We start from the raw sequence: 56606 nt of genomic DNA, 5'->3' as shown, positions 1-56606 counted from the left end.
GCCATGGCAGAAGTCGGCGTCGATGGCGTACTTGGCGATGCGCTGCTTGATGATGTCGGCACCCAGGTCGCTGATCTCGAAGATCTGCCGCAAGCCATCGTCGCCGACGTGCTGCTTGATCTTCTCCAGGTCGTGACCGATGCCGGCCATGATCTGCCCGCCGTTGCGCCCGGTGCCGCCAAAGCCCAGGTAGCGGGCTTCGAGCACGACGATGTTGGTGATGCCTTTTTCCGCCAGCTCCAGGGCCGTGTTGATCCCGGAAAAGCCGCCGCCGATGATGACCACGTCGGCGTCCACGTCCTCTTCCAGGGTCGGGAAGCTCAGGTTGTATTTTTTGGTGGCGGTGTAGTAGGTCGGCGTTTCGATGTTGATCATGGCGCTGCCTGAAAAGTGGAGTACTGATGGGCTCTATTAAGGCCTTGTACGGCGCCTGCGTCTTGACCCTGCGTGCCGCCGGGCTTGACTGCCGGTGCCAGGGCTGTGGCAAGGCGTTGATTTTGTTAAAGTGTTAACAAAATAGCCTGATGATTAGCCATTCCATGCCCCAACCGCGCCCGTCCCTGACCCTGACCTTGTTGCAAGCCCGCGAAGCGGCCATGCGTTTCTTTCGCCCCTCGCTCAACCAGCACGGGCTGACCGAGCAGCAGTGGCGGGTGATCCGTATCCTGCGCCAGCAGGGCGAAATGGAGATCTACCGCCTGGCGGAACAAGCCTGCATCCTCAAGCCGAGCATGACCGGGGTGCTGGTGCGCATGGAGGCGGCCGGGCTGGTCAGCCGGCGCAAGGCCGAGCAGGATCAGCGCCGGGTGCTGGTGAACCTGGCGGCCAGGGGCGAGGAGATTTTTGCTTCGATGAGCCAGTGCATGGAGAGCAACTACCGGCGGATTCAGGAGCAGTTCGGCGAGCAGAAGTTGCAGGCGCTGCTGGGGTTGCTGGAGGAGTTGAAGCAAGTCGGTCGGTGACCGCATCGCTGGCAAGCCAGCTCCCACAAGGTCCTCTGTAAACCGAACCTGTGGGAGCTGGCTTGCCAGCGATGAGGCCAGTACAGTCAATACACCGAAGGGCCGGATGAAGCCGGCGCCACCCCCCCCTTGAACCTGCCCGCCAACCCCTGCAAGCCCCTCATCAGCACCGTGGTATCCACCCCCACCGCGACAAACCCGGCGCCCAGTTCCAGGTAGCGCCGCGCCAAGGCCTCATCGGCACTGAGAATCCCCGCCGCCTTGCCGGCTTTTTGAATCTGCACAATGGCCTGTTCAATCGCCGCCTGCACCTCAGGGTGGCCGGGGTTGCCGCGATAACCCATGGACGCACTCAGGTCCGCCGGGCCGATAAACACCCCGTCAACGCCTTCGACCGCGGCAATCGCATCCAGGTTCTGCAGCCCTTCAAGGCTCTCGATCTGCACTAGCAAGCACATTTGCTCATCGGCCTGCTCCAGGTAACCGGGGATGCTGTTCCAGCGCGACGCCCGTGCCAGGGCACTGCCCACGCCGCGCACGCCCTTGGGCGGGTAGTGCATGGCGCGTACCAGCTGGCGTGCCTGTTCAGCGCTTTCGACCATGGGTACCAACAGGGTTTGCGCGCCGATATCCAGCACTTGCTTGATCAGCGCGGTGTCGCCGATCACCGGGCGGATGATCGCCTGGGCCGGGTAGGGGGCGATGGCCTGCAACTGGCCGAGCATGCCGCGCAGGTCGTTGGGCGCATGTTCGCCGTCGATCAGCAGCCAGTCGAAACCGGCGTTGGCGGCCAGTTCCGCGCAGTACGGCTCGGCCAGGCCGAGCCACAGGCCGATTTGCGCCTCGCCCCGTTGCAGGCGTTGTTTGAAGCGGTTGACGGGCATGTCCATGGGCAAGTCCTCAAACGAAACGACAGGCAATCGAACCGAGCATGTCGTAGTCGACATGGAAGGTATCGCCGGGGTTGGCCGCCACCGGGCGGGTGAAGGAGCCACCGAGGATGATCTGCCCGGCTTCGAGGGTGACGTCGTATGGCGCCAGCTTGTTGGCCAGCCAGGCGACGCCCTTGGCCGGGTGGTTGAGCACCGCCGCCGAGACGCCGGACTCTTCGATCACGCCATTGCGGTAGAGCACCGCCGGCACCTTGCGCAGGTCGATATCGCCCGGGCGCACCGCGCGCCCGCCCATGACCACGCCGGCGTTGGCGGCGTTGTCCGAGATGGTGTCGAAGACCTTGCGCGTGGCCTGGGTCTGCGGGTCGATCTGCTGGATGCGTGCATCGATGATTTCCAGCGCCGGGATCACCCACTCGGTGGCGTCGAGCACGTCGAACAGGGTCACGTTCGGCCCCTTGAGCGGCTTGCCGAGCACGAAGGCCAGCTCCACCTCGACCCGTGGCACGATAAAGCGCTCGAAGGGAATGTCGCTGCCTTCGTCGAAAAACATGTCATCGAGCAGCGCGCCGTAGTCCGGTTCGGTGATGTTCGACGACACCTGCATGGCCCGCGAGGTCAGGCCGATCTTGTGGCCGACCAGCTTGCGCCCGTTCTGGATCTTTTGCGCGACCCAGGCGCGCTGGATGGCGTAGGCGTCTTCAATGCTGATGCCCGGGTGCTCCAGGGAGAACTGCCGCACCTGTTCGCGGCTGCGTTCGGCGCGCTCGAGCTGGGCGGCGGCTTGCAGGATCTGGCTGTGGTCAAGCATGGCTAAATCTCTTACTGAGGGTTGACGATGGCAGCCTTGGTGCGCAGCACCAGCAGGCCGCCGAGGGTGATGAACAGCGCCAGCACGAACAGCGCCAGGCTGGCGCTCTGGGTGGTGTCGCGCATCCAGCCGATCAGGTACGGGGCGAGGAACGCGGCGATGCTGCCGAACGAGCTGATCAGGGCGATGCCGGCGGCCTGGGTGGTGTTCGACAGGAACGCTGGCGGCAGTTGCCAGAACATCGGCAAGGCGGCGCTGGCGCCCATGCCGGCGATGATCAACCCGCCCAGCACCATCACCGGGTTGCCTGGCGACAGGCCGGCGATGGCAATGCCCAGGGCCGACATCAGCAGCGGCACGCACAGGTGCCAGCGGCGTTCACGCTGACGGTCGGAGGAGCGCCCGCAGGCAATCATGAACAGGCAACCGGCCAGATACGGTACGGCGCTGAGCAGCCCGACCCGGCCATCGCTGCCGATGCCGGCGCCGTGGATCAGGGTCGGCATCCAGAACGCCAGGGTGTTGACTGCCAGCATCACCGCGAAGTACACCGCCACCAGCAGCCAGACCTGGCTGTCGCGCAGGATGCCGCCGAACGAGGTGATGGATTTGCGTTGTTCTTCCTGGTTCAGCTGTTCGCGCAGTTGCAGCTTTTCTTCGCTGCTGAGCCAGTTCACGCTGTCGAAACTGTCGGGCAGGCACTTGAGCACCACCAGGCCGAGCAGGATCACCGGCGCGCCTTCGATCAGGAACATCCACTGCCAGCCACGCAGGCCGGCGGCGTCGTGGAACAGTTCGAGGATGCCGCCCGACAACGGCCCGCCGACCACACCGGCCATGGGCACGGCGATGGCGAACAGCGCGGTGATCTGCCCACGGCGACGGGCCGGGTACCAGCGGTTGAGGTAGACCAGGATGCCGGGAAAAAAGCCGGCTTCGGCCACGCCCAGCAAAAAGCGCAGGACGTAGAAGCCCGAGGCCGATTCGACCCAGAGCATGCTGGTCGACAGCGTGCCCCAGACCACCATCAGGGTGGCGATCCAGCGCCGTGGGCCGACCCGGTCCAGGGCGATGTTGCTCGGTACGCCGAACAGCGCGTAGGCGATGAAGAACAGCCCGGCACCGAAGCCGTAGACCGTGTCGCTGAAGTGCAGGTCGCTGCTCATCTGCATCTTGGCAAAGCCGATGTTGATGCGGTCCAGGTGAGCGAACAGGTAGCAGATCAGCAGCAGCGGCATCAGCCGCCAGGTGATCTTGCTGTGGGTCGAGTCATGTTGGGCAAGGGCAGCGTGTTCGGCAGTATTGGCTGTGCTCATGATCTTGTACTTTTTGTCAGAGGGCCGTGGGGGGAGGGTGGCTGTGCGTCAGCCCGCCTGGTTCTGGAGAAAGGCGTGAACGTTGTTCTGCTTGAAATTCAGTTGCGGGTGCAGCTCGATCATCTCGAACGACAGCGCCAGCAGGCGTTGGCTTTGCAGCTCGGCAAAGTGCGCGGTGATCACCTCGAACAGCGCCTGGGCAACCTGGGTGCGGGTGTCCAGGTCACGGCCGTGGCCGACCTTCAGAGTCATGTGGACGAAGGCGTAGTCATGCTTGCCATCGGCCATGCGCCAGCTGTCCAGGCGCACGCCGCGGCTGCGGATGCCACCCAGGGGGAACACGCCGCTGGCGCCCAGGCTGGCGTGGACCTTCTCGAACAGGCCGGGCAGGTCGGCCTGTTGCTCGATGTTGTCGGTGTACTCAATGATGAAATGCGGCATGAAGATCTCCGTTTGAACGGCGGCAAGCGGCAAGCGGCAAGCTACAAGCGGCAAGAGCGCGTGCTCTTCACTTGCAGCTTGTGGCTTGAAGCTTGTGGCTGCTGCCTTCGCGCTACAGCGGGAAGACAGCGTTGATCTGGCCGGTGCCGGAACTGCCGAACGGCTCGGTCAGCACCTCGACCGGCTTGTTGTAGTCGGCGCCGCCGAGCAGGCCCAGGAGCATCGCCGTGTCGTGCATGCCGCCTTCGCCGTAGCAGTGAGTGGCGTAGTCCGGAAGCATTGCGCAGAACTCCTTGAAGCGGCCCTGCTTCCACAGCTCGACCACCCGCATGTCCATCTGCTTGTCGAATTCGCGGGTCCAGTTGTGGATGTTGGCTTCGGCCTCGCGGTCGTCCGAGAAGCGGTGCGAGAGCGAACCCGAGGCCAGTACCAGGACCTTGCGGTCGCTCTTTTCAATGGCCCGGCGCACGGCGGCGCCGAAGGCGAAGCTATCTTCCAGGCGGTGCCAGGCGCACCAGGCGGCGATCGACACGACCTTGAGCTTTTGCGCCTCCGGTACATCCATGTGCATGTAGCGCATCGGTACCAGGGTGCCGTACTCAAGCTCCAGGCTCGGGATGTTGTGGGCCAGGGTGCGCACGTCGGCGGCATTGGCCTCAAGGCCGATCAGCTCGCCCAGCTCCGGGCAGCCGGGGTACTCGAAGTCCATGTTCTTGATGAAGTGCGGCAGCTCGTTGCTGGTGTAAGTGCCCTTGAAGTGCTCGCCACAGTTGATGTGGTAGCCGCTGTTGACCAGCCAGTGGACGTCGAACACCACGGCGGTGTCAGCGCCCAGTTCGCGGGCGCGGCGGCCGATTTCCTTGTGTCCGGCGATCGCCGCCTCGCGGCAGCCATGATGCTTGCCGGGCAGTTCGGACAGGTACATCGAGGGTACGTGGCAGACTTTGGCTGCCAGGACGACTTCGCCCATGATGGAACTCCTGGAGATTGTTGTTCTTGTGTGCTGTCAGTGCCATCGCTATCGCCGGCAAGCCGGCTCCCACAGGTTTTGAGGTGACATCAGACCTGTGGGAGCTGGCTTGCCAGCGATGACGTCAGACGCCCCAGCGCGGAATATGATGACTGCCCATCGAGATACACACGTTCTTGATCTCGGCAAACACCTCGAAGCTGTATTGCCCGCCTTCACGGCCAGTGCCCGAACCCTTGATCCCGCCGAACGGCTGGCGCAGGTCGCGCACGTTCTGGCTGTTGATGAACACCATGCCGGCCTCGATGCCGCGGGCCAGACGATGCGCCTTGCCGATGTCCTGCGTCCAGATGTACGAGGCCAGGCCATACTCGGTGTCATTGGCCAGTCGCAGCGCCTCGGCTTCGTCCTTGAACGGAATCAGGCACACCACCGGCCCGAAGATTTCTTCCTGGGCGATGCGCATGTTGTTGTTCACGTCGGCAAACACCGTCGGCTGGATGAACTGCCCACGGGCCAGGTGCGCCGGCAGGTTGGCCGGGCGCTCCAGGCCGCCAGCGAGCAGGGTCGCGCCTTCCTCGATGCCGATCCTGATGTAACCGGTGACCTTGTCATAGTGGGCTTGAGTGATCATCGAGCCTACCTGGGTTTTCGGGTCTTGCGGGTCACCGACGATCAGCCGTTTGGCCCGTGCGGCGAACTCGGCGACGAACTGCGGATAGACGCTTTCCTGGATGAAGATACGGCTACCGGCGGTGCAGCGCTCGCCATTGAGCGAGAAGATGGTGAACAGCGCCGCATCGAGGGCGCGCTCCAGGTCGGCGTCTTCGAAGATCAGCACCGGCGACTTGCCGCCCAGCTCCATGGAGTACTTCTTCAGGCCTGCGGTCTGCATGATCTTCTTGCCGGTGGCGGTGCCGCCGGTAAAGGAGATCGCACGTACGTCCGGGTGACGCACCAGGGCATCACCGGCGGTGGCGCCGTAGCCCTGGATGACGTTGAGCACGCCGTTGGGGATGCCGGCCTCGACGGCCAGGCGGCCCAGTTCGTTGGCGGTCAATGGCGACAGCTCGCTCATCTTCAGCACCGCGGTGTTGCCCAGGGCCAGGCATGGCGCGGTCTTCCAGGTCGCGGTCATGAACGGCACGTTCCACGGCGACACCAGCCCGCACACGCCCACCGGCTGGTACAGGGTGTAGTTGAGCATCTGGTCGTCGACCGGGTAGGTGTGGCCGTCCATGCGTGTGCAGACTTCGGCGAAGAAATCGAAGTTGTGCGAGGCACGGGGGATCAGCACGTTCTTGGTCTGGTGGATCGGCAAGCCGGTGTCGAGGGTTTCCAGTTCGGCCAGCTGCGGCACGTTCTGCTCGATCAGCTCACCAAGCTTGCGCATCAGCCGGGCGCGTTCCCTGGCCGGGGTGTTGGCCCATTTCGGGAAGGCTTCTTTCGCCGCTGCTACTGCCTGGGCAACTTCTTCGGCGCCGCCGCTGGCGACTTCGCCAATGGCTTCACCGGTGGCCGGGTTGTAGTTGACGAACACGTCTTTGCTTTCGACCTCGCGGCCGTTGATCCAGTGTTTGATCATGTTGCTCATGCCTCTTGGCGGTTGAGGGCGAAGAACTCGGCTTCGCTGACAATACGGTTGACCAGGCGCCCGACGCCTTCGACTTCGACCACCACTTCATCGCCCGGCACCACGTCGGCCAGGCCCTCGGGGGTGCCGGTGGCGATCATGTCGCCCGGCTGCAGGGTCATGAAGCTGGACAGGTATTCGATCAGGTAGGGGATGTCGAAAATCATGTCCTTGGTACTGCCTTGCTGCTTGAGCTCACCGTTGATCCAGGTGCGCAAGGTCAGGTTGGAGGCATCCGGCACCTCGGCGACGTCGACGATCCACGGCCCGACGGGGGTGGTGGCGTCGCGGTTTTTCACCCGCAGGTTGGGCCGGTAGTAGTTTTCCAGGTAATCGCGGATGGCGTAGTCGTTGCACACCGTGTAGCCGGCCAGGTACTCAAGGGCATCCTCGCGCTTGACGTTGCGCGCAGGCTTGCCGATCACCGCCACCAGCTCGCACTCGTAGTGCATGTAGGCGACGTTGTCCGGGCGCCAGCTCACCTGGTTGTGGCCGGTGTAGGTGCCCACCGACTTGACGAACGCCAGCGGTTCGGTGGGCGGTGTGAAGGCCAGCTCGGCGGCGTGGTCGGCGTAGTTCAGGCCCAGGGCGAACATGTTGCCGGTGGCCGGCGGCAGCCACTCGACCTGCTGCTCTTGCAACAGCCGGCCATCAGCCAGGCGCACGGCGTTGTCGGCCTCGACGGTGACGGCGTGGACTTCGCCCTGGTAGCGGATACGTGCGTGTTTCATCAGCGCTTCTCCTGCGCGGCAACGATGCTGTTGGTCAGGCGCCCGAGGCCGCTGATCTCGATTTCAACCTGATCCCCGGGCAGCACATCGACGCGGCCTTCGGGGGTGCCGGTGATCAGCACATCACCTTCGTGCAGGGTCATGAACTCGCTGATCTCGGCAATCAGCTGGGCAACGCTGCGGACCATGTTGGCGGTGCTGTTCTGCTGGCGCAGTTGGCCATTAATGAACAGCTTGATGCTCAGTTGCTGCGGGTCGGCGACTTGCGCGGCCGGCACCAGTTCAGGGCCCAGGGCGCAGAAGCCGTCGCGGCACTTGGCCTTGACCGCCGGGCGGTAGTAGCTGTCTTCCGGCAGGCTGAATTCATTGACGATGGTGTAGCCGGCGACATGGCTGAGGGCATTGTCGACGCTGACCCGGGTGGCACGCTTGCCGATCACCACGCCCAGGGCCGGGCCCGGTTGTAGTTGTTCGATGCCTTGCGGATAGACCACGGGCTGGCCGTGGCCATTGCGGGTGTTGGGGGTCTTGATGAACAGCACCGGCTTGACCGGCGGCTTTTGATACGGCGGCTGTTCGAATTCGGCGAGACGCTGGTTCAGCAAACCCTGGTAGTTCAGCGCAACGCCGAACAGGGTACCGCTGGCAGCATCGTGCAAGGCACGGCTCATGGGGTTCTCCTGGCTGGGGCAGGGGCAGGGTCCCTGCTCGAATAATTGTTAATGTGTTAACGTTATAATTAAGATGTTAACGAAATGCAAGCGGCTTGCTGCAGGAGTAAGCTGGCGACAGAACAACAAGAGTGAGCAGGGCCATGAGCGAGCGCCAGCCAATCCCCAACATCAACATCGGTCAGGTCTATGACCAGCGCTACAGCGATGCCGAGGTGCACTACGACAAGCTCGGCAACCTGGCCGGGTTCTTCGGCCGCAACATGCCGGTGCACCGCCATGACCGGTTTTTCCAGGTGCATTACGTCAAGAGCGGCACGGTGCGGGTGTACCTGGACGACCAGCAGTACGTCGAATCGGGGCCGATGTTCTTCCTCACGCCGCCGACCATCCCGCATTCCTTCGTCACCGAGCCCGATGCCGATGGCCATGTGCTGACCGTGCGCCAGCAACTGGTCTGGCAGTTACTCGAAGCTGATCCGGGGTTGGCGCCGGGGCCGCAGGTGGCGCCGGCCTGCGTGGCCTTGAGCGGCCTGGAGCCGAGCTATGCCGCCGAGGCGCGGCGCCTGGCGCTGCTGTTCGATGAGCTGCACAGTGAGATCAACGCCAGCGCAGCCGGGCGCGGGGCGGCGCTGGAAAGCCTGACGCGGCTGATCATGACCAGCCTGCTGCGCCTGTGCGCGCGTTCGCTGCCCGCACGGCAAACCCGTCATGAAGACTTGCAGGTGTTCCACCGCTTCAACGAACTGATCGAGGCCCACTACCTCGAACACTGGCCGTTGGCGCGCTACGCCCAGGGCATCGGCGTCACCGAGGCGCGGCTCAATGAAGTGTGCCGGCGCATCGCCGACCTGCCGTCCAAGCGGCTGATCCTCGAACGGCTGATGCAGGAGGCGCGGCGCCTGCTGCTGTACACCGGCAGCTCGGCCAACGAGATCTGCTACAGCCTGGGCTTCAAGGACCCGGCGTATTTCAGCCGGTTCTTTTTGCGCTATGCGCAGCTCACGCCGGGGGAATATCGTCAGCGTCAGGCGGGGTTGCGCTGATGTCAGGGGGGGGGCAGGTCAGGCTCTGTCGCCGATAGTGAATTTCCAGCAACTGACGGTGATGCTCTTGTGAGCATCCAGCACTGTGAAGTCGAAGCGGCCTACGAGGTACAGGCTGTTCTGATCCTGATTAATTTCATCAATTGTCAGCGTGCCATTGCTTATTTCAAAGGATGGCTGGCCGTACTTTCCGAACTCCATGGTTACTTGTACCTGGTCGCCCAATCCTTGTTCATCTACATCAGCGTCCACAGGAAACAGGTAATCTCTTGCCTTGGGTTTCCCCCAGCAGCTCAAGGTCAACAGGTACTCCTCAGCCTTGGAACCAGCGGAAACCTCAAACGTGTCTTCGGTGAAAATGGGTTTCCACATCGTCAGGTTCAACGGCTTGCTACCGCTCGTTGTCTCCAGAATCAGGTCGATGCCCACAAAAGCATTCTCGATATCGTCCATCATGACGCGGCTCTCCAGCAGAGGGGGGGCGCTAAACCGACGTGTAACCGTCGTTCCTTAACCTAGGGGGCCTGCCCCGACCCGTCTACTGGCAAAAATGCTAGGTGCGCAGCCAGAGGTTGTCGAAACGCCAGGTGCTGAACAGCGTCTGCTCGGCTGCGGCGCCACCGACCTGGCGCGAGAAGGCGTCGAGCAAATTCACGTAGCCCCAGATCAGCAAGCCGCCGCGCTCGTACTGGATCTGCTGGGCCTGGTGCACCAGGGCACTGCGCTTGGCCAGGTCCGGCTGGGCCATGGCCTGGAGGAACAGTTCGCTGAACTGCGGGTCGTTGAAGTGGGTCTTGTTGGCCACGGCAAAGGGCGCATCGATGTGCATGGCGCTGGCCAGAAACGGCGCGCCGATGGTGCCGCCAGTGCTCAGTTGCCACTGGTCGTGCTGCGGGCCGTCGAAGGTGGCCTGGTCGACCTGGCGCACCTTGAGGCTCACGCCGATGCGCTTGGCCTGTTCGGCGAACACCAGTGCCGAAGCCAGGGCCGGGCCACTGGTGGTCACCAGCTCGACTTCGAGCTGTTCGTGGCCGGCTTCGCGCAGCAGTGTTGCCGCCCGTTGCGGGTCATGCGGGCGTGGGCCGAGGCGGTGGTTGAAGGTCGGGTCGTTCGGTGCGTACAGGTCGTTGGCCACCCGGCCCTGGCCATTCAAGGCGCGGCGCACCAGCTCCGGGCGGTCGGCCAGCAGGCGGAAGGCTTCGCGTACCTTCGGGTTGTCGAACGGTGGCTTGCTGGTGTTCATCTCGAACGACAGCCAGTTGCCGCTGACCGAGGTCACCAGTTGCAGGCGCGGGTCGCGTTCGATGATCTGCAACTGTTCGCTGGGCAGCCCGTTGGCCATGTCGATCTGCCCGGCGCGCAAGGCGGCCAGGCGCGAGACCTGGTCCTTGAAGTCGATGATCTCCAGCTCGTCGGCGTAGGGTTTGCCGTCCTTGTAGTAGTTTTCGAAGCGGCTGAACACCGAGCGCTGGCCGGGTGTGAAGCTTTTCAACTTGTAGGGGCCGGCGCCGACCGGGTTGGTCAGCGGGTGGTAATCGACCGGGACGATGCCGCCGAAGTTGACCCAGGTTTCTGCCAGCGGCAGGTAGCTGCGCCCGTCCTTGAAGCGGATGCGCACGGTGCGCGCGTCGAGCTTTTCCAGGTTGTCGCGGTCGACCCAGTGCAGCAGCGCAGCATAGGGCGAGGCCAGTTGCGGGTCGGTCAGGCGGCGAATGGAGAAGATCAGGTCGTCGGCATCGATAGTCTTGCCGTTGTGAAACTCAAGGCCCTGGCGCAGTCGTACGGTCCAGCTGCTGGCGTCGGCGCTGGCCTCGGCTTCTTCGGCCAGGGCCAGGCGCGGTTGCATCTGCTCGTCCCATTCCCACAGCTTGCTGTACAGGGCAAAGCCGCGGACGATGCCGCTGCCGATGGGTTTGTGGGCGTCGAGGTTGCCGACCTGGCCGCCGGACAGCACGCCCAGGCGCAGGCGCCCGCCATGGCGCGGCTGGTCGCTGGCCAGGTTGCTGGCAGCAGGTGTATCGGGGCCGCAGCCGCTGAGCAGCATGCCGCCGCCCAGCGCCAGGCTATAGCCGAGAAAACGCCGGCGCTGGTAATCAAAAGGGTCCATGGCCTCAGCCTCCTGCCGCACGCAGGGCCGGCGCCTGGGTGTCGATCCGCCGTAATGGCGCTCGCTCGCCGCGAAAGTGCGGGAGGATGTGCTCGCCCAGGCGGTAGGCTTCTTCCAGGTGCGGGTAGCCGGCGAGGAAGAACAGGTCGATGCCTAACTGGTTGTACTCGCGAATCCGTGCCACCACGTTCTCGTAGCTGCCGACCAACGCCAGGCCCGGCGGGATGCCGATGTAGCCGAAGCCGGCCCAGACATTGGGGTAGATGAAAAAGTCGTCGAACGGCCGGGTTTCATCCTTGGCCGCGTATTCATTTTCGTAGCTCAGCTTGCGTGCGCTGCGCAGCCCGGCATGGGCGGCCACGGCCTTGACCGCGCCCTTGGCCACGCCTTCGTCGAAGAAGCGCTTGGCCTCGGCCAGGGCCTGGGCTTCGGTCTCGCGGGTGATCACATCGATCGACAGGCCGAAGCGGATGTTGCTGCGACCGTGCTTGAGCGCCCGCTCGCGAATGTCGGCGATCAGCGTGCGGATCTCGTCCGGGTGCTCGGCGCGCATCAGGTAGAAGTCGGCGTGGCGGGCGGCGAACTCCCGCGCTGCGATCGACGAGCCGGCAGTGCAGATCAGCGGCAGCTCGGCCTTCTTCTGCGGGCCGCGCAGGCCGCCGCCTTCGGCCTGGTAGAAGCGCCCCTGGTAGTGGAAGTTCTCCGAGTGCCAGTAGCCCTTGACCACGTCCATGAACTCGATGGCGCGCGCGTAGCGTTCATCGTGGTCGCTGAAGTCGCCGACCTGGCGCTGGACCGCGTCGGAGCCGCCGTTGATGATGTTCCACACCAGGCGGTTGCCGGTGGCGCGCTGGTAGGTGGCGGCCTGCTGCACGGCGACCCAGGGCGTGTAGTGGTAGGGCTGGAAGGCGGTGACGTAACTCAGGGTGCGGGTCTCGCGGGCGAGCAGCGAGCACACCGTCCACGGCTCTTCGCCGGACGGCGCGTTGACCATCAGCGCGCCGCCAAAGCCGTTGATCTCGGCGGCGCGGGCAATTTGCCCGAGGTAGTCGATGTAGGTGAAGTGATCGCCCACGGCGAAGTTCGACACGGCGCCGGTGCTGTCACTGCCGCTATGCCAGTCGCCGCGGTTGCGCGGGTCGCCAGGGAGGAACTGGGTTTCGCCGTGCAAGGGCAGGCGGGTAAAGAATTCGATGCTCACGGTGATAGTCCTTATTGCACGGTGGGGTTGCAGATCGGCGCGATGGGCTGGTCGCTGAACACCTTGCGGGCGAAGGGCAGCGAGTCCTTGAGCGAGGCGTTGACCGTCTCGCTGTGGCCCAGCCCCTTGTACAGGTGGCCTTCGACGATCGAACCGGTCTTGCAGGCGTCCTGCATCAACGCCACCTGGGTGGCGGCGGCCGGGGTCTTGTCTTCGGCGCCGGTGCCGATGAAGATCGGCTGCTTGAGTTTCAGGGTCGGGTAGGACACCTGTGCCAGCCACGGCTTGAGCTGCGCGCCGCTGTTGGCCTTGCGGGTGTTGGCCGGGGTCAGGCCGGTGCCGATCACATCGGCCACCAGTGACGACAGGCAGGTGCTGCGCGCCTGTTCGAACAGCGGCAGGGCCTTGTCGGTGTAGAAGTCGCGCGGGTCGATGCGCGGGTCGTACTGCTGGGCCGCCAGCAGGGTGTAGAAGCCGTAGGCCAGGGAGGCGTCGACCTGGTCCGGGTCCTGCTCGCCGACGTTTTTCGCACCCACGGTGTAGATCACCCCGGTGCCGACGCTGCCCTTCAGGCCCAGGTCCGGGGCGTAGGTCGGCGCATAGGCGGCCGAGGCAAAGGCGCCGGCGCCGCCCTGGGACTGGCCGACCACCAGCACCTTGTTGGCCAGCCCCGGCACCCCGGCAATCACTGCGCGAGCGGCGTCGAGGATGCCGTAGGCGGCCATGCGGTTGTTCAGCAGCGGGTGGCCGCCGGGCACGCCCAGGCCCTGGTAGTCGGTGGCGACGATGGCGTAGCCCTCGTTGAGCCAGCGCGCCAGGTACTGCACGTCGCGGTACGAACGCCCGGCCCAGGACGGCGCGCAGACATCCGCCACGCCCACGGTGCCGTGGCCCCAGGTCACCACCGGCCAGCCGCCTGCTGGCGCCGTGCCCTGGGGAATGAACAGCGCACCGGAGACTGCCACCGGAGTCTTGCCGTCGATACCGTCGGTGGAGCTGTAGAGGATGCGCAACTGCGACGCCGCGCCGGGCAGGCTCAGGGTCTGTTCCAGCGGCTCGCTGCGCAGCAGTTTGCCGGGGCTGGCGGGGATGGCCTGGTTCCAGCTGTAGAACGCCGAGACCCGGCCATCGCCTTGCAGCGGGTCGGGTTTGGGCGCGAAGGTTTGCGCGGCCACGGCGCTGAACGACAGGGCCAGCAGGCTCAGGCCGAAGGCGAATGTTTTCTGCAGTTTCATCGAGAGGTCCTTGCACGGTGCGTGTGCCAGGCTTGAGCGAAATGCGTGCCAGAGCGCTGCAGGCCCTGCATTTGCGGGACTTCGTTGTCATCAAGGGGGATCTCGGGGGGCGTCGATGCTGGCCAGCAGCCACGGATTGCTGGGCGACTGCTGCTGGGGCAGCAGTGCTAATCGCATATCTCTGTATGGAATATATAAATACTAATTAATAATTATTTGTTCTAATTTGTTTCGGGCACTATGGCCCTGCGCTTTCACTGCCAGGAATGCACCATGTCGCTGATAACCCATCCCCATGCCCGGGAACTGACCAAATCCGTTCGCGCCACCGTTCTGGTGTTCAAGGACCCGCGCTCCCAGGAACTGCTCAGCCGCATCGAACGCCTGGCGCCGAGTGAAGCCAACACCCTGATCATCGGCGAGACCGGCACCGGCAAGGAGCTGGTCGCCCGCCACATCCATCAACTCAGCCGCCGCGGGCGCGAGCCGTTCGTGGCGGTCAACTGCGGCGCCTTTGCCGAAACCCTGGTCGAGAGCGAACTGTTCGGTCACGAGAAGGGCGCCTTTACCGGCGCCACCAACAGCAAGGCCGGCTGGTTCGAAGCGGCCAATGGCGGCACGTTGTTCCTCGATGAAATCGGCGACCTGCCGCTGAACATGCAGGTGAAACTGCTGCGGGTGCTGCAGGAGCGCGAAGTGGTGCGCCTGGGCTCGCGCACGCCGATCCCGATCAACGTGCGTCTGGTGGCGGCGACCAACGTCAACCTCGCCGATGCGGTGGTGGCCGGGCATTTTCGCGAAGACCTGTTCTACCGCCTGCACGTGGCAACCATCCGCCTGCCGCCGCTGCGCGAACGGCCGGGGGACATCCTGCCGCTGGCCGAGTTCTTCCTCGAAGAACACTGCCAGCGCCTGGGCTACAGCCGCGCCAGCCTGAGCCTGGAGAGCGAGCGAAAACTGCTGTCGCACAGCTGGCCGGGGAATATTCGCGAGCTGGAGAACGCCATTCACCATGCCTTGCTGGTGTGCCGGCAACAGGTGGTGCAGCCGGCCGACCTGCACCTGGTGGACATGCGTTCGGTGGGCATTCGCCAGGAGGAGCACAGCCAGCCGCTGCGCCTGGCCAGCGAGCCGCCGAACCTTGAGGCGGCGCTGACGGCGCTGTTCGAACAGAACATCGCGGACTTGTACGAGCATATCGAGGAGACGGTGTTTCGCACCGCGTACCGGTTCTGCCATGGCAATCAGTTGCAGACCGGGCGCTTGCTGAATATCAGCCGCAACATCGTGCGGGCGCGGTTGGAGAAGATTGGCGAGTTGAAGCGCACGGACGGTGTCGCCCTTTAAGGCCTCATCGCTGGCAAGCCAGCTCCCACAGGGTCCGGTGCATACAGTTCTTGTGGGAGCTGGCTTGCCAGCGATAGGGTCAGCGCAATTTGAGCATCTGATCCGTATAAATACCCCCAACCTGAATCTGTAACCCAGTACACCCAAAAGCCATAGTAACGGCCTCCCTGATGAGGTCCGAACCATGTATCACTATGACGAGTATGACCGTGCGCTGGTGTTCGAGCGCGTGGCGCAGTTTCGCGATCAGGTGCGCCGGTTCATGGCTGGCGAACTGAGTGAAGAAGAGTTCCTGCCCCTGCGCCTGCAAAACGGCCTGTACCTGCAAAAGCATGCCTACATGCTGCGCGTGGCCATCCCCTACGGCACCCTGGGTGCCCGGCAGATGCGCACCCTGGCGCAGATCGCCCGCGAGTACGACCGCGGCTACGGCCACTTCACCACGCGCCAGAACATCCAGTTCAACTGGATCGAACTGGCTCAGGTGCCGGACATTCTCCAGCGCCTGGCCGAGGTCGAGATGCATGCGATCCAGACCTCCGGCAACTGCGTGCGCAACATCACCACCGAAGCCTTTGCCGGTGTCGCCGCCGACGAGCTGCTCGACCCGCGGCCGCTGGCCGAGATCCTCCGGCAGTGGTCGACCATCAACCCGGAATTCCTGTTTTTGCCGCGCAAGTTCAAGATCGCCATCTGCTCGGCCATCGAAGACCGCGCAGCAATCATGATGCATGACATCGGCCTCTACCTGTACCGCGACGGCCGTGGCCAGATGTGCCTGCGGGTGATGGTCGGCGGCGGCCTGGGGCGCACGCCGATCCTCGGTTTGCAGATCCGCGAAGGGCTGCCGTGGCAGCACCTGTTGTCCTATGTCGAAGCCATTTTGCGTGTGTACAACCGCCATGGCCGGCGCGACAACAAGTACAAGGCGCGGATCAAGATCCTGGTCAAGGCGCTGGGCATCGAGGCGTTCTCCCGCGAGGTGGAGGAGGAGTGGCAACACATCAAGGACGGCCCGGCGCAACTCACCGAGGACGAGTTCCAGCGGGTCGCCGCCGCCTTCGAGCCACCGGCCTACGACAGCGTCATCGACGATGAGCTGGCCTACGACACCCACCTGGCCCAGGACCACGCCTTCGCCCGCTGGGTAGCCTGTTGCGTCAAGCCGCACAAGGTCCCCGGTTATGCCAGCGTGGTGCTGTCGACCAAGCCGGGTGACGCGTCGCCACCGGGCGACCTGACCGATGCGCAGATGGATGCAGTGGCCGACTGGTCTGAGCAGTTCGGCTTCGGCGAGATCCGCATTGCCCATGAGCAGAACCTGATCCTCCCGGACGTGCGCAAGCGTGACCTGCACGCGCTCTGGCGCCTGGCCTGCGAACGTGACCTGGGCACGGCCAACATTGGCCTGCTGACCGACATCATCGCCTGCCCGGGCGGCGACTTCTGCGCCCTGGCCAACGCCACCTCGATCCCTATCGCGCAGTCGATCCAGCGCCGCTTCGACGACCTCGACTACCTGCACGACCTGGGCGAGCTGAGCCTGAACATCTCCGGCTGCATCAACGCCTGTGGCCACCACCACATCGGCAACATCGGCATCCTCGGCGTCGATAAAAACGGCAGCGAGTGGTACCAGGTGACCCTCGGTGGCGCCCAGGGCAAGCACAGCACCCTGGGCAAGGTCATCGGCCCGTCGTTCAGCGCCGCCGAGATCCCCCAGGTGATCGAGCAGATCATCGCCACCTACTGCGCCTATCGCGAGCAGGACGAACCCTTTGTCGACACCGTGCGCCGGGTCGGCCTGGAACCCTTCAAGGAGCGGGTCTATGCCAAGCGCCCGGAGGAGCTGATATGCGTAATGTGATTGGCCTGCGCAATGGTGAGGCGCAGTTGATCGAGCACGATCCCTGGCAGCTGTTGCGCGAACCCGGCGAGGTGCTGCCCGACGGTCTGCTGATTTTGCCGCTGGCCACCTGGATTGCCCGCCGCGCCCAGCGGCCCGTGGGCCGTGACGGTTTGTGGCTGGGGCCTGACGATGAGATCGAGCCACTGCGCGCCTGGCTGCCCCAGGTGCCGCTGATCGCGGTGGACTTCCCCAGCTTTCGCGACGGCCGTGGCTACAGCCAGGCTTACCTGCTGCGCAGCCGCCTGGGTTGGCATGGTGAACTGCGCGCGGTGGGCGATGTACTGCGTGACCAGCTCAGCCATATGCGCCAGTGCGGTTTTGACAGCTACGCCGTGCGTGAAGACAAATGCGCCGAGGATGCGCTCAAGGGCCTGGCCGGCATGAGCGTGCTGTATGGGCGTTCGGTGATCGAACCACGGCCGCTGTTTCGTCGCCGCTGACTGGTACGGCGCCGGCGCTGGTCTATCGTTTAGCTTTTGTTCGCCCGGCAACGCCGCGCCTCAGGAGCCGCCATGAACCAGGATCAGGAAAGCCGCCGCCGTTTCATCGCCGCCAGTTCCGTGCTTGGCGCCGCCGGGGCCATGTACTCGACGGCGCCGCTGGCCGTCGGGGCCATTCTGCGCGGGACCGAAACGGCCGTGCCGGCCGAGCTGATCCTGCACAATGGCCGCTTGCACACGGTGGACCGCGAGCGGCCGCAAGCAACGGCCGTGGCCATTCGCGACGGACGCTTCGTGGCGGTGGGCGATGACGCCCAGGTCATGGCCTTGCGCGGGCCGGCGACCCAGGTCATCGACCTCAAGCAACGCACGGTGATCCCCGGGCTCAACGATTCGCACCTGCACCTGATCCGCGGCGGCCTGAACTACAACCTGGAGTTGCGCTGGGAAGGCGTGCCGTCCCTGGCCGATGCCTTGCGCATGCTCAAGGACCAGGCCCTGCGCACGCCAGCGCCGCAGTGGGTGAGGGTGGTCGGTGGCTGGAACGAGTTCCAGTTCGCCGAGCGCCGTTTGCCGAGCCTCGACGAGCTGAACCAGGCGGCGCCAGACACGCCGGTGTTCGTCCTGCACCTGTACGACCGCGCCTTGCTCAACCGCGCCGCCCTGCGCGTGGTCGGCTTTGACCGCAACACGCCCAATCCGCCGGGTGGCGAGATCCAGCGCGACGCCAACGGCAACCCGACCGGCATGCTGATCGCCCGGCCCAATGCGATGATCCTTTATTCGACCCTGGCCAAGGGGCCGAAGCTGCCGCTGGAATATCAGGTCAACTCGACCCGCCAGTTCATGCGCGAGCTCAACCGTCTGGGCCTGACCAGCGCCATCGATGCCGGCGGTGGTTATCAGAACTACCCCGACGACTATGCGGTGATCGAGCAACTGGCCAAGACCCGGCAGTTGACCGTACGCATCGCCTACAACCTGTTTACCCAGAAGCCCAAGGAAGAACTGGCCGACTTTAAAAACTGGACCCGCAGCGTCAGGTACGGCCAGGGCGACGACTTTCTGCGGCACAACGGCGCCGGCGAGATGCTGGTGTTCTCTGCCGCCGACTTCGAGGACTTCCTCGAACCGCGCCCGGACCTGCCCGGCAGCATGGAGGGCGACCTGGAACCGGTGGTGCGGCATCTGCTCGAGCAACGCTGGCCGTTTCGCCTGCACGCCACCTACGATGAGTCGATCTCGCGCATGCTCGACGTGTTCGAGAAGGTCGACCGCGACATTCCCTTCAACGGACTGCCGTGGTTCTTCGACCATGCCGAGACCATCAGCCCGAAGAACATCGAGCGGGTACGGGCGCTGGGCGGCGGCATTGCCATTCAGGACCGCATGGCCTTCCAGGGCGAATACTTCGTTGAACGCTACGGCGCCAAGGCCGCGCAGCACACACCACCGATCAAGCGCATGCTCGGTGAAGGCATCCCGGTCGGCGCCGGCACCGACGCCACCCGGGTGTCCAGCTACAACCCCTGGACCTCGCTGTACTGGCTGGTCAGCGGGCGCACCGTGGGCGGGCTGGAGCTGTACCCGCAGGGCCTGGACCGCGATACCGCGTTGTCGTTGTTCACCCACGGCAGCGCCTGGTTCTCCAGCGAGCAGGGCAAGAAGGGCCAGATCAAGGTCGGCCAGCTGGCAGACCTGACGGCCTTGAGCGCCGACTATTTCAGCATCGACGCCGAGGCGATCAAAAGCCTGGAGTCGGTGCTGACCCTGGTCGATGGCAAGGTGGTGTACGGCGCCGCCGAGTTCGCCCGGCTCGACCCGCCGACTTTGCCGGTGTTGCCCGACTGGTCGCCGGTGGCCAAGGTGCCCGGGCACTGGCGCCAGGGTGCGCCGCTGACCGCACAAATACATCAGTGCGTCGGTGCCTGTGCGGTGCATGCCCATGCGCACCAGCGCGCGCGGCAAGCGTCGGTGCCGGTCAGTGATTTTCAGGGCTTTTGGGGCGCGTTTGGTTGTTCCTGTTTTGCCTTCTGAGGGATCGGGCTACCATGCCGGTTCGCCCGTTGGACAGGATGTTGCTGCATGCCATTCACTACCCGTGTTGCCCGGCCCAGTGATGCCGAGGCGCTCAGCCATGTTGCCGGCCAGACCTTCGCCCTGGCCAGCCCGCCGGATTCTGCTGCCCAGGCTTTGCAGGAATACATCGACACCCGGCTGCAGCCCGAGCACTTCGTGCTGCACCTGCTCAATCCGCGAAAGCGCCTGCGGGTGCTTGAGCACCTGGGTAAAGTGGTGGGTTACAGCCTGGTCGACAGCGCGCCGGAATCCTTGGGGATTGCCGAGGCCGATGGCGTGCCGGAGCTGAGCCGCTGCTATGTGCTGCCCGAGCACCATGGCCTCGGCGGCGCCCAGCTGTTGCTCGACGACACCCTGGCGCAGGTGCGCGGCGGCATTCGCCTGACCGTCAATGAACAGAACACCCGGGCCATCCGTTTTTATCAGCGCAATGGTTTTAGCAAGGTCGGCGAGGCCGTGTTCGAATGTGGCCCGGAGCGTCACCGCGACTGGGTGATGGTCGCGCGGCGGTGACAAAACTGGTTACAGTGTCTGCCTCAATTTCTTGCTCAAGGTTCTGTTCATGACCGATCTCAGTGCATTCCCGATCACCCGTAAATGGCCGGCCAAACAGCCCGAGCTGCTGCAGCTGTACTCGCTGGCCACGCCCAACGGCGTGAAGGTGTCGATCATGCTCGAGGAGATCGGCCTGGCCTACGAGGTGCATAAGGTCAGCTTCGAGACCAACGACCAGTTGACCCCGGAATTCATCTCCCTGAGCGCCAACAACAAGATCCCGGCGATCCTCGACCCCAATGGCCCGGGTGGCGAGCCGCTGGCGTTGTTCGAGTCCGGGGCGATCCTGGTTTACCTGGCAGAGAAGAGCGGGCAACTGCTGTCGGCGGACCCGGCCCAGCGCTACGAGACCCTGCAGTGGCTGATGTTCCAGATGGGCGGGATCGGGCCGATGTTTGGCCAGGTGGGTTTTTTCCACAAATTCGCCGGCAAGGCGTACGAAGACAAGCGTCCGCGCGACCGTTACGTGGCCGAGTCGCGGCGCTTGCTCGGGGTGCTGGACCAGCGCCTGCAAGGGCGTGAGTGGGTGATGGATGCTTACAGCATTGCCGATATCGCCATTCTGCCCTGGGTGCGCAACCTGGTCGGTTTTTATGAGGCGGGCGAGCTGGTGGGCTTTGATGACTTTGCCAACGTCAAGCGGGTGCTGGCGGCGTTCGTGCAGCGGCCGGCGGTGGCGCGCGGGTTGAAGATACCTGCATAGGCCTTATCGCCGGCAAGCCGGCTCCCACAGGATTGGCACTGTTCTCAGGATTGGGGCAGTACTTGTGGGAGCTGGCTTGCCAGCGATGAGGCCGGTACATTCAAATCAGAACACCTGCCGAAACAACCAGTACAACCCCCCCGCCAGCACAATCGCCGCCGGCAAGGTCAGCACCCAGGCCATCAGCAGGTTGAAGAGGGTGCGCATCTGCAAGCCCGAGCCATTGGCGACCATGCTCCCGGCCACCCCGGACGACAGCACATGGGTGGTCGACACCGGCAGCCCGTACATGTCCGCCGCACCAATGGTGCACATCGCCACCAGCTCCGCCGAAGCGCCCTGGGCGTAGGTCAGGTGGGTCTTGCCGATCTTCTCGCCAACGGTCACTACGATGCGCCGCCAGCCGACCATGGTGCCCAGCCCCAGGGCAATGGCCACAGCAATCTTCACCCACAGCGGAATGTAGTGGGTGGCGCTGTCGATCTGCTGCTTGAACACTTGCACCTTGGCCTGGGTATCGGCATTGAACTGCGCCAGTTGGTGCTTGTCGATCAGGCGAATGGCTTCGGAGGTCAGGTACATGTCGTTACGCACGTTGGCCATGGCCTCTGCGGGCACCCGGTTGAGCGAACCATAGCTTTTGACCTCGGTGCCGATCATCCCGGCCAGCGCTGCCAGCGCCGGCAGCAGTTCTTCACTGGCCTGCGGCTCGCGGATGAACGCGCTGAGGGTCTGTCGCGGATCCGCCGGTGCGGCCTGCGGGGCGCTGCGCTGCAAGGCCTGCTGAGTGACCTCGGCCACCGCGGCGAACTGCAGCGACTGGTCAGCCGGCATGGTGCGGTTCAGGGCATAGGCCATGGGCAGGGTGCCGACCAGGATCAGCATGATCAGGCCCATGCCTTTTTGCCCGTCGTTGGAACCATGGGCGAAAGATACCCCGGTGCAGGTGAGGATCAGCAGCCCGCGAATCCACCAGGGCGGTGGCGTGTTGCCGACCGGCGCCTGGTACAGCTCGCGGCGCTTGACCAGCATGCGCAGGGCCAGCAGCAACAGCGCCGCGCAGGCAAAGCCCACCAGCGGCGACAGCAACAGCGAATAGCCAACCTTGCTGGCCTGGGTCCAGTCCACGCCACTGGTGCCGTCGCGCCCGTGCATCAAGGCGTTGGCGATACCGACGCCAATGATCGAGCCGATCAACGTATGCGATGACGAGGCCGGCAAGCCTAGCCACCAGGTGCCCAGGTTCCAGATGATCGCCGACAGCAGCAGGGCGAAGACCATGGAGAAGCCTGCCGAGGAGCCGACCTGCAAGATCAGCTCCACCGGCAGCAAGGCGATGATGCCGAAGGCCACGGCACCGTTGGACAGCAGCACGCCGAGAAAATTGAAGCAGCCGGACCAGACCACGGCGACTGACGGTGGCAGCGAATGGGTGTAGATCACCGTGGCCACGGCGTTGGCGGTGTCGTGAAAACCGTTGACGAACTCGAAGCCCAGGGCAATCAGCAACGCCAGGCCGAGCAGCAAAAATGGGGTCCAGGTGGTGACCACGGTGCCGGTGGCGTCGATGTCGCGGAACAGGCTCCAGGCGGTGTACAACAGCCCGCCCACCAGCAGGCTGAAAAACAGGGTCAGGGTGGTGCGGCCGGGTTTGTGGTTGAGACGGGGGCGGGGGTCAAGGTTGGCCAGCGATGGGCTGCCAGCCAGGGTCGGGGTGGTCATGATGACGGGTCCGGGTTACCAGGAAGGGTCGAGCCTTGCCCGGCCATGATAAAAACAATCGCTGACTTCATCGTGACCTCGGTCAAGGAAAGCCCTAGGATCAAGGGACCTGCCGATGGAGCGAAGCGATGATCCGCTGCAAACGCGTTTATGATCCGCTGCAAGCCAGCGATGGCCAGCGCGTGCTGGTCGACCGCCTGTGGCCGCGCAACCGGCGCAAGGACCAGTTGCAGGCCTTGTGGCTGCCGGAGGTGGCGCCGTCAACGGCGTTGCGTCAGGCTTTTCATGCCGGTGAAGTGGATTTTGCCGGGTTTGCCGAGCGCTACCGCCAGGAGCTGACGGCGCGGCCCGAGCATTGGTGGAAGTTGCTGGGCATGGCCGGGCAGGGCGATGTGACCTTGCTGTATGCCGGCAAGGACACCGAGCACAACAATGCGATGGTGCTGGCGCAATGGCTCGAGGATGAGCTGGAGCGCCAGGGGCCGGGGAGTTCGCCGGTGTGTTATGCCGACGAATTCAAATCTTGAGTCAATGGGGCTGCTTTGCAGCCCATCGCCGGCAACGCCGGCTCCCACATATCCTGGCCCTTGTGGGAGCCGGCTTTGCCGGCGATGCAAGGCGCAGCCTTGCTGAATGAGAACGACTAGAATGACTGTGCAACTGACCCCCGCCACCGACCAGCACCGCACCTTCGCCCGCGACCTCACCCGCCGGGCCATGCTGCCGTATTACCGCGAGTTCGACCTGCTCTGGCAGGAAGAAGCCTTCGACCAGGCCTGGGAGTGGCGCGAGCAGTGGTTGATCAGCGAAGCCCAGCAACCGCTGGGCTACTTCAGCCTCAGCCAGGACCGCCAGGCCCTGTTCATCCGTGAACTGCACCTGCTCGAAGGCTTTCGCGGCCGTGGCGTCGGCAGTTGGGTATTAACGCAACTGGTGGACTGGACCCGCCAACGGCAATTGCCGCTGCTGCGCCTGATGGTGTTCAAGAGCAACCCGGCACGGTTCCTGTACCTGCGCGAGGGTTTTGTCTGTGTCGGCGAAGACGAGTGCTTTTTGCGTATGCAGCGCACGCTCGCCTAGCTCGACCCGCACCACGCAGCCCCGGCGCTGGGTGGCGTCGAGCAGCAGGCCCTGCACCGGCAACAAGTCACCAATCAGCAGGTTCTGCAAAATCGGCTTGCCCTCGAAAGTGTTCGGCCCCAGCACCACCTGCTGCAAGCCCTCGACCCGCACCACCGCCTTGCCGACCTTGCCCAGGGTGTTGCCGCTCAAGGTCAGCGGCCCGGGCAGCGGCGCGGCATTGCGCAGGCTGACGGCGTATTCCGGGCTGTTGCCGATGCGGTTGCCGATCAGGCTGACGGCGCCGACCTCGCTGGCGTCCACGGCGCTGCCCTGGCTGTTGCTGATCAGGTTGTCGCTGATCAACAGCGGCGCGGCAGCCGTCGGCGCCAGGTTGCGCAGCTGGATGCCGTTGCCACGGCTGTCGCCGATCAGGTTGCCGGTCAGCAGCAGGGCGCCCTGTTGCTCGCTGACCTCGATGGCCGCCTTGTGCGCGCCGAGGATCAGGTTGTGCTCGATGCGCCCGCGGGTCTGGCCGCGCAGGCGGATGCCGCTGTTGTTGTCGATGCCGCGCAACTGGTTGTTGCGCAGCGTCACCTGGCTGTCACGCACGTCGATGGCGTACTGCTGGGACTGGCCGAACTGGCTGTTGTCGATCTGCGCCTGGCTGTGTTGCAGCTCCACCGCGCTGGACAGCTCATTGAACTGGCTGTCGCGGATGATCAGCGTGGCCGGGCGGGTCGACGCGGCCTGTTGGCTGCTCAGGGCGGTGGTCAGGCCGCGCGAGAGGTTGGCGTTGTAGCCGAGGCGGTTGAGGGTCGAGCCCAGCACCTGGGTATGGCTGCCGGCCCAGGCCACCACGAACGGCCGCCAGGCACGGTCGGTACTGCCGGGTTTGTCGCCGGCGACACTCTCCAGGCGTGACTGGTTCAGGCCCAGCCAGCCCTGGTTGATCAGCGCCGTACCGGAGTAGCTGTACAGGTACAGGCTGGTGCCTTCGAGCAGCAGGCCGCCATCGCTGGCGATCACCAGCGGGTAGCTGAGCAGGTAGCCGTCCTTGTAGCGCTTGATGATCTTTGGGTCGTTGAGGGCGTCGTGCAGTTGCGCCAGGCTGATGCTGCCGCCGCGCACCATTACCGCTTGCGGGTGATGCGCCTGGTAGCCGGCGATGGCGCGGAACAGGCCGTTGTTGACGAACGGCTCGAACGGCCAGCTGCCAGCCTGGGACGAGAACATCGGTTGCAGGCTGACACTGGCGCGACCCGCTGGGCGCGGGCGTTCGTTGACCTGCAACTGCACGGCCTGGCTGACCTGTTGTTGCAACTGCTGCAGGTCGCGCTGGTGTTCGGCGCTGCTCACGGCGCTCAGCGATTGCTGCAACGGCAAGCTCTGGCTGGCAGCCTGGGCCATCGCGCTGAACAGCAACGCGAGGCAGGAAAGGGTAAGCGGGCGGGCAAGCATGGCCATGACGGTTCGTCCTTGATTACGGCAGTTTGGGATAGAACGGCTTGAGCGGGCCGCCGATCTGGCTGTAGTTGTCGACCTCGCCATCCTCGCTGTCATACAGCTGGCGGGCCAGGCGGTTGCCCGGGGCGCGCTGCAGGAAGGGGATCAGCCAGGCCAGTTTGTACGGGGCGACGTCGGTCTGCGACTTGCCCTTGAGCTCGGGCAGGTTGTCGGGGTCGAGGATGCTGCGGGCGGCGAAGTTGGCCAGCAGTTCCAGGGTCTGCTGATCGTCGCTGCTCCACGGCAGGCCGTTGGCCCGCGCCGACTCGGCCAGCAGCACCAGCGGCACCAGGGCGTACTGGCTGTAGGTGGCGGCCAGCTTGCTGCGCGCCACTTCCAGTGGCAGGTAGGCGTAGCTGCCATCGCTGGCTTTCACTGCTTGCTGCAGGCCACGGCGCAGGTTGCCGTCGGCCCACTGGATGAAGTCGTCGCGCTGCACCAGCATGCCGGTCGCCGCCACGGCCCAGGCCGCCCAGTAGTCATGGTTGTTGAACCAGGTAAAGCCCGGCGTACGGCGCGGCTGGTACTCGGCGATGATGCGTTCGCCCAATTGGTTGAACCAGGCCTTCTGGGCCGGCGACAATTGCAGCTTGGCGTCGCTGGCCGCCTGGGTCATCAGCAGGGTCGAGGCCATGGCCGCTACCGCCCATTTGCGTGCAGCCATGCCGGTGCTGCTGGCGTCGGGGTTGAGCAGCGCACCGGCCTGGGCCCAGCGCTCCAGCCACTGGTCCTGGCAGGCCAGGGCCATGTTCGCTTCCTGTGGACTCTTGGCCCGCTGGAAGCGCTTGCTGGCGTAGATCAGGCCGCCGATGAACTGTTTGACCTGCTTGCCGATCTGTTCGCTGTTGGCGTCCGGGGTGCTGCGCAGGGTCGACTTGCTGGCGTCGCGCTGGTCGTACTTGCTTTGCAACTGCAAGCTGCCGGTGTAGGGCGCGGGCACTTCCTTGCTGCAGCTCAGGGTCCGGTAGTCGGCAATCATCGCCGACTGCGCGGTGGCCCGCGGCGGCCAGATTGAGCTGGCCGCCAGGCTGTCGGCCAACTGCAGGCTGGCGCACAGTCCCAGGCCCAGCGCTGTCCAGGTCTTTACAGGCATACACGGGTTTCCACTTGGGTGGCGGCGGTGCCGGGCTTGGTCGGTTCCATGAACACCGACAGCAGGTTGGCGCCGGCAAACGCCTTGGCCCGGCTCAACTCAAGGTAGTACTGGCCGCCGGTGACCACCGCTTCGCGGCGGAACCAGACTTTGTCGCGGGCACCGTTGTCGTAATAGACGATCACGTAGAAATCCTTGACGTTCTTGTCGCTGATACGGATATCGAGAAAGCCCTGGCCGTTGCTGAGGTTCCTGCGCCCTTCACCGGCGTTGCTGAGCAGCTCGATGCGCTCGTTGACCCGCAGCGGCGGGCGCTGCACACGGTTGGCCAGGACCTCGGTGGACACCGGGCAGCCGCCCTTGATCGCCGGGATCAGCTGGCGGTACATCTGCTCGGACTCCAGCTGGTAGTTGGCCGGCAGCTCCCAGATGATCAGCTTCGGCGGTGCCTTGGGTTTGTAGTTTTCCGACAGCAGATATTCGAGCAGCGAGCCGTCCTGGCCGACGCCGGGCAGGGCGTAGTTGAGGATGTCGACCTCCAGGTACTGCTTGAGGTAGCCGTCGAAGTTGAACTGCTTGCTTTCGTCTTCACGGGCGGCGGCGTTACTGTCGCCGACCAGGATCACCTCCGGGTCCGGCGCGTCGTCGAACAGCGCGTCGGCGCCGTCGGCTTCGGGGATGGTCTGGTAGCCGCGCACGTACTGGAAACCATAGTTGTTGCCGCAGATATAACTCAGCGCCAGGTTCATCGTGCCGTCCTTGGGCACCATGACGCCGGGTTCGGTGCGGTAGCGCTTTTTGCTCAGCTGGGCATAGAACGGCTGGCGCCGTACTTCTTCGGCGACCAGCCGCGCCGTGGCTTCGGCGCCGGCCGGGGTCCAGTGGTGGTCACGACGAAAGAAGAACTCGCCCTTGGGCGGGGTGTGCACCAGTTGCATCAACGGCGGCACCACCGCGCCAGCGGCGCGCAGTTGCTGCAGGTAGCTCTCCAGGTTGCCGCTGGCGCGGGCAAAGTCGAAGCCGTGCAGCTTGTCGGCGTAGAGCTTGTCACGGTGCATCAGGCCGCGGGTCGGTTGTACCGCCATGGCCACGTGGATGCCCTGCTGGCGAAAGGCGGCCATCAAGCGGGCGAACTCCGGACGCATGGGCGCCGGGATGCCGAAATCGTTGGTCAGGTCGACCGCCGAACGGAACAGCCAGCGGTCCTTGGCCGGGACGATTTCGCGCATCAGCTTCATGCGCCCTTCGGCGTAGTTCTGCGGGTCGCTCAGGCCCGGGCAGACCATGCACTCAAGGCTGGTGCAGTTGGCCTTGCCTGGTTCGGCGGCCATGCCTGGCGCACTGAGCAGCGGGCCCAGCAATGCGACCAGGCCAAGGGGAAGAAAGCGCTTCATGGCCATGCGTCACTCGCTCGGGTCGATGCTGTTGGCCAGGCTCATGCTCTGATAGCCGGCGCCCTTGGGCAGCAGCACGTAGCTGTAGGAGCGGCCTTTTTTCAGGAACAGCTCATCGAACCTGGCCACGTTCTGTTCATCGACGTAGGCGGCAAAGCCGATCTTGATCTCGTTGACCATGCGGCTGCCGGTCTGGTCCTTGCCCAGCGGGTCGACGATCACGTGCTTGCCGTCGACGGTCTTCAGCGCCGCCTGGGCCGGGGTCAGGTTATAGAAGGCGACCTGGGCTTTCTTCGGCTCGTTGACATACTTGTCGGCGATCAGGGTCAGCTTGTTGCCATCGTAGACCACGGTGCTGGCGGCGTTGGCCTTGAGCTGCGGCTCGATGGCGGTGCCGCCAACGGCGATCTTGTGCGCACCGGCCGGGGTGAAGCGGTAGCCGCTGAGCTGGCCGGCGGCGACCCGTTGCGGGGTGATCTTGCCGCTCAGGGTCACGTCGATGTTGGCGCCGGACAGGTTGAGCACGCGGACGAAGGCCGAGTCGGCCGGGGCCACGGCGTCATACAGGTCGGCGTTGCCTTCGGCAGCATGAGCGGCGCTGCTGCCCAGCAGCAGGGCGGAAGTGGCGAGCAGGCGTTGCAGTGCAATGTTCATCAGTCTCTCCTTAGAAATGTTGGGTCTGGCCGGGGCGGCTCAGGGAGCCGAGGCGGTGGGCGAGCAGGGTGCGCAGGGGGAATTCCCAGACCACGGTGTCGATCTCGGGGTTGCTCAACTGGTCGCTGGCGAGGAACTGGCTCATGGCCTCGAACGGCCCGCGGGCTTCCACCGAAACACTGAGCAGGTCGCGGTTGAGCGCCTCCTTGAGGAAGCCGACGAAGTTCCAGTCATCGATCTTGCTGTAGCTGGTCCCCACCAGCATCAGGCTCTGTTGTTCGCTGGCGAACAGGTCGCTGGCGCTTTGCTCGGCCTTGAGGGTTTCGTACAGGGCGATCTGGTTGGGGCCGAACTGCGGCGCCAGTTGCGCGTGGTTGAACTGGATATAGTTCATCAGGTCGCCCTTGACCGTCTTGTCGGCGACCTTGTGCGACAGGTAGCGCTCGTCGCCGAGCAGTTCCGGGCGCTGGCGCGCCAGCTCGTAGGCGCTCAGGCGCGCGCCTTCCGGGCTCCAGTGAGTGTCGGACTTGAGGAACAGCCCGGGGCCGGCGAGGTTGGCCAGGAACGCCGAACGCAGCGGCGTGACCGCAATGTTCTGCGCCTGCAGGCGCTCGACGAAGCGGTCGTACAGGCTGATCGCCCGCGGGTCGACAGCGCGCTCGGTGTGGGCGGCATACACGTCGACTTTCATTGGCAGCGGCAGCAGGATCAGGCGCTTGTTGTGGGCCTTGAGGCGTTGCTCGATCTCGGCGATCTGCTTGAGCTGGCTGTCGAGGTTGGCCTCAAGATTGTTCGGTACGCGGTATTCCTGGTTGGTGTAGAGCCAGCCGTCCTTGCCCAGCACCACGCCTTTGGTGCCTTCGTCGAACAGCCGGTACTGGGCGTTGGCCCACAGCTGCACCGACGGTTCACGGAGGAAAAAGCGCTTCTCGTAGACCTGCTCGAACTTGCGCAGCAGCTTGCCGTCGACGAACAGGTTCCAGGCGTCGGTCTGGTTGCGGGCAAAACTGAACACTGGCGGCAGCGAGTAGACGAACATGCCCGCCAGCAGGACGCCGAAGGCAATGCCGTTGACCTTGCTGGCCGAATTCATGACCGGGTACATGGCGGTCTCCTAGAACTGAAAGTACAGAAAGGGCGAGAACGAATGCGCCGCCAGGCTGCTCAGCGCCAGGGCGAACCCGGCCCACAGCAGCAGGGCCTTGAGGCCGCCGACATGGCGCATGAAGTACTGCTCCTTGTTGCCGGCGTAAAAACGCACGTTGTTGCTGCCGGCCAGCACCAGCCAGCACAGGGCAATGGCGGCGAACGACATGGCCATCTTCGAGGCGCCGAGCACGTACAGGTCCAGCGAGCCCAGGCCGTTGAGGCCGAACAGCGCCTGGTAGATGTCGATGCTGTGGCGCAGGTCGTTGGTGAAGAACAGCGGCATGCTCAGGATGATCAGCACGAAGGTGCGCAGGTTGCGGCCCAGGTGGTAGGGCGTGGTGACCTTGGTGGCGAGGTTGAACTTGCGCTCGATGACCATGCCGAAACCGAAGAACAGCCCCCAGCAGATAAAGGCGAAACTGGCGCCATGCCACAGGCCCGACAGCAGCATGGTGTAGACCAGCGCCGGCAGCGCTCCGGCGATGCGCTTGCGCACCAGCGGCATGTACACGTAGTCGCGCAGAAAATGCGCCAGGGTCATGTGCCAGCGGGCCCAGAACTCGGTGATGCTCTGCGACACATAGGGTTGGTTGAAGTTTTCCGGAAAACGGAAGCCCATCATCAAGGCCAGGCCCAGGGCCATGTGGCTGTAGCCGGCGAAGTCGAAGTACAGCTGCAGGGTCGAGACCACCAGGCCGAACCAGGCATCGCTCAACTGCAGGGTGCCTTCGCCGATGAACAGCACGTTGATCGGCGCCAGCTGGTCGGCGATCAGCACCTTCATGATGAAGCCGAGCATGAAGCGGCACACGCCCAGGGAGAACAGCTCCAGCGAGTGAGTGCGCTGGCGCAGCTGCGGCGCCAACTGGCTGTAGCGCAGGATCGGCCCGGCCACCAGGTGCGGGAACAGCGCGACGAAGGCGGCGAAGTCGATGAAGTTGTTGGTCGGCGTAGCGTCCTTGCGGTAGATATCGACGATGTAGCTCAGGGCATGGAAGACATAGAAGGAGATGCCCAGCGGCAGGAAAATCGTCTCCAGGGTGAAGGTGTTGATACCCAGCGGCGCGAGCAGGGCGGCGAGCACGTCGGCGCCGAAGTTGGCGTACTTGAAGTAACCCAGGGTCGACAGGTTGCCGATGATGCCGATCCACAGCAGGCGAAAGGCCCAGCGCTTGTCGCCGGCATCCAGGCGTGCCTTGATGCGCAGGCCGAACCAGTAGTTCCAGTAAGTAATGGCCACGAACAGCAGGAGAAAGTCCGGCCGCCACCAGGCATAGAAGATGTAGCTGGCGGCGACGATCACCGTCGAGCGCCACGGCGCCCGGGCGAGGAAGTACACGGCCAGGAACAGCGGCAGGTAGAGGAACAGGAAGACGTTGGAGGCGAAGATCATCTCGGGTTCCGTCCTTAGTAGCTGACCACGACGCCGAAGGTCAGCTGGTAGTCATCACCACTGTCCAGGGCGTTGCCGGCGTTGAGGTAGCTGGCGCTGACCAGGGCGTTGACGTCCAGGTGCTTGCCGTCGATGGCCACCGGAAACATCTTCCAGTAGTAGTTGAGGTCGAGCATCTGCCCGACGTCCTTGCCGCCGCCGTGGGTACCCTGGGCAATGGCGCGGTTGCGCTCGCTGCGCTGGTCGCCTTCGAGGCGGATCGGCAGGGTGCCGTTGGCGTCGCGCAGCTTGAGGTCGGTAACCCGAAAATCCAGGGCGCTGCGCGGCGTCGGGTTGGTTTCCAGGGCGATGCCGTAGTAGCTCAGGTTGCGCAGGTCGAGGCTGACGAAGGAGCTGGCCAGGCGCGTGCTGTAGCTGCCCTGGCGGGTGATGCGATCCGACTGGATGGCATTCAGGCGAAAGCCGTCGTTGTCGTTGCTCGGCTTGTCGGTCAGGCCGCCGCGCAGGGCCACCCGGGGCGTCCACGGCAGGTCGTGGAAGCGTTTGCCGATCTCGCCCAGGGCCGCCCAGCCGCTGGCGTTGTGGCCGCTGCTGGTGACGCCGTTGACGTCGGTGTTGTCGACCTTGCCGTCCAGGCCTGCGAGCTCCAGGTGGTAGTCGCTGAACAGCGGCGTCACGTCGAGGTCGTCAGCCTTGAAGAACAGCCCGTAGCGCATGCCCTTGAAGTCGTAGCGGTCTTCGGCATCGTGGCCGCTGTGGTCGTTCTCGTGCATCAGGCGCACGCCGGCCCAGTTGTGCTCGCTCCAGCGGTAGGCGTATTCGCCCATCAGGTAGGTGGTGCGCTCCTCGCTGTCGGCCAGGCGGTTGACGTCGCTGTTGTAGTTGTAGAACTTCTGCGCCACGGCCACGAAGCCGCGGGAGAAGGTGTCGTTGTAGTTGAAACGCAGCGACTCGATGCTGTCGTCCCACCAGATGCCGTAGTCGTCGAAATAGCGCTGGCGCCCGGCCGACAGCGAGAAGCGCGGGTCGTCGCCGAGCAGGTTGCGTTTCACATACAGCTCGCGCAGTTCGGCGTACCAGCCTTCGGGCTGTTCGCGGTCGAGGTTGTTGGCGTTTTCGTTCTGCACGCTGGCCGACTCGCTGGAGTCGTAGTTCAGCCAGACGCGGCCATAGACCATCCACTTGGCCCAGCGTTTTTCCGGCGAGTACCAGGCGAACGACGGCTCGTAGCGCAAACTGTAGAACATCTCGCGGTTGCGGCCGACTTCGGCGTTCTCCGGGCCGTAGCCGGTCTGCACGGTGAGCTTGTTGAAGAACTCCGAAGTGATCACCGGCTCGCTGCCGTCGGCGACCCGCACCGGTTCGCTGCTGTCGGCCTCGGGGCCGGTGACTTCTTCCAGGGCTTGCGCCGGGTACAGCGGTGCCAGGGTCAGCAGGGCGCCGAACAGGGTGTGGTGGGCTTTCACAGGGTTGCCTCCTTCAACAGATCGTTGCGTGCCGCCAGGGCACGGGCGATGTCATCCTTTTTCAGGGTCTTTTCCAGGCGCTTGACCAGGCTGCGGGCACCGTTCTCGCCCAGCGCCAGGGCCACCTGGGCATAGGTGTAGGCCTTGACCGGGTCATGGCAGATGGCACGGCCGTAAGCGTGCAAGGTGGCCATGCGGTACCAGGCGGCGGTAGAGCCGGCCCGGGCCTGGGCCTGGAAAATCGCCAGGGCCTGGTCCTGGTCGGGCTGGTCGGCCACGCCCTTGCTGTAGTACTCGGCCAGCAGCAGTTCGGCGTCGGGGTAGCGGTTGGCGAGCAGCTCGTCGATCAATGCGCGGGCCTTGTCCGGATCCAGGGTCAGCCAGTTGTTGACCATGTAGAACGAGGCCTGCAGCGCCTTGGCCCGGGTCGCTTCGCGGGCCCGGACCTGGTCGATCAGCGCCTGGGTCTCTTCGGCGTTGTGCTCGGTGGGGTTGGAAATCATGTAGTTGGCCTTGGACACCATCGCCGGCACAAAGCCGCGTTCGACGGCGTTGTCGCGCCAGCGATGGGCTTCGCCGCGGGCCAGGTCCAGGGCATCGCTGCGCTGCTTGTCCGCGGCCAGTTGCGCGGCGTCCGGTTGCACCCGCGCCGGGCCCATGGCGCTGGCCTGGCGCTCGTAGCGGTCGGCTTCCTGCTCGGCGCGCTGCACGCTGTTGATGCTGTCGAGCAACGAGCCGATTCGGTGCACGATCTCCACGGCCAGGGTCGGGCGCAGCGCTTCGAGGCTGCGGGCAAAGGCCGGGAAGGCGCGGTCCTGATCGTCGCCGAGGAAGCGGTAGTAGCGATCGATCGCCCGCACATCCACCCGCACCGCCTGCTGGTACCAGCGCTCGGCGCCGGCGCGGTCACCCTGGCGCTCGGCCAGCACTGCCTGGTACAGCTCGGGGCGGCAGTTGAGCAGGCACGACTGCTGGTACAGCGCCAGCAACTGCGCCGCTTGCTCGGTGGAGACCAGTTGCGGGTACACCAGGAACACCTCCAGGGTGGTGCTGGCATTGCGCGGATCGAGGGTCGCCGGGTAGCGCGTCAGGGCCTGGGCCATCCACTCGCGCTGACTGTTTTGCAGGCTCGGGGTGCGGTCCAGCAGGCGCGCCAGCGAGGCCAGCGCCGGGACCTGGCCGCGGCCATCGGCAAACGCCTCTTTGTACAGGCCGATGATTTCCGGGCGGCTGGCGCCATCGCTGTTGGCCAGCACATCACCGAGCAACAGCTTGGACGCCAGGTCACCGCGGTCGGCCAGGGCGCGCAGGTCGGCACTGACATTGGCGCCGGGATCTTTGTACAGCGCGTAGCGGATCTGCTCCAGGCTTTGCCCGGCCAGGGCGCTGCTGGCGCAGGCCAGGCCGATGCTGGCCAGCAGCAGGCGGGAGGGCGTCTTCGCATTCATTGCCTATTCCTTCCTTGGTGGGGCTTAGCGCGAAGCCGTGAACGGCAGGCCCAGGTACAGGTCCACCGCCACCGGCTTCTGGTACGCGGCGCGGGGCAGCGGGCTGTCGGGGGCGATGGTCAGGGCCAGGTTCTTGTTGGCTTCATCGACATGGGAGTCGACGACCTTGCCGCTGAAGGTCTCATCCAGGCCGAACACCTTGAGGTCCACCGAGGTCACCCGGCCGATGTCGGCGAGCTTGTCGAACGGCACGTTGGCGGTGACGAACAGGCCTTCATCCCTGGGCAGCAAATGCACCAGTGGCGCCTGCTTGTAGCCGTAGCCGTCCAGTGGCTTGCTCGGGAAGTACACCTCGCAGTCGCACGGGCTGTTGATCACCGTCTCGATGGTGGCGCGCCCGAGCAGGGTCTGCAGGTCGCCGGGCGAGAGGTCGGCCACTGCCTTCATGTCGGCCGGGCTGGTGAAGCTGGTGGCCAGCTGGGTGGAAATGCTCGCCACCGGCGTGCCGGCCTTGACCTCGGTCTGCCCCGGCGCCAGGAGGAACTTCACATAGCCGTTGTCGGGCATGCTGATGACCTGGGCATTGGCCGAAACCTGGGCCTGCACGGCAGGGATGCGGAAGAACAGCAGGTAGCACTTGTAGGCGACAAAGCCCAGCGCGGCGACACCTGCGGCGGCATACAGCAGGGTGCCGAGGGTGGCCTTGAGACGCTCGCCGGAGCTGCGCGCGCTGGCGTACTTGTGCTTGCGTTCCTTGATGTAGTTTTCCCGCTGCATCACGTTGAACAGGCCGTTGATGTCGGCGATCTCGCCCGACAGGTAGGCGCTGATGATGTAGCGCAGGATGTCGCGCTTCTGCGAGTCGAGCTCGACGAACTGGGCGCCGACTTCCTGGCCGCGCTGGGAGACGATCTTGATCTGGCTGTCGATGTTCAGGTCGACCTGGTTCAGGCGCAGCTGGATCGAGGCGTGGTACAGGCTGCCGATCTTCAGCGGCTCGGGGTGGAGCAGGCCGATGCCACCCAGGGAGATGTCCTGCAGGGTGCTGTCGAACGGCGGCTGGCCGGCCGCGCTGAGCTTGACCCGGGCATTGAGTTTGGTGCGCACGTACTGGCGTTCGTCGATGGCTTCGTGGACGACGTTCGCGGGTACTGCGGGTGTGCTTGAACTACTCATGGCAGGCGCCTTTCCTTAACGTTGCGTGAGTTCGAGAAGAACCGAGATGACCCCGAAGAAAATCGCGATGGATGAAAACAGCATCGCCTTGGAAGACCAGCGGTTCAGGGCGGCATCGAAGTTGACGGTGCCGTTGCTTAATGTGGTTTTTTGCCGGGTCCAGCTCTGCTGGTCCATGTGGAACAGGGCGTAGACTTTCATCAGCGAGCCGATGATCTGGTTGTAATAAAGAACGAACGGGTACACCGGGCTGACCGGGTGGCCGGCGAACAGAAACAGCACGGTGACGATGCTGCGCGACAGCAGTACCCAGAACAGGTACACCAGTAGGTACTGGATGCCGAACACGATGCCGGCGACCACCGAGGCGGTCAGGCCCATCAGGCAGGTCCACATCGACACCCGCTGATCGAGCAGCACGTACAGAGTGAACAGGCCCAGGCGGGCGCGGCCGAGCAGGGCGGTGGCGCGAAAGTTCTGGCGTAGCGAGTTGCCGTACCAGCGGAACATCAGTTGGCGGGTGGCGCGCCAGAAACTGTTGTCTGGCGGATGCTCGACGGTCAGGGTGTTGCTGTCGGGCACGTAGAAGGTGTCCCAGCCGGCGCGCATCAGGCTCAGCCACGACGACTTGTCGTCACCGGTGAGAAACTGAAACCGCCCAAGGCGCCAGTGCTGGAGAAAATCCGCCTCGACGTCGCGGATGAAGTCCGGGTCGGTCATGACACTGGCGCGAAAGAACGACAGCCGCCCGGTCAGGGTCAGCACCCGGTGCGACAAGGCCATCGAGCACATGTTGATGTGCCGCTGGACGAAGCGCATCGAGTGCCACTGGCGCATCAGGTTGCTGCCTTCGACTTCGCAGAACTCGTTGGTGGTCAGGCCGCCGACGTTGGGCAGGTAGGCGAACAGCTTGACCGCGCGCTCGACGCAACCGGGCAGCATCATGGTGTCGCCGTCGACCACGCCGACCACCGAGTCCTGCAGCGGCATCTGCCGCGACAGGGCGCGGAAGGCATGGGCCAGGCCATCACGCTTGCCGGTGCCGCGGGCGCGGACGATCACCAGCTTGATGTCGTCGCGGTCCTTGACCTCGTTGCGCATGATCTCCTTGATGAACTGCTCGTCGCCCTTCTCGACGATCGAGGCGATCACCGTGCACGGCACCTTCAGCCGCTGTACCTCCTGGAACACCGACTGGTAGACCTTGAAGGTGGTGTGGGTGGGGATGCGAAAACTGGTCACCACCATGAACATGTGCGCCGGCAGCGCCGCATCGCCCATGCGCTCGACCGCCTTGCGCATGCGTGGGAACTTCCAGTGCAGGAAGTACATGCCGCGCAGGTAGTGGACGATGGCATTGCCATAGCGCCACATGCCCAGCGCACCGATGATGAAGATGAACTTGTGGTGTGCAGGGTCGAGGTACTGCGGTGCGACCATCTCCGACGCCAGCGCGATCAGGCCGAACAGGCAGGCCCAGGCGCAAAAACGCGCGCCTGCCTGCAGGTAGTCCGGCTGCCCTCGGGGCGGCTGTTGCTGTCGTTCCATGTAGTCGTTGCTCCTGTGTTCGGGCCACGCCCGGCTGAATGACATGCGCACTTTTCGCGCCTGGCCATGACAGGGTCGGCCGGGCAGTTGGCAGGTGTGCAGTCAATCAGGCGGGGTGCCTGGGTGAATCGCCGGGTACTCTCTGGGTGGAGTACTTTCTGGCTGGAGTGCTCTCTGCTGGAGGACGGGGCCTTACCAGCAGATACCCTCACGCTGGGCATCGCTGCCGTGGGCCATGAAGCCCACCAGGTCGATGATCTGCTTGTCGCTGCTGGCATCCAGGGCCTGGGCGAAACGGTCATCGTTGTTGCCCAGCACCACCACGTCGGCTTCGCGGATCACCTGCTGCAGGTCGTTGCACAGCAGCGACGAAACGTGCGGGATCTTCGACTCGATGTACTCGCGGTTGGCGCCGAACACCCGGGCATACTCGACGTTGGCGTCGTAGATGGTGAGGTCGTAGCCTTTGCCGATGAGCATTTCCGCCAGCTCCACCAGCGGGCTTTCGCGCAGGTCATCGCTGCCGGCCTTGAAACTCAGGCCCAGCAGGCCGATACGGCGCTTGTCCTGACGGGTGATCAGCTCGAAGGCGTTCTTCACCTGGTTGCGGTTACTGGCCATGATCGAGGCCAGCAGCGGGTGCTCGACGTCCAGCTGGCCGGCACGGTAGGTGAGGGCGCGCACGTCCTTGGGCAGGCACGAGCCACCGAAGGCGAAGCCGGGGCGCAGGTAGTAGCGCGACAGGTTGAGCTTGTAGTCCTGGCAGACCACATCCATCACCTCGCGGCCATCGACGCCGGAAGCCTTGGCAATGTTGCCGATCTCGTTGGCAAAACTGACCTTGGTCGCGTGCCAGACGTTGCAGGTGTACTTGATCATCTCGGCGACTTCGATCGACTTGCGGATCACCGGCGCGTCCAGGCCCTGGTACAGCGACTGCAGCAGGTCGCCCGATTGCGGGTCCAGCTCGCCGATCACGGTCATGGCCGGGAAGTCGTAGTCCTGGATCGCGGTGCTTTCACGCAGGAATTCGGGGTTGACCGCCACGCCGAAGTCGATGCCGGCGCGCTTGCCCGAGCTTTGCTCGAGGATCGGGATGACCACGTTCTTCACCGTGCCGGGCAGCACGGTACTGCGCACCACCACGGTGTGGCGGCTGGCCTTGTCGCGCATGGCGGTGCCGATTTCGCGGCATACCGCTTCCATGTAGACCAGGTCCAGGTCGCCGTTTTTCTTGCTCGGGGTACCGACGCACAGCAGCGACATCTCGGTGGCCAGCACGGCGGCCTGGACATCCGTAGTGCCGCGCAGGCGGCCGTGGCGCACGCCGTCGAGCAGCAACTGTTCAAGGCCCGGCTCGACAATGGGCGACTTGCCCTGGTTGATCATGTCGATCTTGGCCGGCGAAATATCCACGCCCAGCACCTGGTGCCCACGAGCGGACAAACAACCGGCACAGACAGCGCCCACATAACCCAATCCAAAGATACTGATATTCATAGTTCCCTCTCCCAAGGTTCAGCAAAAGCTGACCGAGATAGTCAGTTAAACGGCATAGTCGACGCGGCAGACGCGCAAGAAAAAGCAGCGCGCTAAAAGGAGGCGATGCAGGCGTTTTTCGTTGTCTTATTACATCCTAAGGGAGTTTTTTTAACTTCGGCAAGCTGTCTCTAACTTTGAGTTGGATAAAGTTTAAAATCGCTGTGTTAAAGTTAAAAAACCGTTATAAATCAACAAGATAAAGTTTGTTATTAGTTCGTCGTCAAAAATCCGACATCAACATTTTGCCGTGAAAATGGCGTCAGAAAGCCGTTGCCTCAATGGCTTTTGGCGATTTTCATGGTTTTTTTGACGGGCATTTTGCATGTTCTCTTGAGCTTCTTTATTATCCGTAAGCTGTTGTGTTCCAACGCTAATAGTCGCCAGGTGATGGCACTTTAGCTATTAACGGAAGTTGTTTGCTTATTAGTGCGCTGTGTAAGAACTGCGGGCGAGATCCGTAACCGTCTCGGCGGTTGTCCTGACAATCCCGGACAGGTAGAGCGGGCTTCGACTTGTGCAGCGGACCTGATCGCGGCATAGTTCGGGCTTCGTTCGAGGCACGCCATTGAAGGCTGTGTGCTCATCCATCCGGATGCTGGATAAGAGATGTCAGACAGATGAATGGAATCGGTTCGCGTATCAGGGAAGAAAGAGAACGGCTGGGCCTGACCCAGCGCGCCTTTGGCGATATCGGCGGGGTAGAGCCCAACGCCCAGGGCAAATACGAAAGCGGTGAGCGCACCCCCAAGGCCGACTACCTGGCCGCCGTGGCGGCGCGTGGGGTCGATGCGTTGTATGTGTTGAGCGGGGTGCATACCCCGGTTGAGCACAGCAGCCTGAGCGCTGAGGAAGAACAGCTGCTCGGCAGCTTTCGCCTGCTGCAGGCGGCCGACCAGGTTGCCGTCCAGCAATTGCTGGGCAGCCTTGCCGAGCGTGGCCAGCGCCCGCCGGTAAGGGCCGGTGGCTATGAGCGGGGGATGTATGGGCGCCTGTCAGGAAAGTGAAAAAATGACGTCAGGCAAATGACGTGTTCCGTTAGGTCTACGGCTATATTTTTTGCTAAGGTGGCGGGATCCAATTACCGCCGCAGTGCGAGGTGTCTGCTTGATTAGGGTGCTGGTGGTCGATGACCACGATCTGGTGCGTACGGGCATCACGCGCATGCTGGCCGATATCGATGGCTTGCAGGTGGTGGGCGAGGCCGACTCCGGCGAGGCATCGCTGAAGGTCGCGCGCGAGCTCAAGCCCGACGTGGTCCTGATGGATGTGAAAATGCCCGGTATCGGCGGCCTGGAGGCGACGCGCAAACTGCTGCGCAGCCACCCGGACGTGAAAGTGGTGGCGGTGACCGTTTGTGAAGAAGACCCGTTCCCCACCCGCCTGTTGCAGGCCGGCGCCGCCGGTTACCTGACCAAGGGTGCAGGGCTCGATGAAATGGTCCAGGCCATTCGCCTGGTGTTTGCCGGCCAGCGCTATATCAGCCCGCAGATCGCCCAGCAGCTGGCACTCAAGTCGTTCCAGCCGCAAGGCTCGCCGTTCGATGCGTTGTCGGAGCGGGAAATCCAGATCGCGCTGATGATCGTTGGCTGCCAGAAGGTGCAGATCATCTCCGACAAGCTGTGCCTGTCACCGAAAACGGTCAATACTTACCGTTACCGGATCTTCGAAAAACTCTCGGTCACCAGCGACGTCGAGCTGACGCTGCTGGCCGTCCGCCACGGCATGGTTGACGCCAGTCTCTGAGCGCACTCATGACACCTGTGTTCGATTCAAGCGCATTCCTGGCGACCTGCAGCGGTCGCCCGGGCGTCTACCGGATGTTCGACGGTGAGGCCCGGCTGCTGTATGTGGGCAAGGCCAAGAACCTCAAGAAGCGCCTCGCCAGCTATTTTCGCAAGACTGGCCTGGCGCCGAAGACGGCTGCCCTGGTGGCGCGCATCGTCCAGGTCGAGACCACCATCACCGCCAACGAGACCGAGGCGCTGCTGCTCGAGCAGACCCTGATCAAGGAATGGCGCCCGCCGTACAACATCCTGTTGCGCGACGACAAATCCTACCCCTATGTGTTTCTCTCCGATGGCGACTACCCGCGTCTGGGCATCCATCGTGGGGCCAAGAAACAGAAGGGCAAGTATTTCGGGCCGTACCCCAGTGCCGGAGCGATCCGCGAGAGCCTGAGCCTGCTGCAGAAGACCTTCTTCGTCCGCCAGTGCGAAGACAGCTATTACAGCAACCGTACCCGGCCGTGCCTGCAATACCAGATCAAGCGTTGCAAGGCGCCCTGTGTCGGCCTGGTCGAGCCGGAGGAATACGCAGTCGATGTGCGCCACTCGGTGATGTTCCTCGAAGGCCGCAGCCACCAGCTGACCAACGAGCTGAACGCCGAGATGGAGCAGGCGGCCATGTCCCTGGAGTTCGAGAAGGCTGCCGAGCTGCGCGACCAGATCGCCTTGCTGCGCCGGGTCCAGGACCAGCAGAGCATGGAAGGCGGCAGCGGCGATGTCGACGTGGTCGCAGCCTTCGTCAATCCCGGTGGCGCCTGTGTGCACCTGATCAGCGTGCGTGGCGGGCGGGTGCTGGGCAGCAAGAACTTCTTCCCGCAAGTGGGCATCGAGGAGGAGGTGGCCGAGGTCATGGCCGCGTTCCTCTCGCAGTACTACGTGGGCAATGCCGAGCGCGAGCTGCCGGGCGAACTGATCGTCAACGTGGTGCACGAGGATTTCGCCGCGATCAGCGCTGCCATCGAAACCCTGCGCGGCCGTGACCTGACCATCAGCCACCGAGTGCGCGGCACCCGTGCGCGCTGGCAGCAACTGGCGGTGACCAACGCCGAGCAGGCGCTGAGCGCACGCCTGGCCAACCGTCAGCACATGGCTTCACGCTTCGAGGCCCTGGCCCAGGTCCTGGCCCTGGATGAAACCCCGCAACGCCTGGAATGCTACGACATCAGCCATTCCAGCGGCGAAGCCACCGTGGCCTCGTGCGTGGTGTTCGGCCCGGAAGGGCCGCTCAAGTCCGACTACCGGCGCTACAACATCGAAGGCGTGACCCCGGGCGACGACTACGCGGCCATGCACCAGGCCCTGACCCGGCGCTTTGGCCGGCTCAAGGACGGCGAGGGCAAGCTGCCCGACGTGCTGCTGGTGGACGGCGGCAAGGGCCAGCTGAACATGGCCCGTGAGGTGCTGCAGGAACTGGCGGTGCCCGACCTGATCCTGCTCGGGGTGGCCAAGGGCACCACGCGCAAGGCCGGATTCGAAACCCTGTACCTGAATGACGTGGCCCACGAGTTCACCCTCAAGGGCGACTCACCGGCGCTGCACCTGATCCAGCAGATCCGCGACGAAGCCCACCGCTTTGCCATTACCGGCCACCGTGCCCGCCGTGGCAAGACGCGCCGCACCTCGACCCTCGAAGGCGTCGCCGGCGTCGGCCCGAAACGCCGCCGCGACCTGCTCAAGCACTTCGGTGGCCTGCAGGAACTGACCCGCGCCAGCATCGAAGAAATCGCCAAAGCACCGGGAATCAGTAAAAAGCTTGCCGAGTCGATTTATGCCAACCTGCATAGCGAGTAGAATGCCTGCTCACTTTGCAGCCAGTTGTGCCGATGAATATTCCAAATCTGCTTACCGTTCTTCGCGTCCTGCTCATTCCGATCTTCATTTTGCTGTTCTATGTTCCGTATCACTGGAGCTATATCGCAGCGAGCAGTGTCTTCGCCATCGCCGCGGCCACTGACTGGCTGGACGGTTACCTGGCCCGTCGCCTGCAGCAGAGCACGCCGTTCGGCGCCTTCCTCGACCCGGTAGCCGACAAGCTGATGGTCGCCGTGGCCCTGGTATTGCTGGTGCAAGTGCACGCCAACTTCTGGCTGACCCTGCCGGCGGCGGTGATCATCGGCCGCGAGATCGTGGTCTCGGCCCTGCGCGAGTGGATGGCCGAGCTGGGGGCGAGGGCGCACGTCGCGGTGTCGAACCTGGGCAAGTGGAAGACCGCGGCGCAGATGCTCGCCCTGGTGATTTTGCTGGCCAACCCGCCGGTGCTGACGTTCTGGGTGATTTTGGGCTACGCCTTGCTGATGATCTCGGCCGGCCTGACCCTGTGGTCGATGGTGCACTACCTGCGCGCCGCCTGGCCGCACCTGCGCGAAGGCTCGGAGCAGAAATAAAGCTTTTTTGAATCAAGGGCTTGACGAGATTTATTGAATCGTTACAATAGCCCCCATCACGACGCGGGAATAGCTCAGTTGGTAGAGCACGACCTTGCCAAGGTCGGGGTCGCGAGTTCGAGTCTCGTTTCCCGCTCCAAATATGGCGCTTCAGCATTCAGCAGAGTGCTGTAGTGATAGAAAAAAGGCCCTTCGGGGCCTTTTTTCGTTTCTGCGCAAAAGCGCTGACATCCAGTGCAGGCCAGTACGTTCAAGTCTCGTTGTTTCAGTTGCATTTCCCTGGCATGGGTACTCATTGCTGGCCACGGTTACGTCGCCCCTTCGGGACGCCACGGCTCAGTGACACCCCGTTGGTTGTCGCCCCATGCGTACTGCAGGCGTACGGTAATGATCGTGTGAACTGACGCCGGGCACGCTGAAACACGTTGGCTTACTCCGCTCGGCATCCAGAGGCGAACGGCCATGCTGGTAGGTTTACTTGTTAATTAACAAGTAGCCCTCGGTCCACCGGATGTCCATGTTTTCAATTTTCTTTAGCGCTGTAATTTGTCCATCTTTCAAGTTTAGGTGGTCGTAGAGGATGTTATAAGCAAATACCCCGTTTGCACATTTGTTTTCTGGCTGGTATTTGTCTTTTGAACTGTCATTCTTGATGGCGTCTTCAATGTATTTGTAACTCTCGCAGCTGTGCGTAATTCCATGTTTTAATGTCTGTCGGGTTGGTGTGTCATTGTTGAAAAAGTTGAGTGTGTAGTAAAGTGCGCTCAAGCCGATGAAGTGGGTGTGACTGAAGTCGTTTGAGTTGACAATGTGTTCGAGCTTCTGGATTTCAGATTTGCCATTAGTCGCAATGGCTTTGTCATAAGTACTGTCGCACGCGGTGAAGTTAAATGAGCCTGGCGTGGATAAGCCCTCGGGGTAGCAACTCTGATCTTGCTGTTGTACCCTGTCCATAGCAAGTCTGGTCTCATTAGCACCCAGGCCAAGCAGGCTTTCACTCACAATATGATAGGTTTGTTTATTCCACTGTACAGTATGGGTGGTGTCAGTCTGCGGATCGTTGCTGGCAAAAGTAATCTGGCTTGAGGCTCCGCCCATCTCAATTATCCCTAGGGTCTTGTCAGACCCTGTAAGTCCTATTAAGTAATTAAGGTGTACCCAAGCGAATGCCCCTTCTTCCCATCCTTCAATCGTACGCACCTGACCTGTCATTAATCCCTTGCCATGGATTGCCTCGTTGACAGACTGATAAATAGATAGTTGCTGAGATGGAGACAACTCGCGCATGCCTGCTGTTCCGAGAACGCTCACGAGGACATTGTTTTTTTCCAGGGTATATCCTTTGTCATCGGCGAGCTTAATCAATGCGTCAAGCAAAGGGCTTATGAGCTGGGTGTCTGCATTTTCAGGAAAATTCACATGGCTGGCCAATGGGTTTTTAGTGCTGTATTCCACAATGGGAGTAATAGTGTCAGAGGATAATTTATAAAGAATCCCGCGTGTCTTGCTGCTTCCGGCGTCAACGACAATTTGCCATGTCTCTGAACGCGCTTCTGCGTTAATGTTTTCTATCATCGTGCCGAAAACGCACAGTGCTAGAATAATGTTTTTCAGGGTGCTAACGCGGTAGGGTAAAGACAAGGCAAGTGCTCCATGGATAGTGGGAGTGAAAAAATACAATTCATGGCTTTAGAGGTGGTTGTAATAATTACTCTCTATGCTAAGCGTTACTGACAGCCTGAGGTTAAGCCAGCATTGGGATGGGCCTTTGCATTGTTGATCTATAGTGTCGGCAAATCTACTGGCAAAAATGATAGGTATCGACGATGTGTTTTGTGGTGATAAGGTTATGTATTTAGCATGGAAATTCCTCCTGTTTTTGGTGAAATACACGACGGGTTCGCTCTGAACAACTGAATGCACTGGTTCGCCAAGGGGGCAGAACCAGGTCTGTACTATCAGCAACTGCACCTGTTGCGTGCAGCGCGACTCACGCTTTCATGCCGACAGAGAACTATCAATTTTCTCAGTAGACAGCTGCTGCTTCGCGTAAGTAGTGTCTATGCCAATGTCGTTGGATCGGAAAATGTGAGCAGGTATGGCTGCGGGTTAACGGGTTGGACATTTGTTACATTGGGGGCATCAATGGGCGACGATGAAATCAGAGGCTTATACGAACGTCTCAGCCAGAACCGTTCTGGCGTTCCTTCATTTGACGGCGTGCTGAAGGAGCTGAAGCAATTTGGATTTCCTTTGCAGGAGATGGATGAAGGTGGCGTAAGGGTGATTCTGTTAAATGCTCTGCAGGCTGCTAGGCGGGTATGCCGCTGTCTTGACTATCAGGAGTAGGTACGGGCGGATAGCAACGTCCAATGGCGTTGGCTCATGAACATATCATCAGGCAGATAGCATTTACTGGTGCGCTGTCTGGTTCTGAACTTTTGAGTGATGAGGTGAGTAGCGCATGAACAATTTGAACTTGGCTCGCCTGAATCTGTATCGCACTCGTGAGCGCATCCAAATTGAGCTTGAGGTCGGCGAAACGGTGGAAGGGCTGCTCAAGTCGATCGACTGGAAGCACAAGACGATCAGCATCCATCGTCCCAAGCCTGGCGTAGATTGGGTGCTCCAGTTCTCTGACGTTCAAACAATAGCGCCGCATTCTTGCGAAGCGACAGAATTGGACGAAGATCGTTGGGGGCTTTCCTGTTTGTAGCCTTCGCCAGGCGCAGGCGGCGGTTAATGCCTGCTGGTGATCTGAGCATCCGTATCTACCGCGATGCGGTCCATCTTTCTCTGAATGTCCTTCACGATTTCACCGATCTTGTTCGCTTCCTGCGCGTGTCCTTTGGCTGCCAACAGGGCAAGAGGTGCGACGGGGTGAAATCTGAAGGGGCGAGGGCGTGGGGCATCGTGGCTTTGCTTAATGCTTTCAGCCAAGGCTCTGGCGTGTCACTCAACGACATGACACTGGCAAGGCTGGCCGGTCGCCTGGACATATTTTCTTGCGAATTAGGTGCTTGGTAACCTGAAAATCCAGTCGGGCCAAGGCAGCGGTCGATCAACCAATTCAGCGATTCCCGGGATGTCCTTGGCAGAGTGATCAAGCAATTGCTCAATAGCCCGAGCCTGTTGGACATCGAGCTGAAAGCGACGCTGGTCAAGCCTCCCCGGAAGGGGGGGTGGGCGAGGATTTGCTCCAGCGTGCGTTGCAGGACGCGCCGGGGCGGGCACTCGGCATCAGCAGGGACCGAAGCTAGGCAGGAACAGAACAAGCCTCGTCATGCGCCGCGCGCGGATTGAGCAGTACCCGCAGGGTTAGGCGACTGTCATTTTTGTCAGTATCGGCAAATCGTTGAGCGCCGTATCGTTCCGGGTGTCACGACAGCTCAGGGTGGTTCCAGAGCTGGGACACTTGGAGATGAGTCTCGATGGACTTGATTGCTTTGCCCGCCAGCACGAAGGTTCGAGTGACTGTCGGTGTTGACCCGATGGTCGAGAGGATGGCGGTCCAGCGTCCCTATTTTGCATTCGACACCCTCTACCAGACGGCAGACGCTGATTGGGACATCTGGGGAAATTTCAAACCTGAGCAGCCCCTCGGTGCTGAGGCGGGACCTCTAACCCTGTCCGAATGCATTCGTCACCTGTCCACGCTCGGCGCTTGCGCGGCTGCCCTGGCCCAACATCCGGATGAGCGTGTCCATTATTTGGCTGATCATGCGATCTGGACGATGCACAGGGCTGGGCTGAATGCAGATCGCGCCATGCTGATTGCTGCACGTGCACGGGTGTCAGCACGCTCCGGTAAGCGCGTAGAGGCAAACGCTGAACTGCTGACTGCGGGTGTGGTCAGTGCCGATCTCACCGTCAGCTACCAAGCTTTACCTGCGCAAGTCTTCGATCTCGCATTTGCCGACCATGGCAATGCCGGTTGTTCTCCAGCAACGCGTTCGCCATACCGGCGAATGTTTCCATTGCTCGTGCTTTCGCTCAAGCGTCATGCGATCACTGCTTGCAGCGTGGATTACTCGGCAGAACGTTGTGCCGGCCATTTTCCGGACCACCCGATGTGGCCTGTGTCAGCCGTCCTGTCCGGGCTATGCGAAGTGATGTCGCAGTTGTTGGCCCATGAGTTCCAGCGTTGCGTGGAATACACGGTGATGCATGCCGAGATGCGCGCATTACGCCTGGTGGCGGCCTCAGAGCAATTGCTGTTCAGTGCCACGCTGATGTCGGTGTCGTGTGAAGGGCGGGTGTACAGCATGAGCTGTAGCGCCACTCACGGCAGAGCGGTTGTTGTCATGTTGGATGCGGTGGTGGTGATTCGTCGGGATTGAGTTCGCCGGGCGTCGCTTGCAGGACAGAAAGCGGAGGTCGGCAGCCATTATCCAGCAGCCGGAAGCGCCTGTGCCCGCAGTTCCATCCTGTGCCTCGCGCGGATCACGGTGGACGTTGATGGACGACCACCCAAGACTCACTGCGGCAGAACCGAAACTTAAAAGGCTTTGACTGGATGGGTTTTGTTTTTACGGCTGAGGGGGGCACCGCCGTGGCACCGCGCACTCACCCACCATGCCCTGGAACTCTGCCGGCTTTACGAGCGCGCGCGACACCCAGATCTCGCCAGAGGGAAGTGTCGCATGGCGGAATATCGCGCACGGTGGGCCGCCTGGGTAAAGTCATGCGCTCCGTGCGGCAGGCGAGTTGCGGTATTGGTGACGGTTGCGCGAGATGTTGAACCGGAAATGTGGTTCCAGGCACGGCACGCTTCGCTCTGCGGGGCATTGCATCTCGTATGCCTGTAACTATCAGATAATCCGTGGTTACCTTTCGCGACCGAACACCCCATCGACACGGTTGGCCTATGGGCGATTCGCCCGAGCTTCTTGGGCTCCAACACTTCTGTTCGACTGCTACGCTGTGCCGGTTGGTCCGAATATGCCGGGGGATGCTGATTTGGCAAACGCCTCCTGCGGGGCTTCGTCATACTCCTTATCGTAAGCTTCAGTGACGGTGACTTCGATCCGGTCGCGGTCCTCAACCCCGTAGCATCCAATTGACATTACCCAATGACCCAGCTCTTTGCGGATATCCGCCGCCATCGTCGGATCTTGCTTCAATCTGTCGTCGCTTCGTACTCTATACTCCGCCTCGTCCGGCTCCACCTTCGTCGTTTCAATTGCGTATTTTTTGCCCACGAATCTCTGCACGATCATCGTGACCACCTCAGGCTCGTGCGTATTGCTCGGGATCCCCTTTACCGAAATAGTCAGCATCTTGTCACCTTTGGCATTTTAATTAATGTTCCCGTGCTCCATTCAAACTTTGCACGGATGCTGTCCGTCCCAGGGGGCGTTCTGCTCGCCGCTTTATCCTTCGGGTTCCCCGCGAAGTAGGTTTGCTCGGTCGCTATTTCGTCCGTCGGTTGGAACTCATAGTCCTCACGTCCTCTATGTGTGGCAGCATTTATGGAATCTGCCACAACATCCCTGCCAGTAAGGTTCATTGTGAATTCATCCAGAATTTACTGGCCACTGTCAGAAATACTAGTTATCTAGATCATTACGAAATATAGAATCGCCATGAAAATTCCAATCTCTCTCGGGTGCTACGTCGCCGCGAGGAGAAATAGTTTTATCGCGGCAGATGTCCGAGCGCGGTGTATCTGGAGTCGACAGGGTACTGCGGCGATGGTGCCTGGACGCTCAAAAGCTGGTTGGGATGTGCGGCTCAAGGCCCTGTAGTTGATTGCACCTGTCGATCGCCTGGCTTCGCCAAACCCTCCACGCAGTCTCCCAGCCTGACTCATGCGTCGCGGCAGGGATGATCACCCGTTGATTGCAGTCGCTCGACCGCAGATTGCCGCGAAAGCTGCTTACGATGTCACCAGGAATCACCGCGTCGCGACCACCCAGCAGATGGCGCTGGGGCAATGATTTCAGGCGGTCCCGATAGACCATCGGGTCCAGCGAACCGTTCAGGGGCGACAAGCCTTTGAGCTGTACCCATAAGCCTGGATCAAGATTGCCGGCGATGGTCTGGATCTGCGTGACATCGTCCCGTTGCCCGGCCAGCAGCACCGCCAACGCCGCGCCACCTGAATACCCCACCAACTCGAACTCGCGATTGCCAACGCGCTGCTTGAGCCGGTCCAGCGCCTGGCTGAGACTGCTGACCACTTCCTGGGAGAAGCGTCGATCAGTCCACAGCGCAGAGCTACAGCCTGCTGCGGTGACGAACTGGCAAGGCCGTGCGAGGTAGGCATTCGGGGTCGGATCCTCAAGCGCCAGTCGCGCCACCAGCAGGTTGCGCGGGCTTGGGTCGAGGCTCGGCTGGCTGGCCGTGGCCCAGGCATGGCCGTCGCCTTCCAGGTACACCCGCAGACGCTCGGTTGCACGCTGGTCAGGTGGTGCCAGCATGGCGAGCGGGAACGGCTGCCCCGGCACAACCTCCAGGTGTCGACCGTGCTGTTCAGCCAGTTGTTGCAGCGCTTGATAGGGGGATTGGCAGGCACAGAGAAGGGCGCTGGCCAGCAGCGCCCCCACGGTTCGCCAGACGCCGGCCCACGGGCGTGGGCCGGCAAGACGTTTGCTCATCAGAAGTCGTAACGCACTTTCGCCGAGAACACGTCGGCATCGAAGCCGGACTTGCCGATGTAGTCGTAGTTGACGCCCAGGGTCACCGCGCCCAGTTTGTAGTCGGCACCCACGCCGGCTTCATAGCTATCACGCGCCGCCTTGGCACCGCTGGTCACGAACGGTGTGCTGCCGAGGAGGAAGGTCGAGGTGCTTTTCGCTTCGTCGGCGGCGAAGTCGTGATACGCCATCAGCTTGGCTTGCGGCTCCAGGGTACCGGCGCCCAGGGCCATGCTGCCGGCCACGCGCAGGCCTGCACCCAGTTCGATGGCTTCGTAACGCTGGTCTTCAACTTTCAGCGCTGCCGAAGAGCCTTTTTCACGGTAGCCGTCGATGTTCACCAGGCTGTAGCGGGCCGCCAGGCGCGGCTCGACCAGTACCTGCGGGTTGATGTGGTAGGTGTAGCCACCGATCAGGTTCAGGCCCAGCAGGTCACTGTCATAGTCGGCCTTGGCTTGCGTGCCGGCAATGCTGCGCTTGCTCTGGTTGTCGTTGAAGCCGTAGGTCAGGCTGGCATCGACGAAGTAGTTGCCGTGCTCGAACCCGCCGTAGAGGGTAAAGGCATGGCTGTCGACTTCGGTCTGGTTGCCGCTTTTGCCGTTCACGTCGGTGTTGATGAAGCTGTACGCCAGGCCCAGGGTCAGGTTGTCGTTGAGCTTGCCATCGGCACCCACGGCGATACCGCGGCTGTAGGCGTTATAACCGGCAACGCCGTCACGCAGGTCCTGGCTGGCGTCGCTGTACAGCGACTGCACCCAGACACCGGCTTCCTTGAAGCCCTCGCCCGAGGAGGCGCCGCGCAGCGAACTGGTGCGGCTGCCGGTGACGTTGCTCACCAGGTTCTGGCTGGTGGTGGCGGCCTGGGTGGCGCCGCCATTGGTTTCCGGGGTCAGTTCCGAGGCCAGCTTGGCGACCTGGGCTTCGTCGGCGTTGAGCAGGGCCTGCTTGAACGGGTCGTTACTGGCCAGCTTGCCGATCATGCCGTCGGCGGTCAGGCTGCCCAGGGCTTTCTGGCTGTTGGACGAACCACCCTGGTTGGTGATGATCTGCTCGACTTCTTCCTTGCCCTTGCCAGTGACCACGGCCACCACCTGATTGTTGTCGACGGTGAAGCTGTCGACCTTGAGCAGCGCCGAGCTGCTGACCAGGTTGAGTTTGCCGTTCGGGTCGACGCTTTCGCCGTCGGCACCCAGCAGTTCGATATGGCCGGCTTCGATCAGTTTGTAGGTGCTGCCGTTGGCATTGAAGTCTTCGCCTTTGGCCGCCAGCTGCACTTGGGCGCCCTGGCCGAACTGGGTGGTGCCGCTGACCTTGAGCACAGCCGTGTTGGCGTCGGTGGCGCTGCTCAGGTTCAGGCCCAGGGCCGAATTGCCGGCGACGTACAGGTTGCCGTCGATGCTGGTGTGCGGGGCTTCGAAGGTCAGGGTGGTTTTCAGGTTGTCGCTGACGCTGCCGACATCGATCCAGCCGCCGTCCTTCATACGAATGTTGGCGCCGTCAGCGCGGCTGTCGGTACCGGTGAACGAGGTGTCGCCTTCGATTTCGATGTTGCTCAGGTCGATCAGGTTACCGACGATCACGCTGCCTTTGCGCAGGATCAGCTCGACCGGGCGGTTGCTTTCCGAGGCGTCGATGGCCTCGTCGGCAGAAATGATCGAACCGCTGTTGAAGATGTTGAAATCGCCTTCTTCTTTGTACCAGGGCTGGGCGCCCGGGCTGTCGAAGTCGCTGAAGCCGATGGCGATGGCGGCGTCTTCGGCACGGATGGTGCCGGTGTTGACCAGGTGGTTGTTCATACCGGTGAAGCTGGCGCCGTCGATGCGGATGCCCTCGGCATCGTCGCCGCTGGCAATGATGATGCCGTGGTTCTCGATGCCGGCCAGGTCGACCATGTCGGTGTACGCGCCCGAGCCGCTGGTGGTGGCGTCGATGGCGGTGGCGCCTGCGCCGGTGACTTCGATAAGGCCGCGGTTGATGACCTTGCCGACGATCTCGCCGCCTTCAAGGTTGATACCTTTGGCATCTTCACCCTTGGCGATGATCTTGCCGCCGGCGGCGTTGAGCAGGTCGCCCTTGATCACCGAAGAGCCGGAGAAGTCCACGGCGCGGGCGACATCGCGGCCGCCGTCGTCGTTCAGTGGCGCACCTTCTGCGTAGAGCAGGCCTTCGTTGATGACGCTGCCGCCGATCTTCGCCGGGTCGATCATCAGCGCGTTGGCGCCACCGCCGATGGCGGAAATGCTGCCCTTGTTGATCACGTCGCCGCCAACGCTGTTGGCGACCCACGGCTGCGTGCCTTCCCACACGTCCATGTCGACGCCGCCGGCGAAGTTGCCGGTGCTGTTGATGGTGGCGTTGAGAATCAGGTCTTTCTCGATGCTCGAGCCATTGAGCTCGATGGCATCTTCGTCGCTGCCGCCGGTATAGGCGCCGTTGATCTCGAGATTGCCGCTGTAGCGCTGGTGCTCGCTTTTAAAACCGGCGTTGGTCAGCTGGACAGTTTCAGCGAGGGCGGGCAAGGCAGTGGCGGTTACGGCCAGGGCGAGCAGGGTCTTGCGGAACATCACGGGGTTCACGGTTCATTCCTTTAACGGTGTTTTGTGTGCTTCGCTTGCGTGCGGGCTGGACCTTGCAGCGACAAAAAAGGCGGGGCCACGCAGAAGGGCGCGGCGATGGTAAATGAGTTGACATCAAAATGATATCACTGGCGTGTGCAACCGCTATTTGACCCGAAACGGTTGAGCCGCCATGAACGCCACCGGCAGCAGCGGCGCGGTGAGGATCATCAGCACGCCGTCAGCAGTGACGGTGACCGGCGTCAGCAGTACCTGAGTGACCTTGCTCTTTTTTCGGTAGGCCGAAACCTGAAGGGGATAGGTGCTGTTCAGCGCACTGCCCTGAAGGGCGCTGATGTCCTTGCTGGACTTGAAGCGGCTGCCTTGAATTTTGTAGCGATGCAGCAGGGCGTCCTGGTGCGCCGATGCCACGAAGCCCAGCGCTTTTGCCTCGTTGACCTCGCCTGCTGCAAGTTGCCCCAGCCCGGGGATCTTCAGTTCGAATTCGCCGTCCAGGGTTTCATACATGCTGACGTGGACCGGCAGAAACTCGGCCTGCATCTTGGCATGCAGCCCTGAGCGAATCGCCTGCAATAGCTCGGGTTCGACCAGGATGAAGTAGTGGTACTTTTTGCCCAGCACCACAAAGCTCTTCTGGTCAGCCGTCACATAGAGCTGGCCTACCTGCTCTGTATAGACTTCGTCGCTGGCCCGCGGCTCATACAGCTCGCTGGTCAGGCAGCCACTGATGCTGGCGAGGGTCAGTGCAGACACTGCCAGCAGTGTGGCCCTGAGCAATCTTGGCCGGGGCGAGGTCTTTTGCATGTTTGATCCAATCCATGGAGGGGCGGTGGTGGATCATAACCTGCAAGTGGTGTGATAGCGCTGAAGAAGCGGCGTAAGCCGATCAACCCGGCGAGCCCGCTACAACAGCGGGCCCGCCGGACGTGTCAGAGCTTGGGCAGTTGTCCCACACGCCCCATCATTTCCGTTACGACCTGCAGGTCCAGAAGGAACTGCTCCACCGTCTTGAACTCGTTGTCGTTATGCCCGGTGTACTTGACGTCGGGCATGGCCAGGCCGAACTGCACGCCGTTGGGCAGTTCATGCACCGAGGTGGCGCCGGCGGAGGTGCCGAACTCCTGCTTCATCCCCAGGTTTTCGCTGGCGACTGCCAGCAGCGCCTTGACCCATTCACCCTCGGGGTTGCGGTACATCGGTTCGGCGATCGAGTAGTCGAAGGTCGGTGTGATGCGGCTCTGCTTGCTCCACGCGTCCAGCTTGCCGGCGATTTCGCTTTTCAGGGCTTCCGGGCTTTTGCCCTTAGGCACACGCAGGTTGACGGCCAGTTTCAAGGCCTTGTCGTCCAGGCCGACGTAGGTCAGCGAGGTGGTCAGCGGGCCCATGAACTTGTCCGAGAAACCGACACCCAGTTTGCCGCCCAGGTAGTCCAGGCCCCAGTTGTCGGCGGCGTAGCGGGCGGCGTCGGTGATGTGGTTGTGCTTGAGCGCGACCTTGCCGTCGAGGCTGTTGATAAAGTCGAGCATCCGCGCCACCGGGTTGACCCCGGACTCAGGCTCAGAGGAGTGCGCCGAGACGCCGGTGACGGTCAGTTTGACGTCCTTGCCATCGACCTTGGCGCTGACCTCGAAGTTGCCGCCATTGGCCTTGGCATACTCAGCGCCGGCTTTTTGCAGGGTGGCAGCCAGCTCGGCGGGCTTGTCGGTCACCAGGGTCGCCACCGAGGTCGAAGGGATCTGGTTGGTGGCCAGGCCGCCGGTCAGGGTGGTGATTTCAGCGCCTTGGCCATCGCCTGCGCGCCGGGCAAAGCTGGCCATGACCGTGCCGTAGCCTTTCTCGGCAATCACCACCGGGTAGCCACCGTCCAGTGCCAGGTTGTAATTAGGCGTCGGGTTGCGCTCGAAGTAGTAGGGGATGGCGTCGCCGGTGGTCTCTTCGGTGGTATCGACCAGCAGCTTGAAGTTGCGTGCCAGCGGCAGCTTCTCTTCCTTGATGATTTTCATGGCGTACATCGCCACGACGATACCGTTCTTGTCGTCTTCGGTGCCGCGACCGTACATGCGATCGCCAACCAGGGTGACCTTGAACGGGTCGAGACGGGTGCCGTCCTTGAGTACCCAGTTCTCCGGCGTCACCGGCACCACGTCGGCGTGGGCGTGAATACCGACCACTTCATCGCCTTGGCCTTCCAGGGAAATTTCATAGACACGGTTGTCGATGTTGCGAAAGTTCAGGTTGAAGGCCTGGGCCAGGCTCTTGATCTTCTCGGCGATCTTGATGAATTCGGGGTTGTCGTGCTGATCGACGCCGTCGACGCGGAAGGTCGGAATAGCCACCAGTTCACGCAGGGTCTGGGTGGCCGCATCGCCGTACTTCAGCCGGGCATAGATCCCCAGCAGGCGATGGATTTCGTTCTGCTGTTCAGCCGTCAGCTGCTTGTTGGTCAGGAAGGCGGCGATGCTCTGGTCGAGCTTGTCGGCCTTGCCGAGTTCGCTTTTCGCCACACTGGCCAGGAACTGGCGGAAATCCTTGACCGAAGCGTCGCTGAAGCTCTTGAGAATGGCCGCGCTCTGCTGTGGGGTGATGTTGGCATAGGCAGGCGAGGTGATCGATGCCAGGCCAGCGAGCATCAGGGTGGCCGCAGCCAGTTTTTTCAGGGCGAAGTTCATTGCGGGGGGCATTCCTTTGCAGGCAAATGATGAGAAAGGATGGGTGCAACAAAACATTTCCAAGCTACCACTTAGAGGGGCTGGTACGGGAGTACCTGAAGTGGGATGTGTCGCACAGAACTGCAAAAGCGGCGCAGAAACGAAAAAGCCCCGGGAGAGGCTGGCTTGCAGTTTTCAGCTACGGGGGCACGGGGCGAAATCGAAGCAGGCTTCCAGTGCGCAAATGTCGTCCGGGCGGGGCAGGCTGATCCGGTGAGTCAACGACAAGGTCATGGCATCGGTATCGATATGCAGGGCGTCGGTGAATAGCGGCAGCGGCAGCAACTCGCCGCTGTGCAGGCGCATCAGCACAAAGGGTCGGTGCTCGGGCAGTTCCACGCAGAGTTGGCCGTTGTGGCTGAGTGCAGGCGGGGTAAGGTTGAACAGTTCGATGCGAAGGTTGGCGGGCAGAAAGGCGATTTGCTGGTCGACGGGGGCAGCGTTCCAGTAGGCAAAGTCGAAGTCGGCGGGTAACCCCGGCCAGGGTTTTTTCTGCCAGGCTTTGTCGTAGGTGCCGGCCAGGGCCAGGCGAGGCGCCCAGGCCCGGCCCACCACCCCAAACCCTGCCGGGCAGTAGCCGTAGGTGGCGGACAGCTGGGCCATGTCGGCGGCGCTGATGTCGCCGTCCGGATGGTGGGTGACGTGCAGGTGGGTGACCGGCCTGTCGAGCGCCTCGATTTGCGGGGCCGCCAGGCGCTGGAGTGGCGCGTCCATGGACCAGGCGTGTTTCTCATGGCGTTTTTCGATCCAGCCCCGGCCCAATGGATTGCTGTAGCAGACCTGATGGAGCAGGTACGGCTCGGCGCAATTGTCCGGATAGTCGGGGTTGGGCAGCACACTGCTACCGCCGAAGGCGTACTCCCAGCGCAAGGGCACGCGGATGGCCGGCTCGGCAGCAGACAAGCGCCAGCCGCTGAACAGACCATGCTCAAAGTGTCGAGGGCCGCTGAAGCGCAGGTGCTTGTCGAGCAGAATGCCCCGCGCCTCATGGTGTTCTGCTTCGTGTAGTGCGGTGCATGGCTGTTCGCTCAATGGAGCGCTCAGGCGGATGCCAGCAGTCCAGGACGTTGTCGGTTCGCCGCCGGGGGCGTGGGCATGGCCGTTGATGATCACATCGCAGCGGGGTTTGAACGGCGCCAGGTCGCTTTCTTCGTAGACGCTGCTCTGGCCCTGTTCACCGAAGTAACGATCGGCTGCGCACAGCAGGATCGGCTCGTCAGCCATCACTTCGGCACTGCAGTGCCCTGGCTGGCCCGGGATGGGCTGCAGACGATAGCCAACCTTCATCACCACGACGGGGTAATCATTGCCCCGGGTATCGAGCGCACTGAAACATAACGCGGCAAAGGGCGTCAGGTTGCGAAATTCCATAGTGGGTCCTTCAATTGATGTCGACGTCCTTGCCGTTAATGTGCATAGCGCCCTGGGGCTGGAGCTGCACGGGAAGCCCCAGGGGGAAATCTAGGCGGGTGTGGCTTGAGGCCTCAAGAGAGGAGAGGTAATTCAGACGGGTCCTACGGCTTCCTACGCGCTTGACTGTCAGATGCGCCGGAGCTGATTCCGTTTTTCGCTGAGTAGGGGTTGGAATGTGTACCGGTCGTGGAGGCGGCTTCAAGGTGCCGTCCGTGATTCGAGATCCAGATCTTCTGGCCATTTCACTTTGGGTGCCTTTTCAACAACCGCGGCCACCTGGCGGTGCAACTGAGCATCGAGCCCCTGGCCTTGAGCAGCCTGCTGAGCATCGATGGCCAGTTGGTGCCTTACCGGCATGGCGCGCCACAGCGCACCGGCTTGGTCTGGCCCAATGACCTGAGCAGTGCCAGCGCCAGCCAGCTGACGCTGGTGCACAGCAGCGGCAACACCGCCAGCCTCAGTTATCGTGGGCCCTGGTCGTTGTTTCGCCTGCTCAGCCGCGCCCAGCTCAACGGCCGGACCGACACCAGCGTCGACCTGACCTTTACCGTGGCTGATGGCCTGATGCGCTACCGCGTCGGTGTGCACAAGGCCAACAACCCGGTCACCCAGCGCAGTTTTGAAGGGTTTGCCTTGCCCAGGACGTTGCTGGAAGCACGTCGCGGCCCGCCCATCGATGACGAGTCATAGGTGCGCACCTGCCTGGAGTGGGTGGGAGCGGGCTTGCCCCGCGATGAGGCCAGTCCAGCCAACACATCATGCGGCGCCTGGATTACGACCGCTGCGCGCTCGATCGCCGGCAAGTCCGGCTCCCACAGGATTGGCTGTGCTCCCAGGGGCAGTGCAAGACCTGTGGGAGCTGGCTTGCCAGCGATGAGGCCAGTACAGCCAGCACATCATGCG

Annotated in this window: 49 protein-coding genes, 1 tRNA gene and 2 pseudogenes (1 of these 52 running past the window's edge); 20 read left to right on the top strand and 32 right to left on the bottom strand. The window is 62.8% G+C overall.

Going from position 1 to position 56606, the window contains the following annotated elements:
* Positions 1 to 375: the 5' end (the start) of an NAD(P)/FAD-dependent oxidoreductase gene (locus tag ABM562_RS13685; protein WP_115087203.1), read on the bottom strand. The gene continues 924 nt to the left of window position 1, outside the view; 375 of the gene's 1299 nt are visible here — the first part of the coding sequence; its start codon is at positions 373 to 375; its stop codon lies off the left edge, out of view.
* Between the two features lie 164 nt (positions 376 to 539).
* Between ABM562_RS13685 and hpaR the strand changes: the two genes are divergently transcribed.
* A complete protein-coding gene (gene hpaR / locus ABM562_RS13680; protein ID WP_115087202.1) occupies positions 540 to 962 on the top strand; it encodes a homoprotocatechuate degradation operon regulator HpaR in 423 nt (140 codons plus the stop codon).
* Positions 963 to 1048: 86 nt separating this feature from the next.
* Here the strand turns inward: hpaR and hpaI are convergent, their stop codons facing one another.
* From hpaI to ABM562_RS13640, 8 genes are all read right to left on the bottom strand, one after another.
* Positions 1049 to 1852 carry a 4-hydroxy-2-oxoheptanedioate aldolase gene (hpaI, locus tag ABM562_RS13675; RefSeq protein ID WP_115087201.1) on the bottom strand — a complete coding sequence of 268 codons (804 nt, stop codon included), beginning with the start codon at positions 1850 to 1852 and terminating at the stop codon, positions 1049 to 1051.
* Between the two features lie 10 nt (positions 1853 to 1862).
* Positions 1863 to 2666, bottom strand: coding sequence for a 2-oxo-hept-4-ene-1,7-dioate hydratase (hpaH, locus tag ABM562_RS13670; protein WP_115087200.1), 804 nt, complete (start codon positions 2664 to 2666; stop codon positions 1863 to 1865).
* A gap of 11 nt (positions 2667 to 2677) precedes the next feature.
* The gene (locus ABM562_RS13665) at positions 2678 to 3982 is read right to left on the bottom strand and encodes an MFS transporter (RefSeq protein WP_115087199.1); all 1305 of its coding nucleotides are present in this window, start codon (positions 3980 to 3982) and stop codon (positions 2678 to 2680) included.
* 48 nt (positions 3983 to 4030) lie between these two features.
* A complete protein-coding gene (locus ABM562_RS13660; protein ID WP_115087198.1) occupies positions 4031 to 4423 on the bottom strand; it encodes a 5-carboxymethyl-2-hydroxymuconate Delta-isomerase in 393 nt (130 codons plus the stop codon).
* Between the two features lie 112 nt (positions 4424 to 4535).
* A complete protein-coding gene (gene hpaD / locus ABM562_RS13655; RefSeq protein WP_346617362.1) occupies positions 4536 to 5393 on the bottom strand; it encodes a 3,4-dihydroxyphenylacetate 2,3-dioxygenase in 858 nt (285 codons plus the stop codon).
* A 124-nt stretch (positions 5394 to 5517) separates the two neighbouring features.
* Complete coding sequence (gene hpaE, locus ABM562_RS13650; RefSeq protein ID WP_460422324.1) at positions 5518 to 6978, bottom strand: 5-carboxymethyl-2-hydroxymuconate semialdehyde dehydrogenase; 1461 nt, start codon at positions 6976 to 6978, stop codon at positions 5518 to 5520.
* 5 nt (positions 6979 to 6983) lie between these two features.
* Entirely contained in the window at positions 6984 to 7757 is a 774-nt protein-coding gene (locus tag ABM562_RS13645; RefSeq protein WP_134063135.1) for a fumarylacetoacetate hydrolase family protein, read from the bottom strand.
* Positions 7757 to 8428: a fumarylacetoacetate hydrolase family protein gene (locus ABM562_RS13640; protein ID WP_233674269.1), complete on the bottom strand. Its 672-nt coding sequence runs from the start codon at positions 8426 to 8428 to the stop codon at positions 7757 to 7759. The genes ABM562_RS13645 and ABM562_RS13640 overlap by 1 nt, the downstream gene beginning before the upstream one ends.
* Positions 8429 to 8571: 143 nt before the next feature.
* Between ABM562_RS13640 and hpaA the strand changes: the two genes are divergently transcribed.
* On the top strand, positions 8572 to 9474 hold the full coding sequence (hpaA, locus tag ABM562_RS13635) for a 4-hydroxyphenylacetate catabolism regulatory protein HpaA (RefSeq protein WP_115087194.1): 903 nt from the start codon (positions 8572 to 8574) through the stop codon (positions 9472 to 9474).
* Positions 9475 to 9492: 18 nt separating this feature from the next.
* Here hpaA and ABM562_RS13630 read toward each other — a convergent pair whose 3' ends face one another.
* From ABM562_RS13630 to ABM562_RS13615, 4 genes are all read right to left on the bottom strand, one after another.
* Positions 9493 to 9930: a hypothetical protein gene (locus tag ABM562_RS13630; RefSeq protein WP_115087193.1), complete on the bottom strand. Its 438-nt coding sequence runs from the start codon at positions 9928 to 9930 to the stop codon at positions 9493 to 9495.
* Between the two features lie 97 nt (positions 9931 to 10027).
* Positions 10028 to 11581, bottom strand: a complete 1554-nt coding sequence (locus ABM562_RS13625; RefSeq protein WP_233674270.1) for an ABC transporter substrate-binding protein — start codon at positions 11579 to 11581, stop codon at positions 10028 to 10030.
* Between the two features lie 4 nt (positions 11582 to 11585).
* The gene (locus ABM562_RS13620) at positions 11586 to 12782 is read right to left on the bottom strand and encodes an LLM class flavin-dependent oxidoreductase (RefSeq protein ID WP_115087191.1); all 1197 of its coding nucleotides are present in this window, start codon (positions 12780 to 12782) and stop codon (positions 11586 to 11588) included.
* Positions 12783 to 12793: 11 nt separating this feature from the next.
* Positions 12794 to 14017 carry a lipase family protein gene (locus tag ABM562_RS13615; protein ID WP_258579150.1) on the bottom strand — a complete coding sequence of 408 codons (1224 nt, stop codon included), beginning with the start codon at positions 14015 to 14017 and terminating at the stop codon, positions 12794 to 12796.
* Positions 14018 to 14290: 273 nt separating this feature from the next.
* Between ABM562_RS13615 and ABM562_RS13610 the strand changes: the two genes are divergently transcribed.
* The 6 genes from ABM562_RS13610 (at position 14291) to ABM562_RS13585 (ending at position 21050) form a co-directional block, all read left to right on the top strand.
* Positions 14291 to 15364 (top strand): sigma-54 interaction domain-containing protein, encoded by a 1074-nt coding sequence (locus tag ABM562_RS13610; protein WP_258579151.1) that lies wholly within the window; start codon positions 14291 to 14293, stop codon positions 15362 to 15364.
* Between the two features lie 184 nt (positions 15365 to 15548).
* Positions 15549 to 17231: a nitrite/sulfite reductase gene (locus tag ABM562_RS13605; protein ID WP_115087188.1), complete on the top strand. Its 1683-nt coding sequence runs from the start codon at positions 15549 to 15551 to the stop codon at positions 17229 to 17231.
* Positions 17219 to 17713: a DUF934 domain-containing protein gene (locus ABM562_RS13600; RefSeq protein WP_115087187.1), complete on the top strand. Its 495-nt coding sequence runs from the start codon at positions 17219 to 17221 to the stop codon at positions 17711 to 17713. Before ABM562_RS13605 ends, ABM562_RS13600 begins: the two co-directional genes overlap by 13 nt.
* 198 nt (positions 17714 to 17911) lie before the next feature.
* Positions 17912 to 19750 (top strand): amidohydrolase, encoded by a 1839-nt coding sequence (locus tag ABM562_RS13595; RefSeq protein WP_258579301.1) that lies wholly within the window; start codon positions 17912 to 17914, stop codon positions 19748 to 19750.
* 48 nt (positions 19751 to 19798) lie between these two features.
* Positions 19799 to 20305 carry a GNAT family N-acetyltransferase gene (locus tag ABM562_RS13590; protein ID WP_258579152.1) on the top strand — a complete coding sequence of 169 codons (507 nt, stop codon included), beginning with the start codon at positions 19799 to 19801 and terminating at the stop codon, positions 20303 to 20305.
* A gap of 49 nt (positions 20306 to 20354) precedes the next feature.
* Positions 20355 to 21050, top strand: coding sequence for a glutathione S-transferase N-terminal domain-containing protein (locus ABM562_RS13585; RefSeq protein WP_115087184.1), 696 nt, complete (start codon positions 20355 to 20357; stop codon positions 21048 to 21050).
* A 105-nt stretch (positions 21051 to 21155) separates the two neighbouring features.
* Here ABM562_RS13585 and ABM562_RS13580 read toward each other — a convergent pair whose 3' ends face one another.
* Positions 21156 to 22772 (bottom strand): inorganic phosphate transporter, encoded by a 1617-nt coding sequence (locus ABM562_RS13580; protein WP_460422319.1) that lies wholly within the window; start codon positions 22770 to 22772, stop codon positions 21156 to 21158.
* Positions 22773 to 22900: 128 nt separating this feature from the next.
* Here ABM562_RS13580 and ABM562_RS13575 point away from each other — a divergent pair, with 128 nt between their 5' ends.
* Both ABM562_RS13575 and ABM562_RS13570 read left to right on the top strand, forming a co-directional pair.
* Entirely contained in the window at positions 22901 to 23299 is a 399-nt protein-coding gene (locus ABM562_RS13575; RefSeq protein ID WP_115087182.1) for a DUF488 domain-containing protein, read from the top strand.
* A 121-nt stretch (positions 23300 to 23420) separates the two neighbouring features.
* Entirely contained in the window at positions 23421 to 23852 is a 432-nt protein-coding gene (locus ABM562_RS13570) for a GNAT family N-acetyltransferase (protein ID WP_134063119.1), read from the top strand.
* A gap of 267 nt (positions 23853 to 24119) precedes the next feature.
* Here the strand turns inward: ABM562_RS13570 and ABM562_RS13565 are convergent.
* From ABM562_RS13565 to ABM562_RS13515, 11 genes and pseudogenes are all read right to left on the bottom strand, one after another.
* Positions 24120 to 24965: pseudogene (locus ABM562_RS13565) on the bottom strand (right-handed parallel beta-helix repeat-containing protein); the annotation flags it as partial.
* Positions 24966 to 25314: 349 nt separating this feature from the next.
* Positions 25315 to 26430 carry a polysaccharide lyase gene (locus tag ABM562_RS13560; RefSeq protein ID WP_346617359.1) on the bottom strand — a complete coding sequence of 372 codons (1116 nt, stop codon included), beginning with the start codon at positions 26428 to 26430 and terminating at the stop codon, positions 25315 to 25317.
* The gene (locus ABM562_RS13555) at positions 26421 to 27830 is read right to left on the bottom strand and encodes an alginate O-acetyltransferase AlgX-related protein (protein ID WP_134063115.1); all 1410 of its coding nucleotides are present in this window, start codon (positions 27828 to 27830) and stop codon (positions 26421 to 26423) included. Before ABM562_RS13555 ends, ABM562_RS13560 begins: the two co-directional genes overlap by 10 nt.
* A gap of 3 nt (positions 27831 to 27833) precedes the next feature.
* Positions 27834 to 28478 carry an alginate O-acetyltransferase AlgF gene (locus ABM562_RS13550; RefSeq protein ID WP_115087178.1) on the bottom strand — a complete coding sequence of 215 codons (645 nt, stop codon included), beginning with the start codon at positions 28476 to 28478 and terminating at the stop codon, positions 27834 to 27836.
* A gap of 10 nt (positions 28479 to 28488) precedes the next feature.
* Positions 28489 to 29583, bottom strand: a complete 1095-nt coding sequence (locus tag ABM562_RS13545) for an alginate O-acetyltransferase (RefSeq protein ID WP_115087177.1) — start codon at positions 29581 to 29583, stop codon at positions 28489 to 28491.
* A 9-nt stretch (positions 29584 to 29592) separates the two neighbouring features.
* Positions 29593 to 31020, bottom strand: coding sequence for an MBOAT family O-acyltransferase (locus ABM562_RS13540; protein ID WP_115087176.1), 1428 nt, complete (start codon positions 31018 to 31020; stop codon positions 29593 to 29595).
* A 14-nt stretch (positions 31021 to 31034) separates the two neighbouring features.
* Positions 31035 to 32486 carry an alginate export family protein gene (locus ABM562_RS13535; protein ID WP_134063111.1) on the bottom strand — a complete coding sequence of 484 codons (1452 nt, stop codon included), beginning with the start codon at positions 32484 to 32486 and terminating at the stop codon, positions 31035 to 31037.
* Positions 32483 to 33934 carry an SEL1-like repeat protein gene (locus tag ABM562_RS13530; protein WP_115087174.1) on the bottom strand — a complete coding sequence of 484 codons (1452 nt, stop codon included), beginning with the start codon at positions 33932 to 33934 and terminating at the stop codon, positions 32483 to 32485. The genes ABM562_RS13535 and ABM562_RS13530 overlap by 4 nt, the downstream gene beginning before the upstream one ends.
* Positions 33935 to 33958: 24 nt before the next feature.
* The gene (locus ABM562_RS13525; RefSeq protein WP_115087173.1) at positions 33959 to 35110 is read right to left on the bottom strand and encodes a PilZ domain-containing protein; all 1152 of its coding nucleotides are present in this window, start codon (positions 35108 to 35110) and stop codon (positions 33959 to 33961) included.
* Between the two features lie 15 nt (positions 35111 to 35125).
* Positions 35126 to 36658 carry a glycosyltransferase family 2 protein gene (locus ABM562_RS13520; protein WP_258579156.1) on the bottom strand — a complete coding sequence of 511 codons (1533 nt, stop codon included), beginning with the start codon at positions 36656 to 36658 and terminating at the stop codon, positions 35126 to 35128.
* 192 nt (positions 36659 to 36850) lie between these two features.
* Positions 36851 to 38158 carry a nucleotide sugar dehydrogenase gene (locus ABM562_RS13515; RefSeq protein WP_115087171.1) on the bottom strand — a complete coding sequence of 436 codons (1308 nt, stop codon included), beginning with the start codon at positions 38156 to 38158 and terminating at the stop codon, positions 36851 to 36853.
* Between the two features lie 659 nt (positions 38159 to 38817).
* Here ABM562_RS13515 and ABM562_RS13510 point away from each other — a divergent pair.
* The 5 genes from ABM562_RS13510 to ABM562_RS13490 all read left to right on the top strand — a co-directional run bounded on the left by ABM562_RS13510 (position 38818) and on the right by ABM562_RS13490 (position 42507).
* Entirely contained in the window at positions 38818 to 39204 is a 387-nt protein-coding gene (locus ABM562_RS13510; RefSeq protein ID WP_134063107.1) for a helix-turn-helix domain-containing protein, read from the top strand.
* A 100-nt stretch (positions 39205 to 39304) separates the two neighbouring features.
* Positions 39305 to 39943 (top strand): response regulator transcription factor GacA, encoded by a 639-nt coding sequence (gene gacA / locus ABM562_RS13505; RefSeq protein WP_010221877.1) that lies wholly within the window; start codon positions 39305 to 39307, stop codon positions 39941 to 39943.
* A gap of 8 nt (positions 39944 to 39951) precedes the next feature.
* On the top strand, positions 39952 to 41775 hold the full coding sequence (gene uvrC / locus ABM562_RS13500; protein WP_115087169.1) for an excinuclease ABC subunit UvrC: 1824 nt from the start codon (positions 39952 to 39954) through the stop codon (positions 41773 to 41775).
* A gap of 32 nt (positions 41776 to 41807) precedes the next feature.
* Positions 41808 to 42368, top strand: a complete 561-nt coding sequence (gene pgsA, locus ABM562_RS13495) for a CDP-diacylglycerol--glycerol-3-phosphate 3-phosphatidyltransferase (protein ID WP_010221879.1) — start codon at positions 41808 to 41810, stop codon at positions 42366 to 42368.
* A gap of 63 nt (positions 42369 to 42431) precedes the next feature.
* Positions 42432 to 42507: transfer RNA gene (locus ABM562_RS13490), tRNA-Gly, on the top strand.
* Positions 42508 to 42842: 335 nt separating this feature from the next.
* Here ABM562_RS13490 and ABM562_RS13485 read toward each other — a convergent pair.
* Positions 42843 to 44009, bottom strand: a complete 1167-nt coding sequence (locus ABM562_RS13485) for a hypothetical protein (protein ID WP_460422313.1) — start codon at positions 44007 to 44009, stop codon at positions 42843 to 42845.
* 504 nt (positions 44010 to 44513) lie between these two features.
* Here ABM562_RS13485 and ABM562_RS13480 point away from each other — a divergent pair.
* The 4 genes from ABM562_RS13480 (at position 44514) to ABM562_RS13465 (ending at position 46708) form a co-directional block, all read left to right on the top strand.
* On the top strand, positions 44514 to 44717 hold the full coding sequence (locus tag ABM562_RS13480) for a hypothetical protein (RefSeq protein WP_460422312.1): 204 nt from the start codon (positions 44514 to 44516) through the stop codon (positions 44715 to 44717).
* A gap of 115 nt (positions 44718 to 44832) precedes the next feature.
* Positions 44833 to 45084, top strand: a complete 252-nt coding sequence (locus ABM562_RS13475) for a hypothetical protein (RefSeq protein ID WP_460422310.1) — start codon at positions 44833 to 44835, stop codon at positions 45082 to 45084.
* Between the two features lie 26 nt (positions 45085 to 45110).
* Positions 45111 to 45395 carry a hypothetical protein gene (locus ABM562_RS13470; protein ID WP_460422308.1) on the top strand — a complete coding sequence of 95 codons (285 nt, stop codon included), beginning with the start codon at positions 45111 to 45113 and terminating at the stop codon, positions 45393 to 45395.
* A 404-nt stretch (positions 45396 to 45799) separates the two neighbouring features.
* Positions 45800 to 46708, top strand: coding sequence for a hypothetical protein (locus tag ABM562_RS13465; protein ID WP_460422306.1), 909 nt, complete (start codon positions 45800 to 45802; stop codon positions 46706 to 46708).
* A 576-nt stretch (positions 46709 to 47284) separates the two neighbouring features.
* On the opposite strand, the gene ABM562_RS13460 is transcribed toward ABM562_RS13465, so the two are convergent.
* The 6 genes from ABM562_RS13460 to ABM562_RS13435 all read right to left on the bottom strand — a co-directional run bounded on the left by ABM562_RS13460 (position 47285) and on the right by ABM562_RS13435 (position 55661).
* Entirely contained in the window at positions 47285 to 47647 is a 363-nt protein-coding gene (locus ABM562_RS13460; protein ID WP_460422305.1) for a hypothetical protein, read from the bottom strand.
* A gap of 429 nt (positions 47648 to 48076) precedes the next feature.
* Positions 48077 to 48970 carry an alpha/beta hydrolase gene (locus ABM562_RS13455; RefSeq protein WP_460422373.1) on the bottom strand — a complete coding sequence of 298 codons (894 nt, stop codon included), beginning with the start codon at positions 48968 to 48970 and terminating at the stop codon, positions 48077 to 48079.
* Positions 48967 to 51570: an autotransporter family protein gene (locus ABM562_RS13450; protein WP_460422371.1), complete on the bottom strand. Its 2604-nt coding sequence runs from the start codon at positions 51568 to 51570 to the stop codon at positions 48967 to 48969. The genes ABM562_RS13455 and ABM562_RS13450 overlap by 4 nt, the downstream gene beginning before the upstream one ends.
* A gap of 156 nt (positions 51571 to 51726) precedes the next feature.
* Entirely contained in the window at positions 51727 to 52386 is a 660-nt protein-coding gene (locus ABM562_RS13445; RefSeq protein ID WP_460422303.1) for a hypothetical protein, read from the bottom strand.
* A 125-nt stretch (positions 52387 to 52511) separates the two neighbouring features.
* A complete protein-coding gene (locus ABM562_RS13440; RefSeq protein ID WP_134063093.1) occupies positions 52512 to 54251 on the bottom strand; it encodes a dipeptidase in 1740 nt (579 codons plus the stop codon).
* A 174-nt stretch (positions 54252 to 54425) separates the two neighbouring features.
* Positions 54426 to 55661 (bottom strand): DUF2169 family type VI secretion system accessory protein, encoded by a 1236-nt coding sequence (locus ABM562_RS13435; protein WP_460422301.1) that lies wholly within the window; start codon positions 55659 to 55661, stop codon positions 54426 to 54428.
* Between the two features lie 300 nt (positions 55662 to 55961).
* Between ABM562_RS13435 and ABM562_RS13430 the strand changes: the two are divergent.
* Positions 55962 to 56393: pseudogene (locus tag ABM562_RS13430) on the top strand (type VI secretion IcmF C-terminal domain-containing protein); the annotation flags it as partial.
* Between the last annotated feature and the right edge of the window lie 213 nt (positions 56394 to 56606).

It is taken from the genome of Pseudomonas sp. ZL2, assembly GCF_054788455.1.
This window is presented reverse-complemented; position numbering and strand designations above follow the sequence as displayed.

Bases quoted from the DNA above. Each gene is read 5' to 3' on its own strand.
- hpaR (WP_115087202.1), top strand. From the start codon at position 540: ATGCCCCAACCGCGCCCGTCCCTGACCCTGACCTTGTTGCAAGCCCGC.
- hpaI (WP_115087201.1), bottom strand. From the start codon at position 1,852: ATGGACATGCCCGTCAACCGCTTCAAACAACGCCTGCAACGGGGCGAG.
- hpaH (WP_115087200.1), bottom strand. From the start codon at position 2,666: ATGCTTGACCACAGCCAGATCCTGCAAGCCGCCGCCCAGCTCGAGCGC.
- ABM562_RS13665 (WP_115087199.1), bottom strand. From the start codon at position 3,982: ATGAGCACAGCCAATACTGCCGAACACGCTGCCCTTGCCCAACATGAC.
- ABM562_RS13660 (WP_115087198.1), bottom strand. From the start codon at position 4,423: ATGCCGCATTTCATCATTGAGTACACCGACAACATCGAGCAACAGGCC.
- hpaD (WP_346617362.1), bottom strand. From the start codon at position 5,393: ATGGGCGAAGTCGTCCTGGCAGCCAAAGTCTGCCACGTACCCTCGATG.
- hpaE (WP_460422324.1), bottom strand. From the start codon at position 6,978: ATGATCAAACACTGGATCAACGGCCGCGAGGTCGAAAGCAAAGACGTG.
- ABM562_RS13645 (WP_134063135.1), bottom strand. From the start codon at position 7,757: ATGAAACACGCACGTATCCGCTACCAGGGCGAAGTCCACGCCGTCACC.
- ABM562_RS13640 (WP_233674269.1), bottom strand. From the start codon at position 8,428: ATGAGCCGTGCCTTGCACGATGCTGCCAGCGGTACCCTGTTCGGCGTT.
- hpaA (WP_115087194.1), top strand. From the start codon at position 8,572: ATGAGCGAGCGCCAGCCAATCCCCAACATCAACATCGGTCAGGTCTAT.
- ABM562_RS13630 (WP_115087193.1), bottom strand. From the start codon at position 9,930: ATGATGGACGATATCGAGAATGCTTTTGTGGGCATCGACCTGATTCTG.
- ABM562_RS13625 (WP_233674270.1), bottom strand. From the start codon at position 11,581: ATGGACCCTTTTGATTACCAGCGCCGGCGTTTTCTCGGCTATAGCCTG.
- ABM562_RS13615 (WP_258579150.1), bottom strand. From the start codon at position 14,017: ATGAAACTGCAGAAAACATTCGCCTTCGGCCTGAGCCTGCTGGCCCTG.
- ABM562_RS13610 (WP_258579151.1), top strand. From the start codon at position 14,291: ATGTCGCTGATAACCCATCCCCATGCCCGGGAACTGACCAAATCCGTT.
- ABM562_RS13605 (WP_115087188.1), top strand. From the start codon at position 15,549: ATGTATCACTATGACGAGTATGACCGTGCGCTGGTGTTCGAGCGCGTG.
- ABM562_RS13600 (WP_115087187.1), top strand. From the start codon at position 17,219: ATGCGTAATGTGATTGGCCTGCGCAATGGTGAGGCGCAGTTGATCGAG.
- ABM562_RS13590 (WP_258579152.1), top strand. From the start codon at position 19,799: ATGCCATTCACTACCCGTGTTGCCCGGCCCAGTGATGCCGAGGCGCTC.
- ABM562_RS13585 (WP_115087184.1), top strand. From the start codon at position 20,355: ATGACCGATCTCAGTGCATTCCCGATCACCCGTAAATGGCCGGCCAAA.
- ABM562_RS13580 (WP_460422319.1), bottom strand. From the start codon at position 22,772: ATGACCACCCCGACCCTGGCTGGCAGCCCATCGCTGGCCAACCTTGAC.
- ABM562_RS13575 (WP_115087182.1), top strand. From the start codon at position 22,901: ATGATCCGCTGCAAACGCGTTTATGATCCGCTGCAAGCCAGCGATGGC.
- ABM562_RS13570 (WP_134063119.1), top strand. From the start codon at position 23,421: ATGACTGTGCAACTGACCCCCGCCACCGACCAGCACCGCACCTTCGCC.
- ABM562_RS13560 (WP_346617359.1), bottom strand. From the start codon at position 26,430: ATGCCTGTAAAGACCTGGACAGCGCTGGGCCTGGGACTGTGCGCCAGC.
- ABM562_RS13555 (WP_134063115.1), bottom strand. From the start codon at position 27,830: ATGGCCATGAAGCGCTTTCTTCCCCTTGGCCTGGTCGCATTGCTGGGC.
- ABM562_RS13550 (WP_115087178.1), bottom strand. From the start codon at position 28,478: ATGAACATTGCACTGCAACGCCTGCTCGCCACTTCCGCCCTGCTGCTG.
- ABM562_RS13545 (WP_115087177.1), bottom strand. From the start codon at position 29,583: ATGTACCCGGTCATGAATTCGGCCAGCAAGGTCAACGGCATTGCCTTC.
- ABM562_RS13540 (WP_115087176.1), bottom strand. From the start codon at position 31,020: ATGATCTTCGCCTCCAACGTCTTCCTGTTCCTCTACCTGCCGCTGTTC.
- ABM562_RS13530 (WP_115087174.1), bottom strand. From the start codon at position 33,934: ATGAATGCGAAGACGCCCTCCCGCCTGCTGCTGGCCAGCATCGGCCTG.
- ABM562_RS13525 (WP_115087173.1), bottom strand. From the start codon at position 35,110: ATGAGTAGTTCAAGCACACCCGCAGTACCCGCGAACGTCGTCCACGAA.
- ABM562_RS13520 (WP_258579156.1), bottom strand. From the start codon at position 36,658: ATGGAACGACAGCAACAGCCGCCCCGAGGGCAGCCGGACTACCTGCAG.
- ABM562_RS13515 (WP_115087171.1), bottom strand. From the start codon at position 38,158: ATGAATATCAGTATCTTTGGATTGGGTTATGTGGGCGCTGTCTGTGCC.
- ABM562_RS13510 (WP_134063107.1), top strand. From the start codon at position 38,818: ATGAATGGAATCGGTTCGCGTATCAGGGAAGAAAGAGAACGGCTGGGC.
- uvrC (WP_115087169.1), top strand. From the start codon at position 39,952: ATGACACCTGTGTTCGATTCAAGCGCATTCCTGGCGACCTGCAGCGGT.
- pgsA (WP_010221879.1), top strand. From the start codon at position 41,808: ATGAATATTCCAAATCTGCTTACCGTTCTTCGCGTCCTGCTCATTCCG.
- ABM562_RS13480 (WP_460422312.1), top strand. From the start codon at position 44,514: ATGGGCGACGATGAAATCAGAGGCTTATACGAACGTCTCAGCCAGAAC.
- ABM562_RS13475 (WP_460422310.1), top strand. From the start codon at position 44,833: ATGAACAATTTGAACTTGGCTCGCCTGAATCTGTATCGCACTCGTGAG.
- ABM562_RS13470 (WP_460422308.1), top strand. From the start codon at position 45,111: ATGCCTGCTGGTGATCTGAGCATCCGTATCTACCGCGATGCGGTCCAT.
- ABM562_RS13465 (WP_460422306.1), top strand. From the start codon at position 45,800: ATGGACTTGATTGCTTTGCCCGCCAGCACGAAGGTTCGAGTGACTGTC.
- ABM562_RS13460 (WP_460422305.1), bottom strand. From the start codon at position 47,647: ATGCTGACTATTTCGGTAAAGGGGATCCCGAGCAATACGCACGAGCCT.
- ABM562_RS13450 (WP_460422371.1), bottom strand. From the start codon at position 51,570: ATGTTCCGCAAGACCCTGCTCGCCCTGGCCGTAACCGCCACTGCCTTG.
- ABM562_RS13445 (WP_460422303.1), bottom strand. From the start codon at position 52,386: ATGCAAAAGACCTCGCCCCGGCCAAGATTGCTCAGGGCCACACTGCTG.
- ABM562_RS13440 (WP_134063093.1), bottom strand. From the start codon at position 54,251: ATGAACTTCGCCCTGAAAAAACTGGCTGCGGCCACCCTGATGCTCGCT.
- ABM562_RS13435 (WP_460422301.1), bottom strand. From the start codon at position 55,661: ATGGAATTTCGCAACCTGACGCCCTTTGCCGCGTTATGTTTCAGTGCG.